This window comes from Embleya sp. NPDC020886 (genome assembly GCF_044333915.1).
In the GTDB taxonomy this organism is placed as follows: Bacteria; Actinomycetota; Actinomycetes; order Streptomycetales; family Streptomycetaceae; genus Embleya.
Genome location: NZ_JBIRRX010000016.1, coordinates 1 through 56,715 on the forward strand (window position 1 = coordinate 1; position 56,715 = coordinate 56,715).

General features: G+C 72.5%; 51 protein-coding genes and 1 pseudogene (1 of these 52 only partly in view). 31 read left to right on the forward strand and 21 right to left on the reverse strand.

Annotated features, from left to right (window positions below; all coding sequences use genetic code 11):
- The first annotated feature begins 1,293 nt into the window (after positions 1-1,293).
- Together ACH4U8_RS37465 and ACH4U8_RS37470 are read left to right on the forward strand one after the other, a co-directional pair.
- The gene (locus tag ACH4U8_RS37465) at positions 1,294-1,896 is read left to right on the forward strand and encodes a polysaccharide deacetylase family protein (RefSeq protein ID WP_360325122.1); all 603 of its coding nucleotides are present in this window, start codon (positions 1,294-1,296) and stop codon (positions 1,894-1,896) included.
- Positions 1,897-2,308: 412 nt separating this feature from the next.
- Positions 2,309-2,749, forward strand: a complete 441-nt coding sequence (locus tag ACH4U8_RS37470; RefSeq protein WP_360325124.1) for a peptidoglycan-binding protein — start codon at positions 2,309-2,311, stop codon at positions 2,747-2,749.
- 2,763 nt (positions 2,750-5,512) lie between these two features.
- On the opposite strand, the gene ACH4U8_RS37475 is transcribed toward ACH4U8_RS37470, so the two are convergent.
- Entirely contained in the window at positions 5,513-6,925 is a 1,413-nt protein-coding gene (locus tag ACH4U8_RS37475; protein ID WP_395782671.1) for an oxygenase MpaB family protein, read from the reverse strand.
- Positions 6,926-7,139: 214 nt separating this feature from the next.
- On the opposite strand from ACH4U8_RS37475, the gene ACH4U8_RS37480 reads away from it, so the two are divergent.
- The 5 genes from ACH4U8_RS37480 (at position 7,140) to ACH4U8_RS37500 (ending at position 11,335) form a co-directional block, all read left to right on the forward strand.
- Positions 7,140-7,742, forward strand: a complete 603-nt coding sequence (locus ACH4U8_RS37480) for a dihydrofolate reductase family protein (RefSeq protein ID WP_360323267.1) — start codon at positions 7,140-7,142, stop codon at positions 7,740-7,742.
- Positions 7,743-7,960: 218 nt separating this feature from the next.
- A complete protein-coding gene (locus tag ACH4U8_RS37485; protein ID WP_395782787.1) occupies positions 7,961-8,716 on the forward strand; it encodes a metallophosphoesterase in 756 nt (251 codons plus the stop codon).
- 50 nt (positions 8,717-8,766) lie between these two features.
- Positions 8,767-9,693 (forward strand): PP2C family protein-serine/threonine phosphatase, encoded by a 927-nt coding sequence (locus ACH4U8_RS37490; protein WP_395782672.1) that lies wholly within the window; start codon positions 8,767-8,769, stop codon positions 9,691-9,693.
- A gap of 179 nt (positions 9,694-9,872) precedes the next feature.
- Positions 9,873-10,493 (forward strand): cyclodeaminase/cyclohydrolase family protein, encoded by a 621-nt coding sequence (locus ACH4U8_RS37495; protein WP_360323263.1) that lies wholly within the window; start codon positions 9,873-9,875, stop codon positions 10,491-10,493.
- Positions 10,490-11,335 (forward strand): bifunctional 5,10-methylenetetrahydrofolate dehydrogenase/5,10-methenyltetrahydrofolate cyclohydrolase, encoded by an 846-nt coding sequence (locus ACH4U8_RS37500; protein WP_360323261.1) that lies wholly within the window; start codon positions 10,490-10,492, stop codon positions 11,333-11,335. Before ACH4U8_RS37495 ends, ACH4U8_RS37500 begins: the two co-directional genes overlap by 4 nt.
- Before the next feature lie 17 nt (positions 11,336-11,352).
- On the opposite strand, the gene ACH4U8_RS37505 is transcribed toward ACH4U8_RS37500, so the two are convergent.
- Entirely contained in the window at positions 11,353-11,727 is a 375-nt protein-coding gene (locus ACH4U8_RS37505) for a hypothetical protein (protein WP_360323259.1), read from the reverse strand.
- Positions 11,728-11,906: 179 nt separating this feature from the next.
- On the opposite strand from ACH4U8_RS37505, the pseudogene ACH4U8_RS37510 reads away from it, so the two are divergent.
- The 4 genes and pseudogenes from ACH4U8_RS37510 to ACH4U8_RS37525 form a co-directional block, all read left to right on the forward strand.
- Positions 11,907-12,164, forward strand: a pseudogene (locus tag ACH4U8_RS37510) (DUF3099 domain-containing protein); the annotation flags it as partial.
- A gap of 156 nt (positions 12,165-12,320) precedes the next feature.
- The gene (locus ACH4U8_RS37515) at positions 12,321-12,587 is read left to right on the forward strand and encodes a hypothetical protein (protein WP_360323257.1); all 267 of its coding nucleotides are present in this window, start codon (positions 12,321-12,323) and stop codon (positions 12,585-12,587) included.
- A 168-nt stretch (positions 12,588-12,755) separates the two neighbouring features.
- Positions 12,756-13,625, forward strand: coding sequence for an NAD(P)H-binding protein (locus ACH4U8_RS37520; protein ID WP_379989483.1), 870 nt, complete (start codon positions 12,756-12,758; stop codon positions 13,623-13,625).
- 96 nt (positions 13,626-13,721) lie between these two features.
- Entirely contained in the window at positions 13,722-13,919 is a 198-nt protein-coding gene (locus ACH4U8_RS37525; RefSeq protein WP_360323253.1) for a hypothetical protein, read from the forward strand.
- Between the two features lie 95 nt (positions 13,920-14,014).
- Here ACH4U8_RS37525 and ACH4U8_RS37530 read toward each other — a convergent pair whose 3' ends face one another.
- Positions 14,015-14,206: a hypothetical protein gene (locus ACH4U8_RS37530; protein WP_360323251.1), complete on the reverse strand. Its 192-nt coding sequence runs from the start codon at positions 14,204-14,206 to the stop codon at positions 14,015-14,017.
- Positions 14,207-14,400: 194 nt separating this feature from the next.
- On the opposite strand from ACH4U8_RS37530, the gene ACH4U8_RS37535 reads away from it, so the two are divergent.
- Positions 14,401-15,177, forward strand: a complete 777-nt coding sequence (locus tag ACH4U8_RS37535) for a hypothetical protein (protein ID WP_395782673.1) — start codon at positions 14,401-14,403, stop codon at positions 15,175-15,177.
- 85 nt (positions 15,178-15,262) lie between these two features.
- A complete protein-coding gene (locus ACH4U8_RS37540; RefSeq protein WP_395782674.1) occupies positions 15,263-15,970 on the forward strand; it encodes an alpha/beta fold hydrolase in 708 nt (235 codons plus the stop codon).
- On the opposite strand, the gene ACH4U8_RS37545 is transcribed toward ACH4U8_RS37540, so the two are convergent.
- From ACH4U8_RS37545 to ACH4U8_RS37555, 3 genes are all read right to left on the reverse strand, one after another.
- Positions 15,964-17,766: a SpoIIE family protein phosphatase gene (locus ACH4U8_RS37545; protein ID WP_360323245.1), complete on the reverse strand. Its 1,803-nt coding sequence runs from the start codon at positions 17,764-17,766 to the stop codon at positions 15,964-15,966. The genes ACH4U8_RS37540 and ACH4U8_RS37545 overlap by 7 nt on opposite strands.
- Before the next feature lie 114 nt (positions 17,767-17,880).
- Positions 17,881-19,236 carry a pyridoxal-dependent decarboxylase gene (locus tag ACH4U8_RS37550; protein ID WP_360323243.1) on the reverse strand — a complete coding sequence of 452 codons (1,356 nt, stop codon included), beginning with the start codon at positions 19,234-19,236 and terminating at the stop codon, positions 17,881-17,883.
- Between the two features lie 200 nt (positions 19,237-19,436).
- Complete coding sequence (locus ACH4U8_RS37555; RefSeq protein ID WP_360323241.1) at positions 19,437-19,904, reverse strand: Lrp/AsnC family transcriptional regulator; 468 nt, start codon at positions 19,902-19,904, stop codon at positions 19,437-19,439.
- 465 nt (positions 19,905-20,369) lie between these two features.
- On the opposite strand from ACH4U8_RS37555, the gene ACH4U8_RS37560 reads away from it, so the two are divergent.
- Entirely contained in the window at positions 20,370-21,017 is a 648-nt protein-coding gene (locus tag ACH4U8_RS37560; protein WP_395782675.1) for a hypothetical protein, read from the forward strand.
- 323 nt (positions 21,018-21,340) lie between these two features.
- Here the strand turns inward: ACH4U8_RS37560 and ACH4U8_RS37565 are convergent, their stop codons facing one another.
- Positions 21,341-21,481: a hypothetical protein gene (locus ACH4U8_RS37565; protein ID WP_395782676.1), complete on the reverse strand. Its 141-nt coding sequence runs from the start codon at positions 21,479-21,481 to the stop codon at positions 21,341-21,343.
- Between the two features lie 252 nt (positions 21,482-21,733).
- Complete coding sequence (gene soxR / locus ACH4U8_RS37570; RefSeq protein WP_395782677.1) at positions 21,734-22,198, reverse strand: redox-sensitive transcriptional activator SoxR; 465 nt, start codon at positions 22,196-22,198, stop codon at positions 21,734-21,736.
- Positions 22,199-22,290: 92 nt separating this feature from the next.
- Between soxR and fdxA the strand changes: the two genes are divergently transcribed.
- On the forward strand, positions 22,291-22,650 hold the full coding sequence (gene fdxA, locus ACH4U8_RS37575; protein WP_395782678.1) for a ferredoxin: 360 nt from the start codon (positions 22,291-22,293) through the stop codon (positions 22,648-22,650).
- A 27-nt stretch (positions 22,651-22,677) separates the two neighbouring features.
- Here fdxA and ACH4U8_RS37580 read toward each other — a convergent pair whose 3' ends face one another.
- Positions 22,678-23,184, reverse strand: coding sequence for a MerR family transcriptional regulator (locus tag ACH4U8_RS37580; protein WP_395782788.1), 507 nt, complete (start codon positions 23,182-23,184; stop codon positions 22,678-22,680).
- A 28-nt stretch (positions 23,185-23,212) separates the two neighbouring features.
- On the opposite strand from ACH4U8_RS37580, the gene ACH4U8_RS37585 reads away from it, so the two are divergent.
- The 3 genes from ACH4U8_RS37585 (at position 23,213) to ACH4U8_RS37595 (ending at position 26,019) form a co-directional block, all read left to right on the forward strand.
- The gene (locus tag ACH4U8_RS37585; protein WP_395782679.1) at positions 23,213-23,983 is read left to right on the forward strand and encodes a methyltransferase domain-containing protein; all 771 of its coding nucleotides are present in this window, start codon (positions 23,213-23,215) and stop codon (positions 23,981-23,983) included.
- A gap of 491 nt (positions 23,984-24,474) precedes the next feature.
- A complete protein-coding gene (locus ACH4U8_RS37590) occupies positions 24,475-25,497 on the forward strand; it encodes a polyprenyl synthetase family protein (protein WP_395782680.1) in 1,023 nt (340 codons plus the stop codon).
- Between the two features lie 261 nt (positions 25,498-25,758).
- Complete coding sequence (locus tag ACH4U8_RS37595) at positions 25,759-26,019, forward strand: response regulator transcription factor (protein ID WP_379989471.1); 261 nt, start codon at positions 25,759-25,761, stop codon at positions 26,017-26,019.
- A gap of 57 nt (positions 26,020-26,076) precedes the next feature.
- Here ACH4U8_RS37595 and ACH4U8_RS37600 read toward each other — a convergent pair whose 3' ends face one another.
- Positions 26,077-26,550, reverse strand: a complete 474-nt coding sequence (locus tag ACH4U8_RS37600; protein ID WP_380017793.1) for a methylglyoxal synthase — start codon at positions 26,548-26,550, stop codon at positions 26,077-26,079.
- A gap of 215 nt (positions 26,551-26,765) precedes the next feature.
- Between ACH4U8_RS37600 and ACH4U8_RS37605 the strand changes: the two genes are divergently transcribed.
- From ACH4U8_RS37605 to ACH4U8_RS37615, 3 genes are read left to right on the forward strand one after another with little or no spacing between them, the layout of a single operon-like run.
- Entirely contained in the window at positions 26,766-29,183 is a 2,418-nt protein-coding gene (locus ACH4U8_RS37605) for a WD40 repeat domain-containing protein (protein WP_395782681.1), read from the forward strand.
- A gap of 38 nt (positions 29,184-29,221) precedes the next feature.
- Positions 29,222-30,619: a hypothetical protein gene (locus tag ACH4U8_RS37610; RefSeq protein WP_395782682.1), complete on the forward strand. Its 1,398-nt coding sequence runs from the start codon at positions 29,222-29,224 to the stop codon at positions 30,617-30,619.
- Positions 30,616-32,559, forward strand: coding sequence for a hypothetical protein (locus tag ACH4U8_RS37615; protein WP_395782683.1), 1,944 nt, complete (start codon positions 30,616-30,618; stop codon positions 32,557-32,559). The genes ACH4U8_RS37610 and ACH4U8_RS37615 overlap by 4 nt, the downstream gene beginning before the upstream one ends.
- A gap of 13 nt (positions 32,560-32,572) precedes the next feature.
- Here ACH4U8_RS37615 and ACH4U8_RS37620 read toward each other — a convergent pair whose 3' ends face one another.
- The gene (locus ACH4U8_RS37620; protein ID WP_395782684.1) at positions 32,573-33,862 is read right to left on the reverse strand and encodes an MFS transporter; all 1,290 of its coding nucleotides are present in this window, start codon (positions 33,860-33,862) and stop codon (positions 32,573-32,575) included.
- 54 nt (positions 33,863-33,916) lie between these two features.
- On the opposite strand from ACH4U8_RS37620, the gene ACH4U8_RS37625 reads away from it, so the two are divergent.
- On the forward strand, positions 33,917-34,888 hold the full coding sequence (locus tag ACH4U8_RS37625; RefSeq protein ID WP_395782685.1) for a DUF5937 family protein: 972 nt from the start codon (positions 33,917-33,919) through the stop codon (positions 34,886-34,888).
- Between the two features lie 183 nt (positions 34,889-35,071).
- Here ACH4U8_RS37625 and ACH4U8_RS37630 read toward each other — a convergent pair whose 3' ends face one another.
- Complete coding sequence (locus tag ACH4U8_RS37630; protein WP_379989464.1) at positions 35,072-35,623, reverse strand: carboxymuconolactone decarboxylase family protein; 552 nt, start codon at positions 35,621-35,623, stop codon at positions 35,072-35,074.
- An 80-nt stretch (positions 35,624-35,703) separates the two neighbouring features.
- Here ACH4U8_RS37630 and ACH4U8_RS37635 point away from each other — a divergent pair, with 80 nt between their 5' ends.
- Complete coding sequence (locus ACH4U8_RS37635) at positions 35,704-36,111, forward strand: winged helix-turn-helix transcriptional regulator (protein ID WP_395782686.1); 408 nt, start codon at positions 35,704-35,706, stop codon at positions 36,109-36,111.
- Between the two features lie 3,317 nt (positions 36,112-39,428).
- On the opposite strand, the gene ACH4U8_RS37640 is transcribed toward ACH4U8_RS37635, so the two are convergent.
- From ACH4U8_RS37640 to ACH4U8_RS37675, 8 genes are all read right to left on the reverse strand, one after another.
- The gene (locus tag ACH4U8_RS37640) at positions 39,429-39,923 is read right to left on the reverse strand and encodes a metallophosphoesterase family protein (protein ID WP_395782687.1); all 495 of its coding nucleotides are present in this window, start codon (positions 39,921-39,923) and stop codon (positions 39,429-39,431) included.
- A gap of 192 nt (positions 39,924-40,115) precedes the next feature.
- On the reverse strand, positions 40,116-41,162 hold the full coding sequence (locus tag ACH4U8_RS37645) for an SIS domain-containing protein (protein ID WP_360319231.1): 1,047 nt from the start codon (positions 41,160-41,162) through the stop codon (positions 40,116-40,118).
- 88 nt (positions 41,163-41,250) lie between these two features.
- Complete coding sequence (locus ACH4U8_RS37650; protein ID WP_395782688.1) at positions 41,251-42,234, reverse strand: ROK family protein; 984 nt, start codon at positions 42,232-42,234, stop codon at positions 41,251-41,253.
- A gap of 63 nt (positions 42,235-42,297) precedes the next feature.
- Positions 42,298-43,509 carry an alanine racemase gene (locus ACH4U8_RS37655; protein ID WP_395782689.1) on the reverse strand — a complete coding sequence of 404 codons (1,212 nt, stop codon included), beginning with the start codon at positions 43,507-43,509 and terminating at the stop codon, positions 42,298-42,300.
- Positions 43,510-43,626: 117 nt separating this feature from the next.
- Entirely contained in the window at positions 43,627-45,123 is a 1,497-nt protein-coding gene (locus ACH4U8_RS37660) for an APC family permease (protein ID WP_395782690.1), read from the reverse strand.
- A gap of 111 nt (positions 45,124-45,234) precedes the next feature.
- Positions 45,235-46,422 carry an ROK family transcriptional regulator gene (locus tag ACH4U8_RS37665; RefSeq protein WP_395782691.1) on the reverse strand — a complete coding sequence of 396 codons (1,188 nt, stop codon included), beginning with the start codon at positions 46,420-46,422 and terminating at the stop codon, positions 45,235-45,237.
- A gap of 223 nt (positions 46,423-46,645) precedes the next feature.
- Positions 46,646-47,173 carry an SRPBCC family protein gene (locus ACH4U8_RS37670; RefSeq protein WP_379991002.1) on the reverse strand — a complete coding sequence of 176 codons (528 nt, stop codon included), beginning with the start codon at positions 47,171-47,173 and terminating at the stop codon, positions 46,646-46,648.
- A gap of 85 nt (positions 47,174-47,258) precedes the next feature.
- Positions 47,259-47,756: a MarR family transcriptional regulator gene (locus ACH4U8_RS37675; RefSeq protein ID WP_360319219.1), complete on the reverse strand. Its 498-nt coding sequence runs from the start codon at positions 47,754-47,756 to the stop codon at positions 47,259-47,261.
- 168 nt (positions 47,757-47,924) lie between these two features.
- Between ACH4U8_RS37675 and ACH4U8_RS37680 the strand changes: the two genes are divergently transcribed.
- The 5 genes from ACH4U8_RS37680 to ACH4U8_RS37700 all read left to right on the forward strand — a co-directional run bounded on the left by ACH4U8_RS37680 (position 47,925) and on the right by ACH4U8_RS37700 (position 52,981).
- A complete protein-coding gene (locus tag ACH4U8_RS37680) occupies positions 47,925-48,566 on the forward strand; it encodes an NAD(P)-dependent oxidoreductase (protein ID WP_395782692.1) in 642 nt (213 codons plus the stop codon).
- A gap of 143 nt (positions 48,567-48,709) precedes the next feature.
- Positions 48,710-49,990 (forward strand): GNAT family N-acetyltransferase, encoded by a 1,281-nt coding sequence (locus ACH4U8_RS37685; RefSeq protein ID WP_395782693.1) that lies wholly within the window; start codon positions 48,710-48,712, stop codon positions 49,988-49,990.
- Between the two features lie 255 nt (positions 49,991-50,245).
- Positions 50,246-51,097 carry an alpha/beta fold hydrolase gene (locus ACH4U8_RS37690; protein WP_395782694.1) on the forward strand — a complete coding sequence of 284 codons (852 nt, stop codon included), beginning with the start codon at positions 50,246-50,248 and terminating at the stop codon, positions 51,095-51,097.
- Positions 51,098-51,234: 137 nt separating this feature from the next.
- Positions 51,235-51,930 (forward strand): haloacid dehalogenase-like hydrolase, encoded by a 696-nt coding sequence (locus ACH4U8_RS37695; protein WP_395782695.1) that lies wholly within the window; start codon positions 51,235-51,237, stop codon positions 51,928-51,930.
- 58 nt (positions 51,931-51,988) lie between these two features.
- Positions 51,989-52,981, forward strand: coding sequence for an ADP-ribosylglycohydrolase family protein (locus tag ACH4U8_RS37700; protein WP_395782696.1), 993 nt, complete (start codon positions 51,989-51,991; stop codon positions 52,979-52,981).
- A 60-nt stretch (positions 52,982-53,041) separates the two neighbouring features.
- Here ACH4U8_RS37700 and ACH4U8_RS37705 read toward each other — a convergent pair whose 3' ends face one another.
- Positions 53,042-53,668 (reverse strand): ABATE domain-containing protein, encoded by a 627-nt coding sequence (locus ACH4U8_RS37705; RefSeq protein ID WP_360319207.1) that lies wholly within the window; start codon positions 53,666-53,668, stop codon positions 53,042-53,044.
- Positions 53,669-53,754: 86 nt separating this feature from the next.
- On the opposite strand from ACH4U8_RS37705, the gene ACH4U8_RS37710 reads away from it, so the two are divergent.
- The 3 genes from ACH4U8_RS37710 to ACH4U8_RS37720 all read left to right on the forward strand — a co-directional run.
- Positions 53,755-54,525, forward strand: coding sequence for an MBL fold metallo-hydrolase (locus tag ACH4U8_RS37710; protein WP_379991008.1), 771 nt, complete (start codon positions 53,755-53,757; stop codon positions 54,523-54,525).
- Between the two features lie 64 nt (positions 54,526-54,589).
- Positions 54,590-55,291 (forward strand): formylglycine-generating enzyme family protein, encoded by a 702-nt coding sequence (locus ACH4U8_RS37715; RefSeq protein ID WP_395782697.1) that lies wholly within the window; start codon positions 54,590-54,592, stop codon positions 55,289-55,291.
- A 759-nt stretch (positions 55,292-56,050) separates the two neighbouring features.
- A protein-coding gene (locus ACH4U8_RS37720; RefSeq protein WP_395782698.1) for a DUF4328 domain-containing protein crosses the window boundary here: on the forward strand, positions 56,051-56,715 show its 5' portion. Its footprint extends 433 nt past the window's final position; only the first 665 of its 1,098 coding nucleotides appear in the window; it begins with the start codon at positions 56,051-56,053; its stop codon lies off the right edge, out of view.

Here is a 56,715-nt window from a genome sequence, read left to right on the forward strand (position 1 = left end):
TCCCGACCTTTCGGGCTCACGGGTGGCTCTCCGGCCGCCGGTGCCGACCCGAAACGCCCACCGAGAGCCATGACCCACGCGGAATCCGCCACCGGAGTGCGCAACCCGGCCCTCGGCACCCACTCTCGCCGGTCGGTCCCACAAAACCGCAGGTCAGTAGGCCCCCGGGTGCGGGAAGCCGTCTCGGGGTCCGGGTTGTGACCCTTTGGGCTCGCGGACGGCTCGCCGGCCGGCGGTGCCGACCCCAAACGCCCACCGAGAGCCATGACCCATGCGGAATCCGCCACCGGAGTGCGCAACCCGGCCCTCGGCACCCACTCTCGCCGGTCGGTTGCACTAAACCGCAGGTCGGCGCGAAACAGCGGACTCGAAGGCGTCCCGCCATCCGGATCGAGACCCGCTCAACCCACCGGCAGCCCTGCCACCCACGCACCCACCCCGAAACGCCCGCCGAAACGGCCCGACCAACTCGGCAAGGCTCCCCGGCGAACCTCACGGGGCTGCCCTCCCGCTCCGCCGTTGCCGGCGCCTTTCCCTCGGCAGTGGTGGAGCGGTGGCGGTCGACGATGGCGGTGGGGAGGGGTGGGGTGGTGGCGTCGGTCACGTGGCGGGGTGTGGTGCTCGGTGCCGGCGGTGCTGGTGGTTCTGGTGGGGTTGGCGATTTGGGGATTACGCAGATGAGAGCCTCGGTGACGGGTTGTCGTACGAGTACTTACACACGGTTGCCTCTTGCGCGAAATCGGAGAATTTGAGCAAAGTCGACATTCTGCCCAGATCATGTCGCGTTGACACGCGTGACCTGTTGCCGATTCTTCCGGAGTTCGTGTGCCCAAGCCCGTCCCGATGTCTCAGCCGTCCGTCGCCCGTCGCGGGCGGATCCCCGCGCTCCCCGGCCGGGATGCTGCCCGCCGGCTCCCGGCCCTGGCGGTGATCGGCGTGCTCGCGCTGACCACCGTCGCCGCGTGTGGTCCCGGGCACGACGGGGCGGGGCCCGCCCGGAGCGACAAGGCGGGGGCAGTACGCGGGGATCCGCCCACGACGACCGCGCCGGCTCCGGCACCGCCCGACCCCGGGGCCCGGGGCGCGTCCCCCGCCGGCCCGGCCGAGACGGGCGCCCCTGGCCCGTCGGGCCCGCAGCCGCCAGCGGCGCCCTCCGCTCCGCCGACGGGTCCCGCCTCGAAGACCCCCGGCGCACCCTCGTCGGCCGCGACGCCCCACGGCCCCAACCACGCCGCACCGGCCCACCCACCCGCGCCGGCGGCGAACCGGGCCGCGGACATACCCCCGCCACTCGTGCCCATCGGCATCGTACGGAGCACCACCGACCCCGGTGACCGCACGGTCGCGCTCACCTTCGACGACGGCCCCGACCCGCGGTGGACTCCGCAGGTGCTCGCGCTGCTCGACGAGTACGACGTCAAGGCCACCTTCTGCATGGTCGGCCCCAACGCCGCGCGCCACCCCGACCTGGTGCGCCGGGTGGCCGACGCCGGCCATCGACTGTGCGACCACTCGGTCACGCACGACGAGGAGATCGACAAGCGGTCCGCCCCGCGAGTCCGGTACGAGATCGTCTCCGCGCGCGACGAGATCGCCCGGGCCGCCCCCGGCCACGACGTCGACTGGTTCCGCGCGCCCGGCGGCGCGTGGTCACCGACCGTGCGCCAGATGTCGGCCGCGTACGGCATGAAGCCCCTCGGCTGGTCGGTCGACACCCGCGACTGGGAGAAGCCCGGCGTCGACACGATCCTCGACAACGTACGCCGCGAGCTGCGCCCGGGCGGCGTGGTCCTCATGCACGACGCGGGCGGCGACCGTACCCAGAGCATCGACGCGCTCGCGCGGCTTTTGCCGTGGCTGAAGGACCACGGCTACCGATTCGCGTTCCCGGGCTGAGACGACCACGCCCGGCCCGACCCCACGCGCCGGTGCCACTCGACGGGCAACGCATGCTCACATCGGCTCGGCGGGGGCGGTTCCGGCGCAGCGCCCGACGGCGTCCCGAAGGTCGGGCATGGCACGGCGAGGACGTGGGGGAGACCACGTTCACCGCGACAATGACCCCCCGGGAACGTGCCGGGCAACCGGATCATCACCTCGGCCCGTGTCCGAGTCCTGCGCGTGGGCCAACGCGCGGCGTCCTCAGATCCACTGGCGGTCGGCACGGTACAGCGCGACATCCACACGCCCTCGGGCTGCGGCGCGATCCGACTTCTGCCGCCGACCCGCCCTCGCGCGCCGGCCGAACCTCCCAAATCGGACAACTCGCCACCGCGCACGATGAATCGACCTGATCTAGCGTGGAAATATGAAGACACAAAGCACGCATTACACAGTTGTCAAGGGTGACACACTCTCCGCGATAGCCGCGAGGTTCGGAACCACCGTCGATAAACTCGTCGAGTGGAACCACATCGCCGATCGGGACCGGATCCCGATCGGGCTGGACTTGGTGGTCACCGATCCGCATATGAGCGAGAGCTACGTACCGTTCCCCGGTGCCGGCTTTTTCACGAGCTCGCAAGACAGCCCCATCATCTACTCGATGGGGGTCCGCCTGATCCAAGTGGACTGCTCGGCCTGGCTTCCTCCGGAGGGACCAACGTCGCTGTGGACGAAGACCGCCCGGGAGTCCTACGCAATGTGGCAGCGCAAGCTCGGCTACCAGGGTCCGGACGCGGACGGCATTCCGGGCCTGACGTCCTGGACGAAGCTCCGGGTTCCCTACTTCAACAACGAAGGCGACTGAAGACGCCTGGGTCGCAGCCATGTCGTCCTGCCCGACGCAGGGCCTTCCATGGCTGTCGATCCTAGGCTGTCGCCGCCTACTACGCAGCGCGCGTAGCCGCCCTGTAGGAATCGGCGCGCCGGTGTTTCAGGCTACCGAGCCGCTGAACGAGCAGGCCCCGGCCGCAGGTTGGGCGCCGCGGACGACGCGGATCGGCTGCGACCGCATGGTGGAGCCGCCCGGCATGGCGCGGGAACCCTGAACGTCTACCGCGACCGCGAACACGACGACCGTGTCCGCCATGCCGTGCTTACCGTCATGCCGCGCTTACCGTCGCCGTTTCCCCGGCGGAGGACCCGGCCCCTGGCGGGGCACGGTGTCGAACCGGTTCCGTGCACCCGCCAACTCCTTTCCGCCGGTGGCGACTCGCGCCCACCGGCGTCAGGGAGTCCGGGTCCTGCGGGCGTGGAGGAACGACCCACCGGGCCTGATGACTTCCGACGACGTCCCGCCGGTCGATTCCTGGACCGGCGGACCCACGGACGACCTCCGGGGTGACACGCCGAGTCCCTGGCTCGCATGTCTGCGACTCGGCCCGCGCACGTCCTGGTAGCCGCGGCGCAGGAACACGGCCACCGCACGCGGAAGAACACCGGACGCAGGCCCCGCACGGCCTCCAACTCGGGGTTGAGTTTCGGAGCCGAATCGGGTGATGGCCTGCCTGGCCTGCACGCACGCGTCGTCGACGTCGAATGCGAGGGAACACACCGAGTGCAACGACGCCGCACGGAACGGAAGTTCGCGCAACTCGGGTGGCCGACCTCGTTCGAGGTCCTACGCGCCGACCGCAAGGGCGCGCGGGTCGAGCAGGATCGTGGCGACGTACCAGGCGGCGGGTCGCGTGGCGGGTTAGACACCGTTCCGGTGGCGTACCGGCCCCAGACCGCGCCCCGAGGCCTCGGCAGGGATCGCAGGATCGGGGGTCCAAGAGCGCGGCCAACGCAGCAGGGATGCCCTCGGTTGGACCCCTGGCGTCGTCCAGCGGAACATCGCCCGTCCGTGGAAGCACCGGATGCGCCGCCGGTGTCTCGGCTGCGACCCGGATCCGCCGGCTTTCGGAGATCTCCAACTCGGCAAGGAGTTTGCCCGCACGTAGCTTCCCGATGTCAGGAGGGAATTCGGCGAGGCCCTGGCGTTGCTCGGCGGAAAGGCGCTGGCAACGGCGGAGCGGGTGGGCGCTTTCGTCAGGTTCGCCGGGGAGCCTTTTCGAGTGGATCGGGCCGCTTCGGCGGGCGTTTCGGGGTGGGTGCGTGGGTGGCAGGGCTGCCGGTGGGTTGGGCGGGTCTCGATCCGGATGGCGGGACGCCTTCGAGTCCGCTGTTTCGCGCCGACCTGCGGTTTTGTGGGACCGGCCAGCAAGAGCGCGTGCCGAGGGCCGGGTTGTGTACCCCGGTGACGGATTCCGCGTGGGTCATGGCTCTCGGTGGGCGTTTCGGGTCGGCACCGGCGGCCGGAGAACCACCCGTGAGCCCGAAAGGTCGGGACCCGGATCCCGAGACCGCTTCCCGCACCCGGAGTTCCACTGACCTGCGGTTTTGTGGGACCGGCCGGCGAGAGCGCGTGCCGAGGGCCGGTTTGCGCACTCCGGCAACCGAAACCGCCCACTCCCGGCCCGCTATTCGCTTCCTCTCCCACCACCGCCCACCCACCACCCGCCGAAACGCCCCGACCCACTCGGTAAGGCACCCCGGCGGACCTCACCGGGCCGCCCACCCTCCGCGCCGTTGCCAGCGCCTTTCCCGCCGAGCAACACCCACCTCTCGCCGGGAAACCCAAGGCTCCCGGCCACCGGCGACCCCGGGACCGGCTCGATCTCCACCGATCCACGCCGACCATTTAGCCCTGAGCCACCCGCCGCCGACCAAAACGCGACCGCCGGCCGCGAACACCCGACCCACTCGACAAGGCTCCCCGGCGGACCCGACCGGGCCGCCCACCCTCCGCGCCGTTGCCAGCGCCTTTCCGGCGAGCAACGCGCGTGTCTCGCCGGGAAACCCCAAGGCTCCCGGCCACCGGCGACCCCGGGACCGGCTCGATCTCCACCGATCCACGCCGACCATTTAGCACAGAGCCACCCGCCGCCGACCAAAACGCGACCGCCGGCCGCGAGCACCCGACCCACTCGACAAGGCTCCCCGGCGGACCTCACCGGGCCGCCCCTCCGACTCCGCCGTTGCCGGCGCCTTTCCGGTGAGCAACACCCCACGTCTCGCCGGGGATCTCAGGGCTCCCGGCCACCCGTGACTGTGGGACCGGCTCGATCTCCGCCAGCCCCCGCCGACCGTTTAGCACAGAGCCATCCGCCGCCCACCAAGACGCGACCGCCGGCCGCGAACGCCCGACCCACTCGGAAAGGCTCCCCGGCGGACCCGACCGGACTGCCCTCCCGCTCCGCCGTTGCCAGCGCCTTCCCAGGCAAGCAACGCCCGCGTCTCGCCGGGAAACCCAAGGCTCCCGGCCGCCGGCGACCCCGGGACCGGCTCGATCTCCACCGATCCACGCCGACCGTTTAGCACAGAGCCACCCGCTGCCGACCAAGACCCAACCGCCGGCCACAAACACCCGACCCACCCGCAAAGGCCCCGAACGAATCAAACGAAAGCACCCACCCAATCGGCCCCACCCCCGCCCGCGCCCCGCACCACCCCGGCCCCACGCATCACCCCCGTCAGGCCTCCACCACCACCCCCAACCCCGCCCCCAACCCCACCCCCCGCCAGCCCCTCAGGCCCGGCCGAGGACGAATTCGAGGGTGTCCGAGCGGGCTCTGCCCAGGACGCTTTCGCGTAGTGCGTCGGCGAACTCCTCGACGGTGACCACCCCGTCGCCGTCGGCGTCCATCGCGTGGAGCCAGGCGATTCGTTGTGTCGCTGCGGCGTCCGCGCCGAGCAGGCGGGCGTAGTCGGCCTGATCGATGCGGCCGTCCCCGTCCCGGTCCACCGCTGCGGCCACCGAGACCATCAGTGCGGCCATGGCGGCACCCGGCGCGGCGTCGGCGAGCACTCGGTACTCGTCGGCGTCGACCACGCCGTCCCCGTCGGTGTCGGCCGTGGTGCGCAACTCGTCCCACCAGGCGTGGAAGGCCGCGTACATGACCTCCTCGTCCACGGCGGCGAGGTCGAGTCGATCGCTGAACACCCGGGCGAGCGCGGCCAAGTCGGGCCAGGACAACACGCCGTCGCCGGTCTGGTCCAGGATTCGTACGAAGAGATCGGCGAGTTGCGCCGCCGGCTCGGCCGCACGATCGTGGGGGCCGAACCGGCGCAGCCCGCGCCCCGCTTCCCGCTTGGCCGCGATGTAGGTCGCCGCGAGCGGCATGTAGACCCACTTCGTCGGCAACAGGTCACTGGCCACCGCCGCGGTCCGACACGCGAGCGACACCATCGTCTCGGCGCCGAACGGCACTCGGCCGCGCTCGCCCAGTTGCTCCCGGTAGCTCGGCGGCAGGGTGCTCGCGACGACGGTGCGGATCGCGGCGCCGAACGCCGCGCAGCCGGCCGACCACACCGCCTCGGGGACGAAGGACAGTGCTGCGGGCGCGGGCAATCGGCCCAGTGCGTCGAGGAGTTGCTCGACCCCCTGTCCGGCCGTGAGCTTGTCCCGTACCGTCTCGTCGAACCAGACGCGGAATTCCTCGACCGTGCCCGGCATCGCGTCCGCCGGCACCCCGAACTGCAGCCCCACAAGCAGCCATTCCGCGTACAACTCGGCCTGCCGCTCCTCGTCGAGCGGATCGCCGCCGAGCTCGCACATCAGCACCATCGCGTCGAACACCGTCAGGTGCACCCACGCCTGTGCCTCGGGGTCGAGCGCGGAGTACGCCCGACCCTGCGCGTCCACCCCTTTGACGTGCCCGTGCAGCCGGCGCAGCCGGGCCACCTCGCGCTCGCGGTCCGCCTCGTCCTGGTAGAGCAACCGCTGCAGGCTGAGCATGGTCTGCTCGATCCGGCGCCACGGGTGTTTCCGATAGGTGGAGAACTCCACCACCCCGGCGTCGACCACCGGATGCGCAGTCTCCAGCACGATCGCCCGACCGATGGTGGTCAACAGGCGCCATTGGCCCAGATAGCGCCAGGAGAGCGAGCCCGCGCCCGGGAAACCTTCGGGGCGGTCCGACATCCGGGGTGCGTCCGACATGGGTGACCTCTCTCGCCGCTCGGCTGGTAGTCGTGACGATACAATCCGTCACCTTCGACCGTGGTCGATCCGGAGAACCGCCGAAGCCACGGCCGCGGGACGGCCGCGCCGATGAGTTTCGGGGGCGGTCCCGGTCCACCTCACTCAGACTGGAAGAGCCGACCCGGCCCGCGCCGTCGACGCCGACCGGGCCGTCGCCGAGGAGGGCAGTCGGATGGCAACAGTGATGGCCGAGAAGACGATGTCGCTGGACGGGTTCATCGCCGATCCGTCGCATGACGTGGCGGAGTTGTTCGGGTGGTACTCGAACGGGCACGTGGAGACACCCGCGCCCGGTGGGGGAATGACCTTCCGCACCTCGGTGGCGAGCGCCCGACACCTGCGCGAGTTGTTCGTCAACACGGGGGCGATCGTGACCGGCCGCCGACTGTTCGACGCCACCGACGGGTGGGGCGGCAGCCATCCGATCGGCGTGCCGGTGTTCGTGGTGACCCATCACGTACCGCGGGACTGGGTCGCCGCGCATCCGCAGGCGCCGTTCACCTTCGTCACCACCGGCGTGGAGAACGCCGTCGCCGAGGCCGGAGCGGTGGCGGGCGATCTGGCCGTGGGCGTCGGCGGCGCCGACATCGTGCGCCAGTGCCTGAACGCGGGCCTGCTCGACGAGATCGTGGTCAACCTGGTGCCGGTGTTGCTGGGCGGGGGCATCCGCTTCTTCGACCATCTCGCCGACGTCCCGATCGAGTTGGAGGCGACCCGGGTGATCGAGGGCCGGCACGTCACGCACCTGTACTTCCGGGTGGTGCGCCCGACCTGAGAACTCGGGGAGGTGCCGCGCGAGCGGCGCGGAGCGGCACCTCCCCGAGTTGCCGCGTGAGCGGTGCGGCGCCGGTCGATCGCCCAGGGCGGGAAAGTGGTCCGGTCCTCGAACAGTTCACTGGACCTTCACGCCGGTCCGGTGGCGTGCGTAGCGTCGCCTTCATCGCGGCCGAGTACACCGGAACCACCGCATTCGCCTCCCCCAAGGACGCCCGCATGATCGTGTTCGCGCACCTCAGTGACACCCACCTCGACGGCGGCCCGCACGCGGCCGAGCGCACCCGGGCGGTGCTGGCCCACCTGAACGCGCTCCCCTACGACCTGGACGCGGTGCTGGTCACCGGCGACATCGTGGACAACGGCCTGCCCGCCGAATACGACGAGGCGCGGGCCCTGCTCGCGTCGCGGCACCCGGTGCTGATCCTGCCCGGCAATCACGACGTACGCGGGCCGTTTCGCGCGGGGCTGTTCGACGAGCCCGCGGGCGACAAGCCGATCAACCGGGTGCACCGCACGGCCGGCGGCGCGGTGTTCGCGCTGTGCGACTCGTCCATTCCGGGTCGTGCGGACGGCCTGCTGGCCGACGAGACGCTGTCCTGGTTGACCGACGTGCTGGACGAAACCCCGTCCACCACACCGGTGTTCGTGGCCTTTCACCACCCGCCGGTGGAGCTGGGCAGCCCGGAGATCGACCGGATCCGCCAGTTCGGCGCCGAGCGGTTGGCCGAGGTGATCGCCCATCGGCCCAACGTGGCGGGTCTGCTGTGCGGGCACGCGCACACCCCGGCGGCCACCACCTTCGCCGGCAAGCCGCTGATCGTGGCGCCCGGTGTGGTGTCCACGATCAACCTGCCCTGGGAACGCGGCGGCGACGACGCCCCGTTCGTCGACCCGAAGCTGCCGCCCGCGTTGGCGTTCCACCGGCTCGACGACGAGGGTCGGCTGACCACACATTTCCGCGCATTGGCCTGATCGCCCGATAGCGTGCCCCGAATACGCCAACGGAGCGAAGGGGGCCGCCGATGTTCGGACGACGCCGGCAGGACACGGGGAGCACGGCCGAGGCGGGCTTCGCGGCGGGGCCGGTGTGGGTGCGCGCGGCGGCGGGCAGCGTGGTGGGCAACAGGTATCGGGCCAACTTCGACGTGCTCGGCCTGGAGCCGGGGCTGCGGCTGGCGGCGGTCGCCGACGGCATGGGCGACGGTCCCGGGAGCACGGCCGCCGGGCGGATCACGATGAACGAGTTCACCGCCTCGATCCGCCGGGCCTCGGCCGCGGGCATCGGGCCCGACCCGACGGCGCTGCGCGCGAGTGTGGCCGGCATCCAGGACCTGGTGCTGGCCGCGGCGGCGGGGTTGAGCGGCTTCACCGGGTGCACGCTCACCGCGCTGATCGCCGAACCGGACCCCCGGCCCGAGGCCGACGCGGCCGCCGCATGGCTGGTGCAGATCGGCGACTCGCGCGCATATCGGCTGCGCGCCGGGCAGTTGGACCTGCTGACGGTCGATCACACCGAGGCGTGGCTGGGCGCGCTCTACGGCTGGTATCCGGCCGACTCGCCGCAGGCCGCCGCCGCGCGCTACCGGCTCAGCCGCTACGTCGGACACCCCGGCCGGCCCGAGCCCGACGTGCTGAACGTGACCCTGCGGCCCGGCGACGTGTACCTGCTGTGCACCGACGGGGTCGCCGAACAGATCGACTACCGCCCGCTCGGCGCCCTGTTGGCCGCGCCCGAGGCGCCCACCGAAATCGTCGCCCGGCTGCTCGCCGCGACCCTGGAGGCGGGTGGCCACGACAACGCGACGGCGATCGTGCTGTGCGTGGACCACCGCACGGACCAACGCACGGACCACCGCCCGGACCACCGCGCGGACCAACATGTGGACCATCGCGCCGATCACCCCGCCGATCACCGCACGGCTCGGCCCGCCGACGACTCCCGGACCTGAGCACCCGACACCGTCCGCTCGATGCCTCCCACCCGACACTTCCCGCCCGACGTCCCCACTCGACATCACCCCACGGCCGCCGCGTCGATGCCTTCCACCTCGGGGTTCCAGGCTTCGTCGTGCTCCGTGCGAGGATTTGCGAACGTGCGGTAGCCCCCACCGAGCGAAGGACGAGCGCGATGCGCGACGAGAAGATCAGCGAATACCTGGACCGCCTCGCCGACCGGGTTCCGGCGCCGGGGGGCGGTGCGGCCGCCGCGCTGCACGCCGCACAGGCAGCCGCGCTGCTGGGCATGGTCGCCCGGTACACCACCGGCGACAAGTACGCCGAGCATGCCTCCTCGATCGCCGAGGTGGTCGCGCTGACCGACGAACTGCGGGGCGTGGCACTGCGGTTGGCCGAGGAAGACGCGGTCGCGTTCACCGCGGTGACCGAGGCGTACACGCTGCCCCGGGACACCGACGAGGCCAAGGCCGTGCGCTCGGCCACGATCGCCGCCGCCCTGGTCGGCGCGGCCAAGCCGCCGGCCGAGGTGGTCGTGCTGGCCGCCGCGTGCGTCGAACTGGCCGAGAAGCTGCTGCCGATCGGCAATCCGAACGTGATCACCGACGTGGCCGCGGCGGCCGAGGCGGCGCGGGCGGCGGCGACCACGGCGCGGGTGAACATCGAGATCAACCTCGGCGGCATCCGGGACGAACAGGCCCGCACCGAACTCACCACGCAGGCCGGGCGGGTGGACGACATCGCCACGCGCGCCGATCAGGTCACCGCGGCCGTCCGCAAGGAGATCGCCCGATGACCGCGACCGTACTCGCCGGCAAGGACCTCGCGGCCGCGATCCGCGCCGAGACCGCGACCCGGGCCGCGCTGCTCGCCGAGGCGGGCTCCCCCGTCACCCTGGCCGTCGTGGTGGCCACGGCCGACGAGTCCAGCGCCTGGTACGTGCGTTCGATCGCGCGGGCCGCCGCGAAAGTCGGCATCACCTGCGACGTGGTCGACCTGGGCGCGGACGCGACCGCGGCGGCGATCCGGGGCACGCTGGCGGCACTCGGCGCGGACGACGACGTGCACGGGATCATCCTGCAGACCCCGCTGCCGGAGGGCGCGGCCCTGGAGGACCTGGCCGGCGCGATCCCCATCGGCAAGGACGTGGACGGCGCCAACCCGCTCTCGCTCGGCCGGCTGGCCGCCGGGCTGCCCGCCTTCGCCCCGGCCACGGCCGAGGCGGTGGTGGCGATCCTGGATCACCACGGCGTCGAACTCGCCGGTCGGCACGTCGCGGTGGTCGGCCGCTCGACGGTGGTCGGCAAACCCGCCGCGCACCTGCTCCTGGACCGCAACGCCACGGTCACCATCTGCCATTCGCGGACCAAGGACCTGGCCGCGCTGACCTCGACGGCCGATGTCGTGGTCGCCGCGGTCGGCCGCCCCGGCCTGATCACCGCCGAGCACGTCGCGCCCGGCGCGGTCGTGGTCGACGTGGGCACCAACCCCACCGCCGACGGCGGCCTGGTCGGCGACGTGGACGCGGCCTCGGTGACACCGGTGGCCGGCGCACTCACCCCCGTGCCGGGCGGCGTGGGACCGGTGACGACGGCGCTGCTGCTCGGCCACACGGTGCGCGCGGCGACCTCGGCCTGAGCCACCGGGCCGCCGCGTCACCAGCGGGCGACGCGGCGGCCGTCCCGTTCGTGCCAGCGGCCCGGGAGGTCGAGGATCTCGGCGCCGGCGGCGCGAAAGCGCTCGGCGGTGGCCCGGGCTCGTTCCGGATCGAGGGCGAACACCCACAGGCCCGGTATCAGTACCGTCCGCACGACGCCGGCGATCACGTTGGCCAGCAGGTTCTCCAACTCGGGCTGCTCCTCGTTCGAGGAGACGCCGTTGTCCAGACACACCACCGGCCGGCTCAGGCCGAGCCCCTGCGCGTACGCGGTCAGCGCGTTGCGATGGGCGGCCATCTCCCAGGGGTCGCGGGGATAGCACCGTAGATAGGCGACGGGCGCGCCGACGAACGGAGGGGAGACGGTCGTCATGGCGACTGATTCCTTTCCGGCGATCGGCACGGACCTGCGGTCGCGCCTCGCCGCCAGTCAACACCGTCCCGACCGAAAGGTCTATACCAATATTGTCACCTCCGGGTAACTCCCGAAAACCGACCGGTCCGCCGCCGACACCCGCCCCGTCCGGCGGCCCCCGGACGTACCGTGAAGAGATGAGCACCAACGATCCGGGCACCCCCGGTGGTGGGGGTGCCACCCCGTCCGGGCCGGTTCCGTCCCAGCGCCGTCGACGCAAGCGCTACTTCGTGATGATGGGCATCTGCCTGCTGCTGTTCCTGCTGGCCGGCACCGTGGTCTACCGCTGGTCGTTCGCCGCCGCCGCGGGCATGACCATCGTCGCGATGGCCATTCCGCCGTTCGCGGCGATCGTGGCCAATCGCCGCGAGCGCGGCGACCGCTGGTGGGACGAGTAGCAGCCGCGGTCACCGAGTCGTCCGGTCGTCGGTGGTGCGGTCACGGCTTCGTCCCGACGCGGTGACAACCGCGAGCACCACGAACCACGGCGAGCGTCGCGCCCGTCCTCCTCGACGACCCGCGATCGCGCGGGCAGGGAGAAGGGGGCCGAGATGCCCATCGATCCGGGTATGCAGGCGGCACGGCAGGCTCAGGCATTCCGGCAGGACGTCGACCGACGGGCCTTTCGCGAGCAGATGTTCGCCGCCGACCGGCGACGCCGGCGCGGCGGGCGCTCGGGTAACGGCGTACTCCTGCTGTTGCTCGTGCTCGGCGCGGTGTTCCTCGCCGCGAAGTATCCCGACCAGGCACACGACTTGGTCGACCGGAGCCGCCCCCTGCTCGACCGGGTGCTCGGCTCGCTCGACGACCTGGGCTGACCCGAGCGCACCCGAGCGCACCCGAGGGCGCGCCGGACGGGCTCGGTTCGAGGGAAGTGCGACAACCGGGCAGTAGGGTCGGGTGGCCGAGCGGCCGGATGCGGTGCGGCCGTCGAATGCGGAGCCGGCCGCGGGCCGTCGGGCCCCGGGCCAGGAGAGGACGTCGTCATGGGACCAGTCATCGCGGTCACCGGAGCGAGCGGTCAGATCGGTGGCCGGGTCGCCCGCCGGCTCGCCGAGGCCGGCACGGCGCAGCGCCTGGTGGGCCGGGACGCGTCCCGGCTGCCGGAGTTCGACGGTGCGGTCAAGGCCCCGCCCGCGTCCTACGGCGACGGGGCGGCGATGCGGCGGGCCCTGGAGGGGGCCGACACGCTGTTCCTGGTCTCGGCCCACGAGAGCGCCGATCGGGTCGGTGAGCACATCACCGCCGTGGACGCGGCGGTGGCGGTCGGCATCCGACGGATCGTCTACGTGTCCTTCCAGAGCGCGGCGCCGGACGCGACGTTCACGTTCGCGCGCGACCACTGGCACACCGAGCAACACATCCGGGACACCGGACTGCGGCACACGTTCCTGCGCGACAGCCTGTACCTGGCGGTGCTGCCCGCGATGGTCGGTGCCGACGGGGTCATTCGCGGTCCGGGCGGGCAGGGGCGGGTCGCGGCGGTGGCGCACGACGACATCGCGGACGCGGCGGCGGCGGTACTGCTCGGCGACACCGCGCACGACCACCTCACCTACGACCTGACCGGCCCCGAGGCGATCACCCTCGCGGAGGCGGCGGCGGAGCTGACCCGCTTCGCCGGGCGGCCGATCGAATACGTCGCGGAAAGCCGGGACGAGGCGTACGCCTCCCGCGCGCAGTACAACGCGCCGGCCTGGGAGATGGCGGGCTGGGTGACCTCGTACGAGGCGATCGCCACCGGCGAGATGGCCAAGGTCTCCACCGCGATCCCGATGCTGACCGGCCGGCCCGCCCAGAACCTGGCCGGCTATCTGACCACCCACCCCCAGGCGTGGGAGCACCTCAAGGCGTAGGTCCGGCCGACGGCAACCGATCCAATCGACCCCGACGACTCCCCCGACCGGCCGTGCCCGGGTGCGGCCGGCTCCGGAGCCGGGTCTGCTGAAACCATGCACCCCAAACACCCGATCATCGAGCTGACCGAGCTGCTGATGCGCGAGACCGACCTGCCGCAGGATCGCGCGAGCGCCCTCGTGCAACGCATCTGGGACGCGGGCGTGGCCGAGGGCACCCGCCGGATGACGGAGGATCTGGCCGCCGCCAACCGGGAAAGCGCGGAACTGCGCCGCGCCCTCGACGACGAGTGACCCGAGCCGGGACGACCACCCCCATGGCGCCCGTCGAAGGCGTGGTTTCCCCCCTCGGGGCCGGACCGGGACACCACGCCGGCCGGTGACGGGTCCTACAGCGGGAGCGGGCCGGCGAGCGGGTTGACGCGGTTCAGGGTGTTCACGCCGTCGGGGTAGACGGCGGTCGGGACACCGACGACCCGGCCGCTGTTCGGGGTCGGTTCCTGCGCGTGGGCGGCGGACGCGCCGAGGGTCACGGCGAGGGCGGTGCCGGCCAACGCGGCGGCGGCGATGCGCTTGTTCATGTCCCGCCCAACGAGGTCGCGGGCACTTGGTCACCGCGGCGCCCGCCGAGGCGGCCCGGTTCACCTGTTCGGCGTTCGTAGCCCGCCGCGCACCGGGAACAGGAGCACCGACCCGGAGGAGGAGTGCGCATGGCGGAGCACCGCAGGCGGCGGATCGGCGGCACGGCGCGATGATGCACGACGGTCGGCTGCCGATGAGTCTGGCGTTCGCGTCGCTGCTGCTCACCTTTCTGGCGACGCGGACGATCACCCGGCTGATCCGGGCCGGTCGAGGCCCGTTTCGCAACGTCAGTCCCGGCGGTGTGCACATCCATCACGTGGTGCCGGGCATCGTGCTCGCCCTGATCGGCGGCTTCGTCGCGGTCGGCACCGGCCAATACCTGGTCGGCCGGTCGATCGCGGGGGTGCTGCTGGGGATCGGCGCGGGGCTGGTGCTGGACGAGTTCGGGATGATCGTGCACCTGGCCGATGTGTACTGGACCGAGCAGGGCCGGATCTCGATCGAGGCCACGGTGTTGGCCACCGCCGCGGTCGGCTTGGCGGCGAGCGGTTTCGTACCCTTCGACGCGACGCCGGAGGGCGGCGGCGTCGCCGATCAGGTGGTGTGGCTGCTGGTGTTGTTGCTGGACGTGGCGATGGCGGCGATCACCTTCGCCAAAGGCAAGGTCGGTACCGGCGTGATCGGCATCTTCATCCCGATCGTCAACATCGTCGCGGCGATCCGGCTGGCCCGACCCGGCTCTCCGTGGGCTCGGCGCTACTACCACGACAAGCCCCGCAAACTGCGCCGTGCCACCGCGCGGGCGGCCCGCCGCGACGCGCGCTGGAAGCCGATCCGCCGCCGCTTCGAGGACACCATCGCCGGCAGCCTGGTCGCCGCGCCCCCACCGCCGAAGTCCGAGCCGCAGGGGCACCGACGGGTGGTCGGCACCCGACACACCTGGTACCGCCTCCCCAGCACCCCGACCTGACCGGAAATCCGCCGAGCCCCGATCCCGGGCCCGTCGGGCCGTGTCCTCCCGCTGGGTGGCGGTGCCTCCGCGTAGGGTCCGGTGCATGGTGGATACCGCGTATGTGTTGGTTCCCGGGGCGGGTGGGGTTGCCTGGTATTGGCATCTGGTGGAGGCCGAACTGCGGGCGCGGGGGCGGGATGTGGTGTCGGTGGACCTGCCCGGTGCGGACGAGGCTGCGGGACTGGCGGAATACGTGGACCTGATCGTGGCCGCCGCCGCGGATCGGGAGCGGGTCGTATTGGTCGGGCAATCGCTGGGCGGGTTCAGTGCCTCGCTCGCGTGTGCCCGACTGCCGGTCGCCCTGCTCGTGTTGCTGAACGCGATGATCCCCGAGCCCGGCGAGAGCGCCGGCCGGTGGTGGGCCGCCACCGGCCAGGACGCGGCACGGCGGGACAACGACGAGCGCGCCGGCCGACCTGCCGACGCCGACTTCGACGCGCTCGTGTACTTCCTGCACGACGTCCCGCAGGCCCTGATCGACGAGGGCGAGGGCCGGCAACGCGGCGAGTCCGACGCGGTGTTCGGCACCGCGTGGTGGTTGCCCGCCTGGCCCGACGTACCCACCAGGGTCCTGATCGGCCGCGACGACCGGTTCTTCCCCCTCGCCTTCCAACGCCGGGTCGCCCGAGAACGCCTCGGCGTGCTCGCGGACGAGATGCCCGGCGGCCATCTGCTCGCGCTCAGCCGCCCGGTAGAGCTGGCCGACCGCCTGGAGCGCTACCTGGCCGACGTCGAACGCCCGGGTCACTGACCCGGGTTCGCCGCCGCCGGCCCCGGGCCGCCCACCGGCCGTTGTCGCGCGGCCAGGACCGCGATGTCGTCCTCCGGCTTGTCGGTGACCATCCGGGCGATCAGCGTGTCCACCAGACGCACCAACGGGGTCTCGGCGGTCAGTCCCACCCGGGTCAGCCGCTGCAGCGATTCGCCGATGTCCTCGCCCCGGCGCTCGATCAGGCCGTCCGTGTACATCACCAGGACCCGCTCGGGTTCGCTGCGCCGACGCACCGAGGTGTAGCCGCCGAAGCCGGTGCCCAGCGGCGGTCCCACGGGGACGTCGACGAGTTCGGCCGTGTCGCCCGGGCCGACCAGCAGCGGCGGCAGATGCCCGGCGCTGGCGAAGGTGACCGCGCCCGCCGCCGGGTCGACCAGGACCAGCAGGCAACTCGCCACCCGTTCGATGCCGGCCTTGGTGCTGGTGCGGTCCACCGCGGCCAGAATCTCGTGCGGCTCCTGATCGGAGCGCGCCTGCACCCGCAACAGCGCCCGGAACTGGCTCATCTCCACCGCGGCCTGCACACCGTGGCCCATCACGTCGCCGACCGCGAGCAGCGTGCGACCGCCGCTGAGCGCGACCGCGTCGTACCAGTCGCCGCCCACCTCGACGCTGCTGCCCGCGGGTCGGTAGCGCGAGGCCAGTTCGATGTCGGGGTGCGGTGCGTCCGGGGCGGCCAACAGCGCGTGCTGGAGGGCGAGCGCGATGTCGTGTTCGTGTGCGTAGCGGCGGGCGTTGTCCACGCTGATCGCCCCGCGCCGGGCCAGGTCGCGGGCCAGCACCACGTCCTCGGTGGAGAACGCGTCCGCCGCGCCGTGCCGGGCCAGGCTGACCATGCCGATGGCGCTGCCGCGGGCGACGAGCGGCAGCGCGACGATCGAGTGCAGGCCGACCGAGCGGAAGATGTCGACGCGGTCGGGGCTGGACACCTCGCGGGCCAGTTCGTCGTCGCTCACCCGGTTGACCACCACCGGGCTGCGCTCGCTCAGGGCGCGCGGCACCATCGAGCCCTGTTGGTAGTCGACGTTCTCGCCGGGTCGGCGCAGGATCGCGGCCTGCTCGGCCATCCCCGGCCGGTGCGACAGCGCGGCGCGCCACATCCGGACCATGTCCTGTGGGGCGTGCGGGGTGCCGTTGGCGCCCTCGACCGCGAACACGTCCACCGCGGCCACGTCGCCGAGTTCGGCGACGAAGAGTTCGGCCAGTTCCTCGCAGGTCTCGACCAGGTCGAGGGTGGTGCCGACCCGGGTGGCGGCGGCGTCCAGGAAGGACAATCGACGGCGGGCCGCGTCCAGTTCCAACTGGGTGCGGCGGGACTCGGAGACCTCCAGGATGACGCCGGCCAGGCCGACCACCGCGCCCTCGTGCTCCAGGCGGTGGTAGGCGCCGTGCCACCAGCGACGGTCGGGCGGGCCCGCGTGGGTGATGCCGGTGGAGGTGGCCTCGCGGGCCACGCCGTCGCGCAACACCGCCCGGAGAATCTCCTCCTGGGCGTCCACGTCCGGGAGCACCTGGCCGATGGTGCGGCCCAGGTGCTCCTCGGCGGCGAGGCCGTTCATCCGGGCCAGGGCCGGGTTGACGTAGAGGTAGCGCAGGCCGGGGCTCATCACCGCGACCGCGGCGCGGGTGCCGTCCAGCAGGCCCTGGAGCACCGCGTACGCGCCCGCCTCGCGCGGGTCGGAGCCGTTCGCCCCGACCAGGCGCGCCACCGCGCCGGTCACGGCATCGACCTCCGGCACCGTCATCGGCGGGTCCGCGTACTCGTCCAGCGCCACGCCTGTCCTCTCCAGCCCCGGGTTCCCGTGAGGCGCCCGGCTCCCGGAAGCCGTCCATCGGGTTCCAGTCTGGGCCAAGGCAACCCGAACGCGCGAGCGGCAGGCCGCAGGGCGTTACATCATCGTGGCCAGGATCTCCTCGACCATCGCCATCGTGGTACCCGGATGCAGGAAGGCGAAGCGGGCCACCGTCTCGCCCTCCCAACCGGTCGGGGTGACGAAACCGACCTGGCCGGCGAGCAGTCGATGCGACCAGTCCAGGTAGTCCGGGGCGCTCCACCCGACGCGGCGGAAGAGCACGGCGGACAGCTCCGGATCGCGGATCAGTTCGAGGTGCGGGGTGGCGCGGATCAGCGCCGCGCTGTCCCGGGCCAGGGTGAGCGCGGTCTCGATCGCCTCGGTGTACGCGTCGGTGCCGTGCACCGCGAGCGAGAACCACAGCGGCAGACCGCGGGCCCGCCGGGTGAGGTGGTAGGCGTAGTCGGTCGGGTTCCACTCCTCGGGCGCGTCGGTGTGCAGCACGTCGAGATAGGACGCGTCCTGGGTGTGCACGCCCCGGGCCAGGCTCGGGTTGCGGTAGACCAGCGCGGCGCAGTCGAACGGCGCGAACAGCCACTTGTGCGGGTCGACCACGAAGGAGTCGGCCAGCTCGATCCCGTCGTAGCGGGCCCGCACGCTGGGCGCGAGCAGGCCGGCGCCGCCGTACGCCCCGTCCACGTGGAACCACAGGTCACGCTCGCGGGCGACCGCGCCGATCCCGGCCAGGTCGTCGATGATGCCCGCGTTGGTGGTGCCCGCGGTGGCGACCACGCCCACCACGTCGTCCGCGTCCGGGTCGGCGGCCAGCGCGGCGCGCAGCGCCTCGCCGGTGAGGCGGTGGTCGGTGGTCTTCACCACGAGCGCGTCCACGCCGATGATCCGCAGCGTGTTGCCGATCGAGGAGTGCGCCTGGTCGCTGACCGCGATCCGCAGGCGGTCCCGGGCGGTGGCGCCGGTGCGTCGCCGACCCATGTCCCGGGCGACCACGAGCGCGGACAGGTTGCCCGCCGAACCGCCGCTGACGAAGCAGCCACCGGCGCTCGCGGGCAGCCCGGCCAGGTCCGAGATCAGCCGCAACACCTGGTTCTCGGCGGCCACCGCGCCGGCCGCCTCCAGCCAGGAGATGCCCTGGAGGGACGCGCACGAGACGACCATGTCGAACAGCAGCGCGGCCTTGGTCGGCGCGGCCGGGATGAAGGAGAGGAAGCGCGGGCTGTCGCAGGAGATCACCGCCGGCGCGAGTTGGTCGGCGTAGATCGCCAGCACGTCGCCCGGGTCGTTGCCGCCGGCGCCGATCAGGCCGTCGAGCACGCGGTCGAGCTTGTCCTTGCGCCCGGGGTGGTCCAGCGGTACCGGATCCAACGCGAGCCGCTCGCGCATGTAGTCGAAGACCAGGTCGGCGAGGGCGGGGTCGTACCGGTGCATGCGCATGTGGGGCTCGGCAATCTCTCGGCGCGTTCGGGCGAGGCACCCGCGCAGGGTTGGGTACCCGGACGGGGGACTTTTCCCGCGCGGGTGGCGTTCTCACGAAAGCCGGATGAGGGTGCCGGGTCGGTCTGCACCGGCAGTTCAAACCCTACGTACGCGTGTGCGACCGGGCCAAGAGGTCGATCTTGCGCGCCGACGCCGATCTATTGCGTCTCCACTCCCTGCCAGGCGGTTCCATTGCGCCTGACCAGCCGGGAAAGCACGACACAGCTCTTCGAGCGCACCACGAACGGCTCCGCCGCGATCCGCTCCAGGACCTGCTCGAAGTGCTGCACATCGGCGGCGAGCAGGTGGATCACCGCGTCCGCGTCGCCGGTGACGGTGCTCGCCGAGACCACCTCGGGGAACTTCGCCAACGCCTTGCCGATCTCGCTCGGCGAGGTGCGCCCGACGCAGTACAACTCGACGAACGCCTCGGTGGTCCAGCCGAGCGCGGCGGGCTCGACCGACGCGGAGAAGCCGGTGATCACACCGGTGGCCAGCAGCCGATCCACCCGCCGCTTGACGGCGGACGCGGACAATCCGACCCGGGCGCCGATCTCGGCATACGTCGAGCGCGCGTCGTCGATGAGCGCGGTGATGATCCGGTTGTCCAACGGGTCCAGCGCCATCGATCGGGTCTCCTGGGTACGGGTCGGGCGGGGTTCGGGCCGACGGGGCACAGTGACGGTAGCCCACTGCGGCTGCACCGCCCGATTCCCGCTTTCGCGGGGCGCCGCGTGCGGTCCTGTCGAGGAGTCGACGGGCGGTCGAAAATGGGAGGCGGGCGGGGAGGTTCGCGCCGTACGATGCTCCGTCCGTCCGTACGATGCGCCCTCCGTCCGCCCGCCCGCCGCGGTTGCCGTCGGCGGCAGGTCGGGCGCCTGCCCACACCACGCCGGCTGCCGGGCGTCCCCGGCCGAAACCGTCCCCGCCGCGATGTCGGAAGCGGCGGCTCTGGCGTGCGGAGTCCGCTTCGTGGCGCGTACGGACGTCGCAGGAGGGAGCACCGCCGCATAGCGTGCAGTTGTCGGGGGTCCGAAGTCGGCGAAGTGAACGCGCGCCGGGCTTCGGGGAGCAACAAAGGAGACTGAACGATGCCCATCAAGGTCACAGTGATCTACCGGGACACCGCCGAGGGTGTGCGCGCACAGGCCGACGCGGTGGCCGCGGTCGCCTGGAACACCGGCGCCGACGTCCGGCTGCGCCGCCTGCCCGGCGCCCGGACCGAGAATCCACAGCCCGAACATCCGCAGGGCGAGGACCCAAAGGCCGAGCAACCACACACCGAGCAGGCACACGCCGATCCGAAACCCGATCCGCCCGCGACCGCGCGAGACCTGAGCTGGGCCGACGTGATCGTGCTCGGCGCCCCGGCACGAGACCGCGAGGTTTTCACCCTGCTCCGCAGCCTCGCCGACTCCGCCACCGCCTCGGCCACCGAATCGGCCGCCCGCGAGATGCGCAACGAATGGGAACGCCGCAGCGCCCAACAGGTGTTCGCGGTCTTCGTGACCACCCCGGCCCCCGGCACCCGGCACGGCGGCCTGATCCACAGCTTCGCGATCACCTACCGGCCCGCCCCCGGCTCCCCCGACCCCGCCCCACAACGCTCGATCACCACCCTCACCCCCACCCCCGCCGACGACCCGACCCTGCTCTCCCTCGACCTGGCCCGCATCCAGACCCGCCGCTGCGTGGAACTGGCCGCCGCCCTCCGCGCGGCCCGAACCCTGCCGGTCTGACGCCGACCCGCGCCCGTGGCCCGATGTGGACCGGCTCACGTCACCCGGTGGATCCGGGGTGGTCGAGCGCTGGGTGGACCAAGGCGATCCGCCTGATCCGGGCCACCGCCTCGGGGGCGGCGGCCAGGGCGGGGAGGGCGTGCTGCCGGCCGGGGCGCCACGCCGAACCGGCGTTGACCGTCCTCTACCGCCCCGACCCGACCTGCCCAGGGTCGAATCACCCCCGAAGCCCGGCCTCCCGGGCAACCCCGACGGATACGTCCACGCCCCATACGCGATGGTCGGGGCACGCGAACGCCCGTGCTTCGGGCGGTACTTACCGGTCAGCGGCGGCGGGTGGCCAGGATCGTGCCGCCAGCGGTGGGGAGGTCTGCGGTCAGCAGGTCGGGGTGGGTGGTGAGAGTGGTGCGGACCGCGTCCAGGGCTTGGCGGTGGTCGAGGTGGGTGGCTCGGGTCGGGTCCATGCGAGCAGGCGGCCGACTCCGGGCTCGCAGGACAACGGGAATTCGCGGATGCGAGCCGATTCCTCGGCCGCGAGCACCAACGCGGGACGGTCCGGATGGCGGTGATCCTGGTCGGGCTCGGTCATGGTCGCTTCCTCGGTGGTGAGTCGGCCGTATTCCTTGACCGCATCAGATTGGCTTCGAGGAGCGGTAGTGGGTCGTGCGAACCGGGGTTCGGCGGCGGGACGTCGGCCGAGCGTCGGGAGGCACGTCTCACAGTCGTCGGGGGCCGACACCATCCTCGGCGAGCGTGTCGCCGGGGTTGAGCAGAGCGTATGCCTTCATGGAGAGACATCCGCAGCCGATACACCCGGTGAGCTCGGTCTCGAGTCGCTCGATGGTCTGTCGACGCTGCTCCAGTCGACGCTTCCAGCCACGCGAGGCACGCTGCCACTCCTGGTGACTGGGCGGACGGTCGAGCGGGACGTCGGCGAACGCCTCCCGGAGGTCCTGCAACGGGATGCCGATCCGTTTTGCCACCGAGATCAAGGCGACTCGGCGAAGCATGTGCCTCGGGTAGCAACGCTGGTTGCGATCGTCGCGTTCGGACGCGATCAGGCCGAGCTCTTCGTAGAACCGCAGAGCGGAGACGGCCGCCCCGGTCCTGGCGCTCACTTCGCCGATGCTCAGCCAGTCGTCCGGGCGGGCCCGGACCTCACCGGAACGGTAGCTCGTCATGTGCACCCTCCCTGTTGACCTCAAGATTACTTGAGGCCCTACGGTCGGCTGCGTCCAAACGATACGAACGGCCCGGAGAGGATGGCAGCTCGATGACTTTTGTGATCGCTTTGCCCTGTGTGGACGTCACCGACAAGGCATGCATCGACGCGTGCCCCGTCGACTGCATCTACGAGGGAGAGCGCATGCTCTACATCCACCCGGACGAGTGCATCGACTGCGGCGCCTGCGAGCCGGTGTGCCCGGTCGAAGCGATCTTCCTCGAAGACGACACCCCGCAGGAATGGCGGCACTTCAACACCGTGAACGCCGAGTTCTTTTCTGATCTCGGCAGTCCCGGCGGCAGTGCGAAGCTCGGTCCGATCGCCCGGGACCATGCGATCGTGGCGGCGCTGCCGTCCGGGGGTGCCGTCGCCTCGGCCCCTTCCGATCCCGCCCCCGCAAAACGCTGAACCGGGCATCAGCGCCTTCAAGGTCGATCAGGAGTCGGTTCGGCCGCAACCCGGGATCGGCTCCGCGTACTTCGGGTGTGGGGAATCGGATGGGGATGCCGATGGCGGTTCCGTGCTCATGCGGTTCACGATCAGGCCGAAATGGGCGCACCGGGTGTAGTCCTCGCGGTCGCAGCCGAGGGCGCATTCGATGAGTGCGAGTGAAGCCTGCGCTGCTGCGATTCGGGAACGGAGTACCTCCGCCTCTTCGGAAAGGATGTTCCGTCGATTCGCGGCACCGGCCGTGGCGACCAACGAGCGGATGGTGTCGAGGGAGAGCCCTGCCTCCTTGGCGCGCAGGACGACCGTGACGCGGGCGACGTCCGCCGCGCCGTAGCGGCGGCGGTTCGCGGCGTCGCGGGCCGGGGCGAGGAGCCCCATCGTCTCCCAGTGACGCAGGACGTGCGTGGCCAGACCGAAGCGTGCGGCGAGGGCGCCGATGCTCATCGGGCCGCGCGCACCGTCGTCAGGTGTCCTGTGCTCGCTTGACTTCATGCCGACATTAAGTCCCAGGCTGTCGCTCATGACCAGGGAGACGGAACAGAAACGCCCGCCGACCGACGGCCTCGTCGCGCGACTCGACGAGGCCGATCGCCTGCCCGGCGCCGAGGAACTACGCCTTTTGTCCTACGACTTGCTCGGGGCCGGAGCCGGGGCGTGTGTGGTGGACGTGGGGTGCGGCGCCGGACGAGCCGTCGCGGAGCTGGTCGAGCGGGAGGTGCAAGCCGTGGGCGTGGACGCGAGCGCGCAGATGATCGCCGTCGCCCGCGGCCGGTGGCCCGAGGCGGAGTTCCGGGTCGCGGACGCGTACGAACTGCCGCTGCGGGACGCTTCGGTGGACGGCTATCGAGCCGACAAGGTGTTCCATGAACTGGCGGAACCCGAGCGGGCGTTGGCGGAGGCCCGCCGAGTTCTCCGGCCCGGCGGGCGGATCGTGCTGGTCGGCCAGGACTGGGACGCCTTCGTCATCGACTCCGACGATGCGCCCCTCACCCGCACCATCACGTGCGCCCGCGCCGACCTGATCGTCGGCCCGCGGGCGGCTCGCCGGTACCGCAACCTGCTGATGGACGCCTGCTTCCGCGACGTGACGGTCCGGGCACCCACCGGCGTGTACACCGGATCGGCCGGGTTGCCCCTGCTCACCGGACTCGCCGAGGCGGCCTGCTCCGCCGGCGCCGTCACGAGCGAGCAGGCGGACCGATGGATCGCCGACCAACGCGCGCGGGCCGAAGCCGACCGACTCTTCCTGGCCGTGCCGATGTTCGTGGCCGCGGCGACCGCACCGCACTGACATGGTGGCCACCCGGTCGGGTACCGGCCGGGGCCCCACCCGACCATGCCGGCCGGACACCGGCCGCCGAGCGGCGATTGTCCGAACCCGACTTGGCACCACAGGTGTGGAACGAAGCCTCGCGCAGCGATCCGCAGGGGGTCCGGCGGCGAACACCGCGCCCCACGGCAAGACTTCGCGCGGCAGGATCCCCGCTCGCGGCCCGTGGGTATCGCGGTGAAACCACGCGATGGTGGGGTGTGGGAGCGCGGATTCCCGTTCGGGTGGATGCGCGCCGGCGTGATGCTTCCGTGCCCGGCTGTCGGCGGCCCGCCGGGGTCTGTTGGGTTGGTCCGGGCGCCGGCGAGCGTCCGGAACATGCGTCGCCCCCATCCGCTTCGGCGCCCGAGGGGCCACGCTCCGGGGGCGATACAGGGGGTTCGCAAGCTGTGACCGAGACACCACAGGTTTCCTCGACGGCTCACAAGCGTCGATCGACCGGGCGGGCGCACATGACCGGCGCGCCTGCCCCGTACGAGTTGTCCGATCGGCCGATCGTGGACGTACCGGCGGTCCTGGCCGCCGAGTTCGCCCGTCGTTGGCCGCGATCAGCCGACGGCATGGCCGCGGTGCATCGGTACGCGTTGTTGCCGACCGGCAAGTTGTTGCGGCCCGCGCTGGTGATGTACGCGGCGCTCGCGGTCGGCGGCGAGGTCGAGCACGCGCTGCCGGCCGCCGTCGGCATGGAGTGCGCGCACACCGGCAGCCTGGTGCACGACGACATCGTCGACGCCGACGAGGAGCGGCGCGGCCGGCCCTCGGTGCACGTCGCCTACGGTCCCGAGCGGGCCATCATCGCGGGCAGCAGCCTGTACTTCGCCTGGTTCCGCGCGCTCGCCGAATGTGCGCGCCACGGCGTGCCCGGTGAGCGCATCGCCCGCGCGATGACGGCGCAGGCCGAGGGCGGATACGCGATGTGTCAGGGCGTGTTCGACGAACTCGGCCTCGCCGGAGACCTGGACTGCCCGGTCGAGGACTACCTCACGATGGCCGGCGGCAAGACCGGCGCGCTGCTGTCCACGTCCTGCCGGGTGGGCGCGATCCTGGGCGGCGGAACCGACTCGGCGGTGGAGGCGCTGGGCGCGTTCGGGCGGCACGTCGGCCTGGCCTTCCAGATCCGCGACGACCTGCTCCCCTACGACGACGCATCCGCCGCCACGATGGGCAAACCCTCCAACAGCGACGTGTGCAATCACCGTCCGACGCTGCCGGTACTGCTCGCCCACGAACGCGGCAGCAGCCGGCAGCGCGCCGAGATCCGGCACGCCCTCCTGCACGAGAACAATCCGGCGACCGCGCTCGCCCGGATGCGCGCGCTGGTGGCGGTCACCGGCGCCGGCGCCGAGGCCCGAGCCTTGGCCGACGGCTACGAACGCAGCGCCCGGGACGCGATTTCCTGGCTTCCCGTCAACCCGTACACCGAGGTGCTCAGCCACTGGTCCCGCCGGGAACCCGGCCCGCCCGCGGCCGGTTGACCCCACCGACCCGCACCCGCCTCCGTCGACCGACGCGACGACGGAGGCGCGGTCGATCGCTATCTGCCGTCGATCGCTCCCTGCGGTATCGGCGCTCCCGGCCCGCACATCCCGGGCGGCGCCGAAGCGGATCACCGCCGTTCCGCTCCCGGTAGGTTGGCCGGCACAAGCGGGCACGAACCGATCCCAAAGCCTGGAACTCACCCGAGAATGGCCCGAATCGCCGCGCTGGGTGCGGCGGGGCTCGAAAGGTTGACCGACGTGACGGACGGGCCCGAAGCGACAGCACTCCCGAAGGCGACCACGACCGGCACCGCACATCCCGATCGGCTCACCGATCGTGAAGTGGAGGTGCTGACGCTGATCGCGAACGGACTGAAGAACGCGGAGATCGCCGGCACGCTGTGCATCGGCGAGGCAACCGTGAAGACACACATCAACAACGCCTTCGCCAAGATCAACGTGCGCAATCGAGCCGACGCGGTGCGCTACGCGTATCGCATGGGGCTGTCCCGGCCCTGAGCGTACGGTTCGGAGCGTACGGTTCGGTCGGGCGCCGGGCCGGCCTTGCCGCGCCGCCTATGCGGCCAGCGGCGCGAACACCGGTGAACCGGGGCGATCCGGGTCGTCCGCGATCGCCAACAGCGGCGAGGTGATCACGAAGTCGGCCGTCGCCCGGTTGCAGGCCACCGGGATGTCCGCCAGGACCGCGAGTCGCAACAGCGCGCGCACGTCGGGCTCGTGCGGCTGAGGGCTCAGCGGATCCCAGAAGAACACCAACAGGTCCACGGCGCCCTCGGCGATCCGCGATCCGATCTGTTGGTCGCCGCCGAGCGGGCCGCTGCGGAACCGGATGATCTCCAGGTCGAGTTCGTCGGCGAGGATGCCGCCGGTGGTCCCGGTCGCGTACAGGCGGTGCCGGGTCAGGGTCTCGCGGTGGGTCCGGGCCCAGGCGAGCATTTCCGGCTTGCACCGGTCGTGTGCCACGAGGGCGATGCCGCGCTCGCGTTCGTGCGGGTGGTTCGGGTCGAGCAGGTCGTTCGGTCGGGTCACAGGCATCTCCGGTGTGCTGGGCTTTGGCATGCCCCCAGTCTCACCGCCGCGTGTTGCGTCGGCGTGGCCGGGACATGACGCCCACAAGAAGACGAACCGATCATGTCGCCGGTCGGCCCGACCACCCACGGCGGGCCCGGCCGGCGGCGACATCCGGCGGGCCCGTCTTGGGCATTCGGCTGCGCGCCCGGTGTCGAGCCGGCCAGGATGGGCGGGTGGGCGGACCTTCGACGAATCTTCGGCACGCCGCGCCCGACCCGCGCGAGCGCCGACCGCGACGAGTCGCCGACGCGTTGCTCCGCGCCGCGGCGGCGGCCCTGCCCGCCGCGCCGAACCCGTATCTCGTCCATCACCTCCCCGAACACCTCGCGGAGGCCGGCACGTGGGACGAGGTCGCCGCGATGCCCGAGTTGCTCGACCGGCTCGACCCCACCTCGCTCGCCGCCGCCGCGCTCGGCTCGGCACTCGACCGGGACGAGGGGCTGCCCGCGGACGTGGTCGCGGTGCTCGCCGCCGCCAACTATCTCGACGAAGTGCCGGTGGCGGACCGTGCGTTCGCGCGGCAGGCAATGCTTCGCCGGTTCGATCCGGACCCCCCGCCGCATGCCCGGCGGCCGGATTCGAGCGGTGCGGGCGACGAGTGGGAGGTGGGCTGGAGCCGGGTGCGGCCCGCGACGGTGCATCGCACCCTGACCGAACTCTCCGGGTCGATCTGCGCTCTCACCGCCCTCACGTTGCGCGACAACGGGCCGGTGCTGGCCGGGATGAATACGAGCGGCACCGTCCTGGCCTGGGACGCCGACAGCGGACGGATCATCGGCCAGGCCCCGCCCGGGAACGGACTCGCGCACGCCTTGGCGGCGTTGCCGATGCCCGGTGGTCCGGTCGTCCTCGCCTTCGTCGACGACGATGCCCGGGTGTGTCTGTGGGATCCGCGCACGGGCGACCGGCTCGCCACACCCGGTCTCGACCGGGAGAACGACATACGTCACCTGGCTCCCATCCCGTTGCCCGACGGCACCACCCTGCTCGCGGTCACCGACCGCCTGGAACGAATCCGCCTGTGGCACCCCGGCACCGGCGACCTCCTGGACCTCCGGGACACCGAGCTGCTGCCGGCCTGCACCCTCGTGAGCGTGCCGTTGACCCAGGTCGCCACGTGTCTCGTGTTCGTCACTCCCGACGGACTGGTGCGCCGTCGGATACCGGACGCCCGCACCGCGGGGTCCGCCGACCCACCCGTCACCACGGCGATCCTGCCGCTCCCGAACGGGCAGTCCACGATCGCCACGGCAAGCCTGCGCGGCCTGGTACGACTGCACAATCCGTTCCGGGGACTCGGCGGCACGCTCTACCGCCGGGCCATGGACGCGGTGAGCGTACTGGTCACCCTGCCCATCGCCGGTCGCCCACCGCTGCTGGCCGTCGGCGATCGCGACGGAACGGTGCGGCTGCTCGACCCGATCGTCGACGACTCGTTCCAGCGCCGGATGACGGGTCACACCGCGGCCGTGACGGCGATGACCGCGATCCCGCAGTCGCACGGACGCTCGGCCCTGCTCGCGACCGCTGCCGACGACGGCACCGTGCGGCTGTGGTTTCCCGAGTTGCGCCGCTTCGCCGCGGCGGGACCGACCCCCCGGGAGGCACCGACGATTCCGGGCGCGATCACGGCGATGACCGCCGCGGTCGACCGGCACGGCGCCACCCGGCTGGTCACCGCCGGCCGGACGGGGGAGATACGTGTGTGCGATCCCGAGACCGGTCGAGACCCGACCTCGCGCATTCCGATCCGGTGGGAGTCGGATCCGATCACCGTGGTGATCCCACCATCCGCCCGACACCGAGTGTTGTCCGGAGTCACCCCGAACCTGGCGGTGTGCCTCTGGGATCCGCGTACCTGCCGACCGGATCGCGGCCCCGAGCACCAACGCACCCATCGGCGCTGGGACACGCTGCCGTGGGCCCGGTACCACAACCCCACCTTCGCGTCCGCGGCAACGCTCCCTTGGAACGCCGAACACAGCGTGCTCGCCATCGCCGAGGTCTCGGGCACGGTGCACCTGTGGGAGCTCGATCCACCCCGGATGCTGGACGTGTCCTTCGACAGCGGCCGACCGGACATCCACGGTCTGCTCCCGATCCCACGACCGGACGGACCCGCCCGGCTGGCGATCGCCTACCGGGGGACCGCGAACCTGACCCTGTGGGATCCCGAGGACGGATCGGCCCGGACCCACCGACTCCCCGAGGAGCTGCCCGCGACGAACCTGACCGCCGTGCCCAGGCCCGGCGGCGGCACGTGGGTCGCCGTCACCGGCATCGACAACGCGGTTCGACTGTGGGACCCGGCCGACGGCCGAACCATCCCGCGGCGGCTCGACGCCCACGTGCGAACCACCGTGACCGCCGTCGAACCGCTGCCCGCCCCCGACGGCGACACCCTGCTCGCGGTGGGCGACAGCGGGGGCCGGGTCCGACTCTGGGACCCGACGTCCGGGCGGGTGGCGCACGTACTGGCGGTCGGCGTGGAGGTGCTCGCGCTCGCCGCGCTGGGTTCGGATCTGGCGATCGGTGGGCGCGCGGGACTGTGGTTCGCGCGACGGACGGGAGTGGTCGCGTCGCGCGCTTGACGGCTTCGGCCGGGGCTCGGGAAAGGACGAACAACGCGGTGCAGCCTGGAATCGGGGGGAAGATGAACGACGCGGTGATCGTGCTGCCGGGAATCATGGGCAGCGAGTTGGTGGAGGTGTCCACCGGGCGCACGTTGTGGGGACTGGCCGACGCCGGTTGGTACGCCCGGGCCTGGACCACCGGCGCCTCGCTGCGGGCGCTGGCGGTGACCGACGCGGAACGCGCCGGGCGGGTGGGCCGCATCCGGGCCACCCGGCTGCTGCACGCCCCGGCCTGGGCTCCCATGCTGCGCGGCTTCGAGCCGTACACCGCGCTGCTCCAGGCGGTCCGGCGCAGCGCCGCCGATCCCAGCGCCGTGCTCGAGTTCCCGTACGACTGGCGGCTGTCCGTCGAGTACAACGCGGGTCTCCTGGCGATCGCCGTCCACGAGCACCTGCGTCGTTGGCGACGCCACCCGCTGGGCGGACCGGATGCGCGACTGGTGCTGGTGGCGCACTCGATGGGCGGCCTGATCGCCCGCTACTTCGCCGAAGTGCTGAACGGTTCGGCCGAGTTGCGTGCGCTGATCACCCTGGGTACGCCGTTCTTCGGCTCGGTCAAGGCGGTCCACCTGCTCGGCACCGGCACCGGGACGCCGCTCCCGCTCCCGCAGACCCGGCTGCGCCGACTGGCCACCACGCTGCCCGGGCTGTACGACCTGTTGCCGTCCTACCGCTGCGTGGACGAGGGCTCCTCGATCCGTCGGCTGACCGCCGCCGACGTCGCGAGGCTGGGTGGTGACGAGTACTTGGCCGGCGAGGCGTTGGCCCGGCGCGAGCGGTTGCTCGGCGCGGGGTCGTGGGAGACGTTGTGGCCCGCGATCGGGGTGGCGCAGCCGACCATGCAGTCCCTGCTGCTTCGCGACGGCGTGGCCGAGCCGCGCCCGGTGACCTGCCGGACCGAGCCCGACGGCCGGATCGAGCGCGTCGATCGCGGCGGCGACGAGACCGTGTACCGCGAGGCGGCGTTCCCGGCCGCGGCCAAGCCGTTCGCCTTCGTCCAGACGCACGGCGCGTTGCCCGGCACGCGCGAGGCGATCGCGCACGTCTGTGCGGTCCTCGACCATCGGGATCTGGGCCCCGAACTCGCGGCCGACGCGCAGCCGTTGGCGTTGCACGTGGCCGACTCGGTGGCGGCCGGCACGGCGCTGGACATCGTGCTCGACGGGGTGGCCGACCCGGCCGCCGTGGATGTGCGTGTGGTCGACGTGGCCACCGGCGTGATGTTGCCGCGTGCGCTGCCGATGCCTCGGGACGGCCGGCTCATGGTGCGTCAGATCCTGCCGGTGGAGGGCCTGTTCCGGGTGCTGGCGAAGGTCGGCGGGCAGTCCGCGGTCACCCAACTGGTCCTGGCGAGCGATCCCAGCGCGCCGTTCGACCCGGCCGAGGACGCGTGAGCGAGCGGCACCCGGGGCCGGCGTTCGACGTCTTGTCGGTGCCGATCGGTCGGTACGCGCACCATCCCGAGGTGCCCGCGGTGGAGGCGGCGGCCGAAGTCGCCGACCTGCTCGCGGGCCTGGGTGGTCGACACCGTCCGTGGTTGCCGGCGGACCCGATCCGCGACACCACGGCCGTGTTGGCGCGGTTGCACGAGTGGTCCGCGCCGCAGGATCCGCGCTGTTCGGTGCTGTACTGGAGCGGACACGGCGAGGCGCTGGACGGTGGTGCGTGGCTCGCGGTGTACAACACGGATCGGCACATCCGCTCGGGTGGCATCGGCCCGGAGACGTTCGCGGATCACGTGCTCCTGGAATGGCGGCGCCGCGCGGCCGATCCGGCGGCGTGGATGCTCGTGGTGATCGAGGCGTGCGGCGCGGAGCGCTTCGCGAACCTGGTCGCGTCCCGCCTCCTGGGGCACGAGTTCACCCCCGAGCGTTGCGCGATCATCGGCGTCAGCGAAGGATCCGGGGCAAGCCACCTGGGCCGTTTCGCCACCGTGTTGGCCGCGACGATCGAGGCGTACACCGTCAACGATCCGGTGCTCAGCCTCAAGGACTTCGTCTCCGCGTTGGAGGATCGGCTCGGCGACCACGGCACCGTGCTGTCCCTCAAACCACATCTGGCACCGCCGATCCCCCGGCCGGCCCGCCCGCTGGCCTCGGTCGCGGCGCCCTTCGACGTGTATGCCGAACTGCTGCGCTACATCGCCGAGTTGCCACCGGACGAACGTGGCCATTTCCTGCCCAAGGCACAGGGCGCCGACGGTCTGGAACAGGGCGAGCCCGCGTGGTACTTCGTCGGCCGGGAGGCCGAGCGCGCGGCCGTCGCCCGCTGGTTGCGCGAGACCGGGCACGGGCTGCTCGCGGTCACCGGCCGGGCCGGATCGGGCAAGTCGGCGTTGCTCGGGCACATCCTGGTGCACACCACCCCCCGGCTGCGCGAACTGCTGCTGCGCGGCGGTGATCTGCGGCCCGCGCCCGAGGGGGAGTTCGGCACGCCGGGAGACGAGATCCGCTTCGACGCGGTGATCCACCTGACCGGGACGACCGTGGCCGAACTGGTGCGCCGGCTGGCCGATGCGCTGGGCCTGGGCCTGCCGGTGACCGGGATCTCGGTCGGCTCGGATGTGGAGTGGCTGCTGACGGCCCTGGCCGGTCGCGAGAACACGTGCACGATCCTGGTGGACGCGCTCGACGAGGCACAGGAGCCGATCACCATCGCCGGTTCGGTCCTGCGTCGGATGGCCGCGCTGCCCGGGATGCGGATCGTGGTGGGAACCCGGGCCTCCACGCGCGAGGCCGTCGACGCGCACACCGAGGACACCGACCTGCTCACCGCGCTGGACGCGACCGGCACGCGCGTGGTGGTGACCCGTGATCGACACTCCGTCGGCGCATACGTGGAGCAACGACTGACCGCCGCCCGCGCCCGGGGCCGGCTCGCCGTGGACGACGCCACGATCACCTCGGTGGCCCGGCTGATCCGGGACCAGGACCGCGAGTTCCTGTACGCGCGCCTGGCCGTGCACGAACTGCTCGCACAGCCGGACCTGTTCGACCCGGACCGGGCCGAGGACCTGCGCGACCTGCTCTCCCGCGATCACCGGGCGTTGTTCGCGGTCGCGGTCGCCCGGTTGCGGGCGCGGGCCCGGACCGCCTATCCCCTGCTGGAGGCGCTCGCCGTGGCGCGCGGCCGGGGGTTGCCGCGCGCGGACCGGATCTGGGCGCTCGTGGCGAGCGCGCTCGACGAGGACCGGCCGGTGCACGAGGCGGACATCGACGATCTCCTGGTCACCGCGTCGCCGTACATCATGCTGGACGCCGAACACGCGCAGAGCGTCTACCGTCTGGCCCACCGCACCTTCGCCGAGCACTTCCCGACCGGCGCCCCCGGTTGAGGAGCCGGCCCGGTCAGCCCTTCGCGGCCGGCGCCTCGGGGCGCGCGCCGGCGGCCACCACCAGGGTCGGGCCTTCGGGAAGTACGCGCAGGGTACGCACCGGCGAGCAGAAGACCGGAAGGAAGCCCAGCGCCAGGCACACCCCGCCGACCCACATCGCGGTATGCACACCGGCGAATTGGCCGATCAGCGCGGCGGCCACCGCGCCGATCGCGGAGGCCCCGGTGAGCAGGCAGCGGAAGGTCGCGTTCATCCGGCCGAGCAGCGCGTCGGGGGTCAGGCGTTGCCGCAGGCTGACCCCGAGCACGTTGTCCACGCCCATCTTGGCGGTGGCCAGGAACCAGCCGAGTCCGGCGACCACCAGCCACGGACCACGATCGATCAGCGGGATCAGCAGCCCGGCGGGGGCCAGGCACAGTCCGGCCAGGCCCAGCGTGCGGCCGAAGCCGAGCCGGCCGGAGATCGGCCGGGCACAGCGGGCGCCGACCAGGACGCCGAGCCCACCGAGTGCCAGATAGAGCCCCAACGCTCCTGCGGGAAGGTCGAGTTCCCGGACGAATACGACCGGCAGCAGCACGTTGACCAGTTGCGACCCGAAGTTGGTCAGCGCCGCGGTGCAGGCGAGGGCCCGCAGTTCGGGGCGGCGAACCACGTGGCGCAGTCCCTCGGCGATCTCGGTCCGCAGCCGGCGTCGGGCGCCGCCGGTGGCGGCCGGCGCGCCGTCCGCACGGATCCGGGCGAGCCCGAGGCCGGAGGCGAGGTAGCCGACCACGGTGCACAACAGCGCGACCGGGGCCGCGACCAGTTGGATCAGGAAGCCGCCCGCGCTGCGGCCGGCGATGTTGGCGCTCGCCATCAGGCTGACCATCGCGGCGTTCGCCGACACCAGCGCCTCGCGACCGACCAGGTGCGGCAGGAAACTCTGCGACCCGACGTCGAAGAACACGGTGGCGCAGCCGTTGAGCAGGACCACGGCGTACAACTGGGGCAGGGTCAGCGCGTCCAGCCACCAGGCCACCGGGATCGAGCCGATCAGCGTGGCGCGGACCAGGTCGGCGACCATCATCACCCGGCGCCGGCGCATCCGGTCCACCCAGGCGCCGGCGGGCAGGCCGATCAGCAGGAACGCGACGGTGCCGAGCGCGGCGAGGGCGCCGACCTGGCCGGGGCTCGCGTCCAGGGCCGCGACGGCGATCAGCGGGACGGCGACGTAGCCGATGTTGGTGCCCAGTTCGCTGAGCGCCGCCGCGGTGAACAGCGTGCGGAAGTCGGCGATGCGCCAGGGGGAGTGCGGTTGGCTCATCCCTGCAGCCTGCCGGGCGGTACCGACGGCACCCAATCATTTAGCCTGGACTGAATGATCGAGATCGAGTTCACCCCGGAGGACGTGGCCCGCACCCGCTTCGTGATCTCCCCGCTGTGGGAGGTGATCGCGAGCGTGCGGATCCTCAAGGGTGCCGACGAAGCGGGCATCCACCGCGCCTGGACGGATCAGGTTCGTCCTCGGTTGGCCGCCGCGAAGGTGGATCTGACGCCGCTCACCGAGCTGATCCCGGTGCCGACCCGGGCCCTCGCGGGCTTCCTGTGCCCGCCGCCGACCACGCCGTTGACCTCGCTGGACGTCGAGCTGGCCACGCTGCGCGCCACGCCGCTCGAATTGCTGCGCACCAGCTCGGAGGTCGCGCCGGAGCGGATCGCCGCGCTGCGGGCGGACCCCGAGCGCGAGTTGGGGCGGTTGGCGGAAACGATCGAGGCGTACTGGGAGTTGGCGCTCGCGCCGTACTGGCCGCGGATCCTGACCTTCCTGGAGGGCGACATCCTCTTTCGCGCCCGCCGGCTGGTCGAGGGCGGCGCACGCGGCCTGTTCAACGACCTGGATCCGCAGGTGGCGTGGGACGCGGGCATGCTCCAGATACAACACCGGTTCGCCCGCGGTCGGCGCACGCTGGACGGGCTGGGGCTGCTGCTGGTGCCGTCCGCGTTCGTGTGGCCGAGGGTGTTCTCGGTGCTGGACGGCCGCTGGCAACCCACCCTGCGCTATCCGCCGCGCGGCATCGGCACGTTGTGGGATCCGCCGCGCACGCCCACACCCGACGCACTCGCCGGTGTCATGGGCCGCTCGCGAGCCACCCTGATCGCCGAACTCACCACCCCGGCCTCGACCACGGACCTGGCCCGCCGAACCGGCCTGACCCCGGGCGGCGTCTCCCAACACCTGTCCGCACTGCGCGCCGCGGGCCTGGTCGCCGGCCACCGAATCGGCCGCGAGGTGCTCTACGCGCGAACCCGGGCGGCGGAAACCCTGCTCGGGGCGGCCGGATCGGGGTAGGTACGGGGCCGAGCGTCGGCTGTCCGCGTCGACCCGCGCCGCGCGCCGGCAACCGCGCGCTGGGCTTGGGCTGCTCCCCCGCGCCCGCCGGCCGGCACCGAACGACCGGCGCGAGGGGAGGCCGCGATCACCGGCTTCCCGACCGAGGTCGAGGCCGGGCATCGACGGTAGCCGCGCGAGTGTTCACGCCTGCGGATACGGCGCGGCCCACTCCTCCGCCGGCAGGCGCAGGGCGTTGGCCACGTAGGCGATCGTGCGGTACCAGCCCGCCAGGACCAGGATCTCCACGATCTCCCGATCCGTGAACGCCGCCCGCAGTTCGGCCCACGTCGCGTCGGTGAGGTCGGCGCCGTCGTGCAGTTCGTCGACCACCTGCACCAGGACTGCCTGCCGTCCGGTCCACGCGCCCGCGTCGTCGAACACGGTGGCCCGAAGCCGGCCCGGAGTCAGGCCGACCCGCTCGCCGAACACCTCGGCGTGCACGCCCCATTCGTAGGAACACCCGGCCCGGGCGCACACCCGCTGCACCACGATCTCCCGCTCGACGGCCGGCAGCGTGCCGTGCGCCAGCAACCCCGAGCCGACCACGCGCATCCGCGAGGCCAGCTCCGGGTGATGCTCCAGCACCCGGAACAACGCAAGCGGCTCACGGTCGCGAGCAGGCCCCATCCAGCGGGCCAACGCCGCCTCGGTTTCAGCGGCGTAGGGCGGCGACAACGGGGTGATCCGCGACATGGACGCGCTCCTGCACTGGCCGGGACGCCTCTGGGCCGGGGCCGAGACGACCCCGCGCATGCTTCGCTTTCAGAAGCACTATGCTGCTTTTGAAAACGAAGCGCAAGGGCGGAACGAAGGGCGGCGCACCCGTGGACGGCGAAACCGACGAGCACGCCATCCCGCTACCGGGCGGCCCGGTCCGCGGCTCGACCACCGGGCGCGCACCGATGGCCGCGCTCGACCTGCTCGGCCGGCGCTGGATCATGCGCCTGATCTGGGAACTGAGCCGCGAGCCGGCAGGCTTCCGCGCCCTGCAACGCCGCTGCGACGACATGTCCTCCAGCGTCCTCAACACCCGCCTACGCGACCTGGTCAACGCCCGAATCGCCACCCAGGACCCCAATGGCCACTACGAACTCACCCCCATCGGCGTGCAGTTGGTCGACGCCTTGGGCCCACTTCTGACCTGGTCGACCACTTGGGCCCGGGAACTGGAGAAGAACTGAACACGTCCGGCCGATGCCGACGCACGAGGAGCGGAGGAATTGCTCGGCCTCGGACGCGGGTGGACTTGTGCTCGGCGGGGGAGTGGGTGGGTGCTTTTGTTGGGTTCGCCGGGGCCTTTGCGGGTGGGTCGAGTGTTTGCGGGTGGGTCGAGTGTTTGCGGGTTGCAGTTGGGTCTTGGTCGGGTTGGGCGCGGGTGGCTTTGTGCTGAACGGTCGGCGTGGATCGGCGGAGGTGGGCCACCGTCCCACGGTCGCCGGCGGTCAGGAGCCCTGAGTCCCCGGCGAGACGTGGGTGTTGCTTGCCGGAAAGGCGCTGGCAACGGCGGAGCGGGAGGGCGGCCCGGTTGGGTTCGCCGGGGAGCCTTCCCGAGTGGGCCGGGTGCTTTGTGGCCGGCGGTCGCGTCTTGGTCGGCAGCGGGTGGCTCAGGGCTAAACGGTCGGCGTGGACCGGTGGAGATGGGCCCGGTCCCGGGGTCGCCGGCGGTCAGGGGCCCTGAGATCCCCGGCGAGACGCGGGCGTTGCTCGGCGGGAAAGGCGCCGGCAACGGCGGAGCGGGAGGGCGGCCCGGTGAGGTTCGCCGGGGAGCCTTCTCGAGTGGGCCGGGTGCTTTGTGGCCGGCGGTCGCGTCTTGGTCGGCAGCGGGTGGCTCAGGGCTAAACGGTCGGCGTGGGCTGGCGGAGATTGTCCCGGTCCCACGGTCACCGGCGGTCAAGAGCCCTGGGCCCCCCGGCGAGACGCGGGCGTTGCTCGGCGGGAAAGGCGCTGGCAACGGCGGAGCGGGAGGGCGGCCCGGTTGGGTTCGCCGGGGAGCCTTCCCGAGTGGGCCGGGCGTTTGCGGCCGGCGGTCGCGACTTGGTCGGCAGCGGGAGGCTTTGTGCTAAACGGTCGGCGTGGGCTGGCGGAGATTGTCCCGGTCCCACGGTCACCGGCGGTCAAGAGCCCTGGGTCCCCCGGCGAGATGTGGGCGTTGCCTGCGGGGAAAGGCGCCGGCAACGGCGGAGCGGAGGGCGGCCCGGTCGGGTCCGCCGGGGAGCCTCTCCGAGTGGTCCGGGCCGTTGCGGCCGGCGGTCGCGTCCTGCTCGGGTCGGGCACGGGTGGCTTTGTGCTAAACGGTCGGCGTGGATTGGTGGAGATCGGCCCGGTCCCACGGTCACCGGCGGTCAGGAGCCCTGGGTCCCCCGGCGAGACGCGGGCGTTGCTCGGCGGGAAAGGCGCTGGCAACGGCGGAGCGGGAGGGCGGCTCGGTCAGGTCCGCCGGGGAGCCTTCCCGAATGGGTCGGGGCGCTTCGGCGGGCGTTTCGGGGTGGGTGCGTGGGTGGAAGGGCTGCCGGTGGGTTGGGCGGGTCTCGATCCGGATGGCGCGGCGACTTCGGGCCCGCTGTTTCGCGCTGACCTGCGGTTTTGTGGGAACAGGGGGTGACAGTGGGTGCCGGGGGCCGGTTCGTGCACCCCGGTGGCGGATTTCGCGTGGGTCATGGCTCTCGGTGGGCGTTTCGGGTCGGCATCGCCGGGCGGAAGAGCCGTCCGTGAGCCCGGGGGTCACGACTCGGATCCCGAGACGGCTTCCCACGCCCGGAGTTTCGCTGACCTGCGGTTTTGTGGGAGCGGTCGGCGAGAGCGCGTGCCGAGGGCCGGGTTGTGTACCCCGGTGGCGGATTCCGCGTGGGTCATGGCTCTCGGTGGGCGTTTCGGGTCGGCACCGGCGGCCGGAGAGCCACCCGTGAGCCCGAAAGGTCGGGACCCGGATCCCGAGACCGCCTCCCGCTCCCGGGGTTCCGCTGACCTGCGGTTTTGTGGGACCGGCCGGCGAGAGCGCGTGCCGAGGGCCGGGTTGCGCACTCCGGCAACCGAAACCGCCCACCCCCGGCCCGCTATTCGCTTCCTCTCCCACCACCCGCCGAAACGCCCCGACCCACTCGAAAAGGCACCCCGGCGGACCCCACCGGGCCGCCCCTCCCGCTCCGCCGTTGCCGGCGCCTTTCCCGCCGAGCAACACCCGCGTCTCGCCGGGAAACCCAGGGCTCCCGGCCGCCGGCGACCACGGGACCGGGCCCATCTCCACCGATCCACGCCGACCGTTTAGCACTGAGCCACCCGCTGCCGACCAAAACGCGACCGCCGGCCACAAAGCACCCGGCCCACTCGAGAAGGCTCCCCGGCGAACCTCACCGGGCCGCCCTCCCGCTCCGCCGTTGCCAGCGCCTTTCCCGCCGAGCAACGCCCGCGTCTCGCCGGGGATCTCAGGGCCCCTGACCGCCGGCGACCCTGGGACCGGGACAATCTCCGCCAGCCCACGCCGACCGTTTAGCACAAAGCCTCCCGCTGCCGACCAAGTCGCGACCGCCGGCCGCAAACGCCCGGCCCACTCGGGAAGGCTCCCCGGCGGACCTGACCGGGCTCCCCTCCGGCTCCGCCGTTGCCGGCGCCTTTCCCGCCGAGCAACGCCCGCGTCTCGCCGGGGATCTCAGGGCTCCTGACCGCCGGCGACCCTGGGACCGGGCCCACCTCCACCGGTCCACGCCGACCGTTTAGCCCTGAGCCTCCCGCTGCCGACCAAGACGCGACCGCCGGCCACAAAGCACCCGGCCCACCCGGAAAGGCTCCCCGGCGAACCTCACCGGGCCGCCCCACCCGCTCCGCCGTTGCCGGCGCCTTTCCCGCCGAGCAACGCCCGCGTCTCGCCGGGGAACCCAGGGCTCCTAACCGCCGGCGACCCCGGGACCGGGCCCACCTCCACCAGCCCACGCCGACCGTTCAGCACAAAGCCACCCGCTGCCCACCAAGACGCGACCGCCGGCCGCGAACACACAAAGCCACCCGCACCCCAGCCCACTCCACCCCACCAACACCCAACCCCATAAGCCGAATTCGATCACCACGCATCCGATCGCCGCGCCCGTCCGTCGGATGCCGTGCGCTCGACGTATAGACCAAGGCCGTCGCCCCTCGTGTGATCCACCGGGAGCCGTGCTCGGCGCAGACCCGGTCCGTCCAGCCCTCGCGCCGGAACCGTGCCCGCTTCGCGCGCGAGCAGAAGGCCGCCTCTCACGCCGACCCGATTCGGTCGACCGGCAACAGACCAAGACCCCGTTCCGAATCGGCCTCCGCGCGCCCCCGGCGACCGTGGACACAACGCGGTCTGCTCACCGGCGGGATAGTGGGTGTAGTCGTACGCGCGCGCCCGGTGTCGGCGAGGTCGGACACCGGGCCGGCGGCGCGCTCGGCCGCTCCGCACAGTACTCAAGGGATGCACCGTCTCGGACTGTGGAAGCGGAAGAAGTTTGTTGACGAACCATCCCGAATCGGCCGCAGGCGATCAGTCCAGGTCGTGCAGCACCACGTCGGTGATCGTGCCCGCGTCGGCCGTCAGGGTCATGTACGTGTGATGTGGTTGGCGGCGTCGGTCGGTGGGTGAGCCGGGGTTGAGCAGGCGCAGTCCGGAGTCGGTGACGGTGTCCCAGGGGATGTGGCTGTGGCCGAACACCAGGACGTCCACGTCCGGATACCGGGCCGCGCACCGGCGTTCCCGGCCCTCCGCCGGGCCCGTTTCGTGCACGACGGCGAATCGCACGCCGCCCAGTTCGACCCGGGCCACCTCGGGCAACCGGCTGCGCAGATCCGGGCCGTCGTTGTTGCCGTAGACGCCGATCACGCGACGCGAGTGCGCCTCGAACAAGTCCAGCGCGGCCCCGTCGACCCAGTCACCCGCGTGGATCACCACGTCGACCGTCGCCAACTCGGCGAGCAGGCGCTCGGGAACGGCCTTGGCGCGTTGGGGTACGTGCGTGTCGGACGTGAGAAGAACTCGCATACCGCCCACACTACGAGCCGCCCCCGGCCTGGGACGGCATCGAGCGCACGTCCCGCACAAGTCCCGCGCAGTTTCCGCGCAAGCCCCGCACGATTCCGGCCGGTGTGCGGCCGCGCCCCAGGACCGCGAAACGGCCCCGCCGCCCGCGTCGGCACAAGCCGACACGGGCGGCGGGGCCGCCGAAAGCCCGGATCAGGTGGTCGGCGTGACCTTGGCCAGGCCGATCGGGGCGTCCGGGTTGGCGCCGCGGTGCAGGGCGAAGGTGCGGGCGAGGCCCTGGAGATGCACCGTGGTGGCGATCGCCCGGGCGGATTCCGAACGCAGGTCGCCCAGTTCGGGTGCCACCATCGCGTGCGGTATCCCGTCGGCGACCAACCGCGCCCGCAGGGCGGCGATGTCCGGCGCGGTCGGGCCGCCGAGGTCGATCAGCAGCACCGGTACCCGAGCGCCCAGTGCGGCGATCGGCCCGTGCAGCAGGTCGGCGACCGAGATGCCCTCGGCGAACACCCCCGACGTCTCCCGGATCTTGAGCGCGCCCTCCAATGCCACCGCGCCACCGAGCCCCCGGCCGGCGACCACCAGGCGATCGTGGTGCGCCCAGTCCGCGGCCAGCGCCTCGCATTCGTCGACGCCGGCCAGTACCCGGGCCACCGCGTCCGGCAGCCCGGCCAGATCGGCCGGATCGGCCACCGTCGACGGCAACGGCCCGAGCGCGAGCGCGATCCCGACCATGGCCAGCAACTGGGCGGTGACCGTCTTCGTGGCCGGCACCGCGATCTCCGTGCCCGCGTCGGTCGCGGCCAGCACATCCGCCTCCGCCGCGAGCACGCTGTCCGCCTCGTTGGTGACCGCCACCACCCGGGCACCTCGCGCCCGCGCGGCCCGCACCGCCGTGACGATCTCGGGCGTGCGCCCGGACTGGCTCAACGCGGTGACCAGGTAGCCGGTGTAGTCGGTGCGCGCGTCGTACCTGGTCACCAGGCTCGGCGCGGCCAACCCGGCGGGCCGCCCGGACGCCAACTCGTACAGGTAGCGGCCGAACACCGCCGCGTTGTCCGAGGACCCCCGCGCGATCGACACGGACCCGTGCAGCGGCGCCGGCAACGCATCCCGAATCGCCGCCGCCAACTCCGGCAGCCGACCCACCAACCGCCGCAACACCTCCGGCTGTTCGGCCATCTCGGCGGCCATCACGGCACCGGGAGCGGGAAGCGCGGGAGAGGCCGTGTTCGTCGTCATGTTCATCCCATCGATCGAGGTCGGACCGGAACCGAAAACCAAACCGCAACACGCGACCGGCCGGCGCAGCGCCGACCGAGGGAACAACTCACGTCACCAGGGCCCACCCCGGCCGCTCACCCCCCGCCACGTCCCACGCGAGCGCCGCCGCGCCCCGCAGCGCCCCGTCGTGGATGTACCGGGCCGCCACGATCACCTCGCCCGGATCGACCGGGCTCGGAGCGTGCTTCGCGAGGAACGTGCGCAGCACGTCGAGCACCCGCTCGGACACGGCCATCAGGCCACCGCCCACGGCGATCCTGGTCGGATCCAGCGCCAGATACAGGTTGAGCACGTGGCCCGCCAGCACCGCCAGGGCCTGCTCGGCGACGGCCCGCAGACGCGGGTCGGTGGAGGTCAGGATCGCTGCCGCGTCCGGCGGCGGGCCGTTGCCGGCGAGGGCGTACAGGGACTGTGTCCGGGCCGCCAGCGGGCCGCCGCCGATCAGCGACTCCAGGTCCGGCTCGTCCGGCCGGCCCGGCACCAGCGAATACCCGATCTCGCCGGCCACGCCCCGGGCGCCGCCCACGACCCGGCCGCCGACCGTGAGCGCGGCGGCCACTCCGGTACCCAGATTGACGAACAGCCCCGGGTCGGCGGCCACCAGCGCGCCCGAGCGCAGCTCGGCCAGCCCGGCCGCCTTGACGTCGTTGGCCACCACCACCGGCACCGCCCCGAACGCCTCGCGTGCCAGGCCGAGGACGTCCACCCGCTCGATCCCGGGCAGGTTCGGCGACAGCTCCACCCCGGCCGAGGTCACCGTGCCGGGACAGACCAGGCCCACCGCCACGATCTCGCGCCGCCCGTCCCGGGTCGCCGCCGCGACCTGTTCCCGGGCCGACCGCAGCAGCCGATCCAGCGCGTGCGCCATGTCCTCGCCCGGCTCGCGGGTGGCCACCCGACGCTCCGCGAGCACGGTGCCGGCCGCATCGACGGCGGCCATCGCCGTCTTGGTCCCGCCGATGTCGAGCGCGACTATCCCGAGGGAGTCGCGCGGCAGCGGCTGGTCGAGCAGGTCGGCGGAGTCGAACACGATCGTCACATTCCTCGAATCGGGCGGCGGCAACGGCAAGAACACGGACGGCGACCGGCGCGGTCAGGACGGGTCGCCCACCACCCGCGCCTCCGCGTCGTACCGCTCGCCCCACACCGGCGCGCCCGCATCGGCCCGGTGCAGGCCGGCCACCGACTGCGTGCGCCCGCGGGTCACGAACGCCTGCGGCCGGAAGCACATCACCACCGTGTCGCCCGGCCGGATCCCCAGCCGACGCGCGTCCCGCAGCACCGTGTAGTAGTGGATCGCGCCGTCCGGAGCGGTATCCACCCGCGCCCGACGCTCGACCGCGGTCGCCGCGTCCCGGCCCACCAGCGCGGTGAGCGGGAACTCGCCCAGCACCTTGTCGAGGTAGTGCCCGGCGGCGAACGCGTACGCGTCGTCCCCGTCCACGTGCGACACCTCGGTCACGTACACGATCGCCGGCTGCTCCGGCGCGTCCGCGGCGAACACGTGCAGCGGCGTCGTCCCGTGGATCGCGTTGCCCGGCTCGACATGCGTGGCCCCCGCGTCGGCGGCGATCGTCAACGAGTGTGCCGACGTGGTCCCGGGCGCGTTCACCTGACGGATCTCGAACCCGGCCGCCCGCAGCCGCTCGGCCGCCACAACGACCGTGCCCAGATTGGGTGTTGCCACGATCCGCCGCTGCTCCGGGTCGGCCAGCAGGCACGGGAACGTGGTCACGCCGTGCACCGCGACGCCCTCCACCGCGTCGACCTCGCGCGCCGCGGCCACCACGTCGGCGGCCGGGAAGCCGCCGCCGTGGCCGAAGTAGAACCGGTCCCCCTCGCCGTGCACCCGCAGCAGCACCGACACGGGCGCGCCGCCGCGCCGTACCGCCGCCGCCCCGATCCGGCGGGCCGCGTCCACGGAGAACACGGTGACCACCTCGGGGTCGGCGCCGACCACGAAGTCCTCGCTGCCCCGATGCGGCTGCACCAAGTGCCCGACGTGCCCGACCGGCAGGCCGTGCCGGACCGCGGCCGACACACAGGCGGTGTCCACCGCGACGACCGGACCGAGGCCCGCGTCGATCGCGGTGCGGGTGACGTCGGGGTTGCGCCCGTACTGCTTGGCCATCACGTACGTGGACAACCCCCGCGAGCGCGCGGCCTCGGCGATCGTGGCGGCGTTGCGTGCCACCGTGTCCAGGTCCGCGACGTACGTGTTGGCGAGCAGGCGGCCCTCCTGATGTGCCGTCACGACGGCCTCGATCAGCGGGCGGTTGTGGGCGAGGAGTCGGTCGAGGAACATCGCGAGGCTCTCCTTGGGAGGAGCGGACGAAAGGACTGCACGGAGTCGGTCGGGGCGGGCGGTTCGCCCGAGCCGGCGCGCGAACGCCGGCCGGGCGTCGGCCGTTGCCCCACCGGATCAGGTCCGGCCGAGCGGCACGGGTATCGCCCCCTCCCCCGACCCGGCGGCCGGCTCACCCGCCTGGCCCGGTTCCGATTCGTCCTCGAACACCCGACCCATCGCGGCCAGCACCTGCGGACGCGAGCGGTGCGCCCAGACCAGATACGCGGTGCCCAGCACCATCCAGCCGACGATCACGTACGGCACGAGGTTGTTCGGATGATCGGGCACCGGCCACAGCTGGCCGTATATCGGCAACAGCATCAGCAGCACGGTCGCGCCCGGCAGGATCCCGTGCCGCAGCACGGAGAACTCGGCGCGGTGCTCGCGCAGGTAGAACCGGATCACCGCGACACTCATCAGGATGTAGATGATCACCATCCCGAGCCCGAGGATGGTACCCGCGAACCCGTAGACGCCCAGCGGCCCCAGGTCACCGCCGAAGCCGCTGCCCAGCACCAGCGCGAAGACGAGCGAGAAGCCCAGGTAGGCGGTGATCGCCGACTGCGGCACGTGGCGTTCGTTGGTGCGGCCCAGAAAGCGCGGGAGCACGCCCTCGCGGCCCATCGAGAACAACACCCGCACGGCCGCGTTCGAACCGGAGACCACGTTGGCGAACTGGCTGACGATCACGGTCAGTGCGAGGACCCAGGTGACACCCCAGTAGCGATCCACCAGGGTGGTCAACGGCGCGGCGTCCCCGGCGAGTTGGGAACCGTGCGCGGAGCCGAAGCCGATCGAGGTGGAGTACGCCATCAGCACGTAGAAGGTGCCGATCACCGCGACCGCGGTGAACAGCGCGAGCGGGATGCTGCGCTTGGCACCGCGCGCCTCCTCACCCAGGGTGGCCACCGACTCGAAGCCGATGAACATCAGGATGCCCCACAACATGCCGGTACCCAGGCCGCTGAACCCGTCGATCGAGTTCGCCGGATCGAACGGCGCCGGCGACAGCCCCGAGTCGCCCCCGTCGCCGAGGATCACCCCGGCCAGCCCGAGCAGTACGCCGACCTCCAGGACCAGGAAGATCAACGCGGTCTTGGCCGAACTGGAGACGCCGAGCGAGTTGACGCCCCACACCACGGCCGCGAACGCGAGCGACATCACCTGCCACGGCACCCGGATGTCGAACTGACTGTCCAGGAAGTCGTGGCTGTATCCGCCGAGCGCGGCGAACAACATCGGCCCGACCATGCCGTAGGTGAGCAGCAGCAGCCACCCGGAGAGGAAGCCGCCGGACTTGCCGAAGCCGTGGCTGTTGTAGGTGTACGCGAAACCCGCCGCCGGCAGCTTGCGGGCGAACGCGGCGATGGTGTTGGCGACCAGAAGGCTGGCCACCATGGCCAACACGATGGCCAGCGGCAGCGCGTAGCCCGCTCCCGCCGCGGCGGGCGGCGTGTTGAACGCGACGCTGGTCGCGGGGCCCATGAAGGCCATGCACATGGCGACGGCACCGAACACGGACAACGTGTTCCGGCGCAGGGACCCGCCTTTCGACGGCAGTGGGGTGGACATGGGTGGTACTCCAGGCGGTTCGGTGGGGTGGGACGGACCCCTGAGGGTGCGCGGGCCGCCGGCCGCGGCGGCGCGGTGTGCCTTGTGTCTGTGGGTGGGCGCGGCCCGGTGTCAGTGCGCGGCCGGGGCGAGCAGCGCGGACAGCTCCAGGTCGGCCCGGACCGCCGCCGCCGCGTCCGGCGCCACGTCGAAGCGGACCCGCAGGGCGGTCAGTCCGCGCGACACCGCGCCCAACGCGCCCGCGAGGTCGGCCAGTTCGGAGTGCACGAGCTCGGGGCACGCGGGCAATCGTCGGCGTACCCGCTCGCGCAGCCGGGTGGTCATCGCCGCATCGATCGAGGCCGAGACCCGGCCGCCGAGCACGACCAGTTCGGGTTCGTAGGCGATCGTCACCGCGATCAACGCCACGCCGAGCGCGCGTTCGAACCGGTCGATCACGGCCCGGGCCGCCGGCGAGGAGTCGACGAACAGGTCGGCTGCGGTGACCACTTCGATCCCCGCGTCCCGAGCGGCCCGCATCAGGCCCTCGGCGCCGACCAGTTCCTCCACGGTGTGGTCGTCGGAGTCCACCGGCAGGAAGCCGAACTCGCCGACCAGACCGGTCGGGCCGCCCCGGATGTGCCGGTCCACGGCGACACCGGCACCGAAGCCGGCGCCGACGGTGAACATCACGGCGGTCTCGGCGGTCCGGGCGGCGCCGTGTCGCAGTTCGCCCTCCAGGGCCAGATCGGCGTCGTTGCCGAACGCGACGGTGCCCTCCAGCGCGCGGCGCACCCGGCGGGTGAACAGGTCGCCTTCGATCTGCGGGAGGTTGGTCGCGCCGCGCACGCCCAATCCGTCGGCCGCGACCGCGCCGGGCAGACCTATCACGCCCGCCCGCAGCACGTCGGGCGCGGCCGAGTCGGCGTAGAGCGCGCGGACCCGCTCGGCGAGCCAGTCCGCGAGGTCGTCGGCCGCCAGGTGTCGGGGTGTGGGCTCCTCGCGGTAGCGCGGCGCGTGGCCCAGCAGGTCGGTGGCCAGGAACCGGCAGGTGGTGCCGCCGAGGTCGACGCCGACCGCGATCCCACGCTCGGCCGCCACCTCGATCACCACCCCCTGCCGCCCACGCCGGCCGGTCTGGAGCACGGCGCCCTCGCGGACCAGGCCCTCGTCGAGCAGGCCCTCGACCACGCGCGAGACGGTGGCCGCGCTGAGCCCGGTCTGCTGGGTGAGACCCGCGCGACTGTGCTGCCCACCGGCCAACAGCACCGCGAGCAGGCTGGAGCGGTTGGCCCATCGGGCATCGGCCGTCTCCGCCATGTTCACCTCTCAGAGTGAAAATATTTCAGAGTGAGAGAAAATTAAGCCCGTGGGCAGGAGGTGTCAAGGGTTCGTCAAGACCCGGTCGCCGAGACAGGGGCGCCGGGACCCCCGCAGCCGGGCCGGAACATGAGCGCACCCCGAGCGACGGCCGGCGGGCGGCGGGTCGATCGGGGTGCGTGGGCGGGGGCGGGTAGCCCGGGGTGGGTGCGTGGGCCGGATTTCAGCCCTGACGTCCACCGCCGGACGCGACATAGGCGCGGAGGTGGTCGAGGCCGCGTTCGAGGATGTCGCCGACGGCCAGGTCGGCATCGGTACCCGCCTCGCGGTGTCGGGTCAGCGCGTCCACGGGCAGTGCCTCGCGGCCCTCGCTGCCGCCGAACTGGCCCGCGTCGTGCACCCGCTCGCGCTCGACCGCGCCGTAGTCGTCCGGATCCCGGCCGTCGTCGACCATGACGGTGACGATGCTGTCCACATCGCTCGGGCCGTCCTGGACGATCACGATGCCGGTGTACGGGGTGCCGCGCACGACCCATTCGATCCGGGTGCCGGGACCGTCCCGATCCAGCTCGACCTCGGCCGCGACGGACTGCGCCGACTCGCCGGCGGTCACCACCACCGCGCGGCCCGAGCCGGCCCGGACGGCGGTCACCGGAGGGAAGTATTCGGGAAGCTTGTCCAGGTCGGACAGGAGCATGTACACCCGGTCGGTGGACGCGGCGACCTGCACGGAACGCGTGTGAAGAACCATGCGCGTACTGCTATCCGTTCGAGGGCCGTTCCATTCTCGATCCGGATGCGGCCCGCGCGGGTCGGCCGCCCCGCGTACCGGCTCGTCAATCCGTCGCGTCGCCCAGGGATTCCAGCAGGGTGCGCAGCCCGTCGGCGAGCGCGGCCCGCTGCCGGGGACCCAGCGCGGCGAGCACCCGGCGCTCGGTGGCCAGGTGCGCGGGCAGCACCACGTCGATCAGTTCGCGGCCCTGGTCGGTGAGCGCAACCAGCACGCTGCGGCCGTCGGACGCACTGGTGCTCCGGGAGACCAGGCCGCGCGCCTCCAGTCGATCCAGGCGCTGGGTGATGGCGCCCGAGGTGACCATCGACGCCCGCATCAGCTCGGTGGGGCTCAGCCGGTGCGGGGGCGGATGCCGGCGCAGCGTGGCGAGTACGTCGAACGACGAGGCGTCGAGCCCGTGTTCGCCGAAGGTGCGGGCCAGTTCGGCACTGACCAGGCGGGCGGCGCGGGACAGCCGGGCGAGGACCGCCATCGGCGACGCGTCCAGGTCGGGGCGCTGCGTACCCCATTGCTCCAGCACAAGGTCGACGTGATCTGCCACGGCGTCAGGTTAGCCGAGTCGATGCGGCGATCCGGGCCGCCTCCCTCTTCCCAACTATCTTAGCGTTGAGGTATCTTTCTCTTAGCACTAAGAGATCAACCACTCGGTCGGCAGCCCGGTCGAGGCATTCACCCACGCAGCGAGACCACCCGAGAGGGGCACACCACCATGCGCATCACCGTGTTCGGAGCAGCCGGAAACGTGGGCAGCCGAGTCGTCTCCGAGGCACTGTCCCGAGGCCACGAGGTCACCGCCGTGGTCCGCGACGCGGCCCGCTTCCCCGAGTTGCACCCCGAGGCCGAGGCCCGCGTCGGCGACGCCGCCCGGATCGAGGACGTGGCCGCCCTGAGCACCGGCCGGGACCTGGTGATCAGCGCCACCCGACCGGCGCACGGCAACGAACGGGCGCTGGCCGACACCGCCGAGGCACTGCTGGCCGGGCTCGCCGGCACGGGCGTACGCCTGCTGACCGTCGGCGGCGCGGGCAGCCTGACCGTGCCCGGCACCGGCGACACGATGGCCGTGGACGACCCGCGGTTCGTGCCCACCGCGTGGCGCGGCATCGCCCTGGCCTGCAACGCCCAGCTCGACGTCTTCCGGACCGACACCGAGGTCGACTGGACCTACCTGAGCCCGCCCGCCAACCTGGAGCCCGGCACCCGCACCGGCAGCTTCCGGCTCGGTACCGACGAACTCCTCGTCGACCCCGACGGCGTCTCGGCGATCTCCATGGAGGACCTCGCGGTCGCCCTGATCGACGAGGCGGAGCAGCCGCGCCACCACCGCGCCCGCTTCACGGTCGCGTACTGAGCGACGGGCCCGATGAGGTCCGCTCCCGCTCCGGTCACGACGGAGATCGGGTCGGGGATCCCGTCGCGGATCCCCGACCCGACGCTCCCCGGGGAGCCGGAAATCGATGGACGCGGCAACCCGACGGATGGCATAGTCCGGCCGTGACCGCCCCCACGCCTTCCACCGCACCGATCCCCCTGGCCGACGGCCTCGTACTGCGCCAGGCCCGGCCCTCGGACCTCGACCGGATCGGCGCGCTGCTCGCCGAACGCGGCGACGCGGGCGACGCCCTCGACCATCGACTCGTCGTCACCGACCCCGACGCCGGCCCGGCCGCGTGCGCCGTGGTCGTCCACGGCGACCGGGTCGTCTCCACCGCGACACTGCTGGACGAGGAACTGCGCGTCGGCGACCTGCGCCTGCCCGCCGGCCAGGTCGAACTGGTCGCCACCGACCCCGAGTTCGAGGGTCGCGGCCTGGTACGGGCACTCATGCGGTGGGCGCATGAACGCTCCGCCGCGCGCGGTCACGTGGTCCAGGTGATGATCGGCATCCCGTACTTCTACCGGCTGTTCGGCTACGAGTACGCCATCGACATCCCACCGGCGCCGACCGTGCACAGCACGCCGCCGGCCGAACCCACCGATGGCGCCGGGCACCTCGGGGAAACCGCGCCCGTCCTCCGCATCGCCCGCCCCGCCGACTTCCCGGCCATGGCCGCCCTCCAGGACGCCGCCCAAAGCCGGTTCGACGTGGCCATGCCGCACTCGGCGGCGTGTTGGCGCTGGTTGTCGGCGCACGACGCGAGCACGCTGCGGGTGCTCGAACGGGCCGGCACCATCGTCGCCACCGCACGCACCACGCCTCCCGACGAGGACGGCGACGTGCTCCTGGCCGAGGCGGCGGCACACGACGAGCGGGCAGCCCGGGACCTGCTCCGCGCCGTCGCCGCCCTGCGTCCCGAAGGCACCGACGGCACGCTGCGCGTCGTGCATCGCGCCGGCACCGTCACCGCCGACGCCTGGCGGGAGTTCGTCGACCACGAACCCCGCACGCAGGCGGAGCAGTACTACGTCCGCCTCCCGGATGTCGCCGTCCTGCTCGACCGCCTGCGGCCACTGTTCCGGCAGCGGCTCGACGCGGCGGGCATCGACCACACCGACCGCGACATCGTGATCTCCACGTTCGGCGCCCACTACCGGATCCCGGTCCGGGCCGGCGGCCTCGGCGGCGTCGTCACCGGCGGCGCGATGCAGTCTCCCGGAGCCGCGAACGGCATCGGCGTGGCCCCCGACCAACTGCCCGCCCTGTTCTTCGGCCCCTTGGGCGTCGAGGGCCTGACCCGGGTCCGCCCCGACGTCTACACCTCCGAAGAGGCCCTGTTCCAGGCCCTCTTTCCGGCACTGACCGCCGACCTCCTGAGCTACTACCTGCCGTACTGACGTCGACGCGCCCGCGGGCACCCCGAGCGATCGTCCCCACGTGAGCGAGGTCTCCCCCGGTCCGGTGGTCGCCACGACGGCGACCGCGGCGGGCATCGGGACGCCGAGCACGCCGTGGGTGCGCCCGCGAAAACGGATGCCGACGAAGCGATGAGTTTGCGGACCGGGCCCGGTCATACAGAGCACAACCGTTCGCGAGGAACGACAACGGCGAGCGGCACCGGCGCACGGACTCGCAAGGGCATGGGAGCACTCATGAGCACAACGCACACCGTCACGTCCACCGATGGCACCGACATCGTCTACGACCGGTACGAGCCGGCGGGCGAGAGCCGCGGGACGGTGATCCTCGTCGGCGGCGCGTTCAGCTACCGGAAGTTCCCGAAGATGGTGGAGCTGGCCGAACTGCTCGCCGACGCCTACGGGTTGACCGCGGTGAACTACGACCGACGCGGGCGGGGCGACAGCGGTGACACCCCCGGCCGCTACGACGTGGCGCGCGAGATCGAGGACGTGGCCGCGGTGATCGCCGCCGAGGGCGGGTCGGCGGCGCTGTTCGGCTGGTCCTCCGGCGCCGGACTGGCGCTGCGGGCCGCCGCCTCCGGGCAGGTTGTCGGGATCAGCCGGGTGGTCGCCTTCGAGCCACCGTTCGTCGTCGACCGCACCCGCCACGTACCGCCGCCGGACCTGACCGCGACGCTGCACGAGCTGATCGCCGCCGACCGGCCCGCCAAGACCGTGCAGTACTTCATGACCAAGGCGATCGGCATCCCGGCCCCGTTCGTGGGCCTGATGCGGCTCACCCCGATGTGGTCCAAGCTCAAGGCGGTGGCCGGCTCGACCGGGCACGACTGGGCGGTGATGGGCGAGTACATGCGCGGCGAGCCGCTGAACCCGGCCGACTGGGCCGGGGTGGACATGCCGGTGCTGGTGCTGTCCGGTGGGCGCAGCGACGCACTGCTGCGCACCGCGGCCCGCGCCGCGACCGCGGTGCTCCCGAACGCCCGACTCGTGGAGATCGCCAAGCTCAGCCACAACCCGAATGTGGGGCTGCTGGCGCCGCCGGCGGGCGAGTTCCTGACCGAGCAGCCGGCCCCGAGCAGCTGACCTGCGGGGTCGGGTGGGTGGGGAACGAGGGGGCGAGGAGGCGGGGTTCGGCGCATGAGGGTGCGCCCCCTGCGCCGGGTAGGACATCCTCGGTCGCCACCGTCGATTCCGTCGCCCGCAGGCAAGGAGCCACACCGTTGAGCCACCCGCCGACCGACCCGCGCCCGCTCGCCGTCTTCGATTTGGACGGCACCCTCGTCCGAGGCGATTCGTTCGGCCACTGCACCCGGGTACTGCTGCGCCGCGCCCGCTGGCGCCTGGTGGCGGTGGCACTGTGCCTGCCGATCATCGGCCCGATGTACGCCGTGCACGCGACCCGTCGGCACGCCCTCGCCCTCGTCCTCCGGCTCGCCACGATCGGCCTGCCCGCGGCTCGATTCGAGGAGCTGGCCCACGACTTCGCGGCCGTGCGCGCGGTCGAGGGCAATCGGATCACGATCACCCTCGCCCGAGCCCGGGCCCATCTCGCCGCCGGGGACCGGGTGGTGATCGCGACCTCGTGCGCGGATCCCCTGGCCGGCGCCATCTGTCGGGAGCTCGGGCTCGCTCCGGTGCAGGTGATCGCCTCGCGCCTCGCCCCGAGCCGCACCGGCATGCGCACGCTCCCCGCCTGCCGGGGCCCGCGCAAGGTCGCCCGCATCCGCGCGGCCGGCCTCACCGACCCCATCACCCATGCCTACAGCGACAGTTCCGTCGACCTACCGCTGCTGACCGAGGCCACCCACCGCTACCTGATCGACCCCACCCCGAGCCACCTCACCCGAATCCACACCCGCCTGGGGCCGACCTACCAGGTGTTGCGCGACGGCCCCGGGCCGGCCGATCGGCCATAGCGTCCCACCCGCTCCGGCGGGTGGGCCGGGTGCGACACCCGGTCTCTACGCTGCCTGGATGGACATCAGGGAGCGTGCCGTCGGTGCCGTCGTCGGCTCGGCCGTCGGGGACGCGTTGGGCGCGCCGTTCGAGTTCGGGCCGGCCGGCGCCTTCGGTACCCGGTTCCCCCCGGCGCCGCCCGGGAGTTCGCGAGCCGAGAAGCCCTATGCGAACGAGATGTGCGGCGGCGGTGGGTGGGACGCCGGCGAGGCGACGGACGATACCCAGATGGCCGTGCACGTGGCGTACTCGCTGCTGGAGGCCGGCGGCTTGGACCTGCCCGACATGTTCGCCCGGTTCCAACGTTGGGCCCGATCCGAGCCCAAGGACATCGGCCTGCAGACCGAGGACGTGCTGACCAACCACCTGCCCTGGGACCTCGCGGCCGGTGTGCACTTCCAGACCACCGGGCGCGCGGCCGGCAACGGATCCCTGATGCGCGCCACCACCCCCGCCGTGTACTTCGCGCCCGACGGCCGCGCCGCCACCATGGCCGCCGCGCATCGGATCGCCGCGCTCACCCATGGCGACCGGGCCGCGTGGGAAGGCACCGCGATCTTCCACGAGTTGCTGCGGGTGACGTTGACCGGCGACGACCCCTTGGCCGCGCTTGCGCAGACGCTCGCCGAGGTGCACCCCGGGCACCGCGAGCGCTACGCCACCGTGCTGGATCCGGCCTGGCACCCCACCGACGCGACCGAGTTCAACGGAGCCGTCTGGCCCTGCCTCGGCTCGGCGGTCTGGGCGCTGCGCACCACGTCCACGTACGAGGACGCCGTGCGGGCCGCGATCGACCTCGGCGGCGACACCGACACCGTCGCCGCGGTGACCGGCGCCCTGGCCGGCGCCCGATACGGCCGGGCCGGCATCCCCACCCGCTGGACCGACCGCCTGCACGTACCGCTGCCCGGTTCGAACGGCGAGATCCTGCGACTCCCGGACCTGGTACGACTGACCGACCGACTCCTCGGCCGCACGGCGCGCCCCGCCGGCGCGACGACCGACGACTGAGTTTCGGCGCGCCCCGAAACGCCTCCGCCCTCGGCGGTCCGCCCGGGACGAGGCGTGGTCTCAGTCCGCGGGTGCCTTCGGTTGCGTTCGCCGTGCGTAGGCGCGGGCCGCGCGCACTCGGTCGCCGCAGCGGGTCGAGCACCACTGCCGGGAGGCGTGGGTGCGGACGAGGAAGCGCCGGCAGGAGGGGGCGCCGCAGGGGGCCAGGCGTTCGGCGTCCGCGCCGGTGATCAGGTCGGCGGCGTCGGCGGCCAGGATCGCGATGGCGTGGTTGACGATCCGGTCGGTGGGGTGTGCCTGGGCCCGGTAGGGGCCTCGGACCTCGTCCCAGTGCAGGAGTGCGGCCGACGGTGCGCTGGTGAGCGCGTCGTTGATGGCCTGTACCGCTGCGTCCGGCGCGGGGGCATCGGCGATCCGCGATGCGAGCAGTACCCGCACCACGTCGCGGACGGCGCGTAGTCGGCCCGCGCACAGGTCGTACAACCGGGTGTCCGGCGGCGCGAGTTCGCGCTCGACCAGCCATGCCTTCGCGGACGCCGGCGAGCCCAGCAGGTCGACCTCCTGACCGCCGGGCAGCGCGAGGTCGGTATTGGCCAGGTCCAGGGCGAGGTAGCGGTCCGCCCCGGGTGCGGGCGGAGGGACGACAGGCGCGGGGTGAGCGAGTGCGCCCGACACGTTCTCCTTCATGGCTCTCATGTTAAGGCTTGCCGTTCTCCGTGAGAATCCGCTAGCTTTTCTCACGGCAAACACAACCTTTACCCGTGAGGTGTGCAGTGACCGGCAGCAGCAGCACGACCCCTGAGCAGATCGACATCCGCGTCTTCGGTGGCCCCTCCGCCCTGATCGAGTTCGGCGGCCTCCGGTTCCTCACCGATCCCACCTTCGACGCGCCGGGCGAATACCCGATCGGCGCCCGCGCCCTGGTCAAGACCGCTCCCGCGGCCATCGACCCGGCCGAACTCGGCCCCATCGACGCGGTCCTGCTCTCGCACGACGAACACCCGGACAACCTCGACCACTCCGGTCGGGCCCTCCTCGCCGGCATCCCGCTGGTCCTCACCACCCTCAGCGGCGCCGGCCGACTCGGCGGCACCGCCCGGGGGTTGGCCCCCTGGGAGTCGGTGGACCTGCCCCGCCCCGACGGCGGCACCGTCACCGTGACGGCCACTCCGGCCCAGCACGGCCCGGAGGGCTGCGAACCGGTCACGGGCGAGGTCGTCGGCTTCGTACTGACCGCGTCCGACCTGCCCACGGTCTACGTCAGCGGCGACAACGCCTCGCTGGCCGTGGTCGAGAAGATCGCCGCGCAGGTCGGCCCGGTCGACACCGCGGTCCTGTTCGCCGGCGCGGCCCGCACCCCACTCTTCGACGGCGCGCTGCTCACCCTCGACAGCGCCCAGGCCGCCGAGGCCGCCGCCATCCTCGGCGCACGCCGCGTGGTCCCGGTGCACTTCGACAGCTGGGGCCACTTCACCGAGGGCCGCACCGCCCTGGTCGCCGCCTTCACCGCGGCCGGCCTGATCGACAGGCTGGACCTGGGCTGATTCGGCAACGGGTGCTCGTCGGGCGGCCGTTCCCGCGGACCCGGTGTCGTAGGATCGCCTGATCATGAGCACGGACGCGGGTTTTGCGATGGTCGCCGTCCCGGCCGGACAGGTGACCCTGGCCGACCGACGGACTCGGCGCAGTTGGTCGGTCGAACTCGCCCCCTACCGACTCGCGTCGGTCCCGGTCACCCAGGCGCTGTACGCGGAGGTCACCGGACTGCGCCCGAGCGGCCCGCACGGCGATCGGCTCCCGGTCGAGGGCGTGTCCTGGTGGGACGCGGCGCGGTTCTGCAACGCCCTGTCCCGACGGGACGGATGCACACCGGCCTACCGCTTCGAAGCCGGCGACGACGCCGGTGCCGACCGCGGCGACGGCCGGCAGGTCGAATGGGATGCGTCGGCCGACGGATATCGGCTGCCGACCGAGGCCGAGTGGGAGCATGCCTGCCGAGCCGGTACGGCGGGAGCGCACTACGGGCCGCTGGACGACATCGCGTGGTATCGCGCGAACTCGGACGAGCGGATCCACCCGGTGGGTGGCAAGCAGCCCAACGCATGGGGCCTGTACGACATGCTCGGCAATGTGTGGGACTGGTGCTGGGACGTCTACGACGCCGAAGTCTACGGGAGCTACCGGGTGCTGCGCGGCGGCGGCTGGTTCGACGAACACTGGAGTTGCCGGGCCTCCGCCCGCCGCCGCAGCCACCCGACCTACCGGGTCGACGACGTCGGATTCCGCCTCGCCCGGTCCGGCACGGCCTGACCCACAGCCGCACCCGGCAACCCCTTCGGCGGCCGTGCCCTGGTCCGCCGACACCCCCGTACCGCGTGCCCCGCCCCGGCCCGAGCGAGCCGCTCCGGTGATCCGGGGTCAGGGTTGCGGTGTCGGGGAGTCGAGGATTCGGGCGCAGTGGCTCGTCAGGTCGGCGCGAAGTTGTTCGCGGGTCGCGTGGCGGCGGGTGACCAGGTATTCGACCGGGTCGGCGCGGGTCGCGGCGAGCAGGGCGTGGGCGGTGAAGTCGGGGTTGACGAGCCCGGGGATCCCGTCCAGCGCGGTGCGCAGGGTGTGGTGCCGGCGGTCGTAGCGGCGTCGTGCATCGCCGATCGACCCGCGAGCAGATGTACCGACGCCTGACCACCGAGGTCCCCGCCGAGTTCGCCGCCACGCTCGTCGACCTGGACCAGGCCATCGCCGAAGACGCCGAGGACCGCACCACGGATACCGTGCAGCGCCTCCTCGGCCGCCCACCCCATGGCTTCGAGGCCGTCGTGGCACGGGAGTCGGCCGGACTCGGGGGCCGAGGACCGGGCACAGCGCGGGCCGGAGCGGGCTCGGGGTGCGGCGGCCCGCCCGGTGACGGCACGTGTTCGTCGGCGTCTCGCGCGTGACGTGTGGCGGTGCGCACGGCATGATGCCGGTTACGCCATGTGGGGTACGCGAGGCCGGCCGCCCACCGTGGCCTCGCCGCCCCATCCACTCGCATGGCCGATGCCGACCATCGACGGGGGATGATCCGAACTCGTGTTGTGCCCAAGCTGCGGCGCCCGATCGACGCTGCCGGATCGCTGTACCAACTGCGGTCACCAGGAATACGCCCCGCCCGCCGACGCGACGTCGACGTCGACGTCCACGGACGCGCGCTTCGCCCGCTTCGGCCCCGCCCCGGCGCCGCCGATGGGCTGGTACGCACCGGTCTTTCGGTCCCTGCGCGGACTGGCCACCGCGTTGTACATCCTGCTCGGTGCCACCGCCGTACTGTCCCTGCTCGCGGCGATCGCCCTGTTCCACCGGGCAAATCTGGTCGACCAGACCCTGCACGGCGGGTGGTTGACCGCCGACCCCGACGCGGCGAACCGATCCATCGCCGTGTGGTGGGGCCTGGCGAGTCTGGCCATCGTCGCGACCATGGTCGTGTTCGTGATCTGGTTCCACCGCGCCCGGTGCAATGTCGAGGTGTTGCCGCCGTCCCCGCAACACTTCTCCAGCGGCTGGGCGATCGGCGGTTGGTTCTGCCCCGTGGTCAACCTGTGCTTCCCACTGCTGATCGCGCACGACATCTGGAAGGCCAGCGACCCCCGGGCACCCCTGCGCGGCGGCCTCACCCCGGGCCGGCATCCGCTGCTGTGGACCTGGTGGTCGACCTACGTCGCCGCGAACATCGTGATCGTCCTCGGCGTGACCGGTCG

Bases quoted from the DNA above. Each gene is read 5' to 3' on its own strand.
- ACH4U8_RS37530 (WP_360323251.1), bottom strand. From the start codon at position 14,206: ATGAACAAGCGCATCGCCGCCGCCGCGTTGGCCGGCACCGCCCTCGCC.
- ACH4U8_RS37690 (WP_395782694.1), top strand. From the start codon at position 50,246: ATGAGCACAACGCACACCGTCACGTCCACCGATGGCACCGACATCGTC.
- ACH4U8_RS37625 (WP_395782685.1), top strand. From the start codon at position 33,917: ATGATCGAGATCGAGTTCACCCCGGAGGACGTGGCCCGCACCCGCTTC.
- ACH4U8_RS37470 (WP_360325124.1), top strand. From the start codon at position 2,309: ATGAAGACACAAAGCACGCATTACACAGTTGTCAAGGGTGACACACTC.
- ACH4U8_RS37565 (WP_395782676.1), bottom strand. From the start codon at position 21,481: ATGGACCCGACCCGAGCCACCCACCTCGACCACCGCCAAGCCCTGGAC.
- ACH4U8_RS37520 (WP_379989483.1), top strand. From the start codon at position 12,756: ATGGGACCAGTCATCGCGGTCACCGGAGCGAGCGGTCAGATCGGTGGC.
- ACH4U8_RS37500 (WP_360323261.1), top strand. From the start codon at position 10,490: ATGACCGCGACCGTACTCGCCGGCAAGGACCTCGCGGCCGCGATCCGC.
- ACH4U8_RS37480 (WP_360323267.1), top strand. From the start codon at position 7,140: ATGGCAACAGTGATGGCCGAGAAGACGATGTCGCTGGACGGGTTCATC.
- ACH4U8_RS37525 (WP_360323253.1), top strand. From the start codon at position 13,722: ATGCACCCCAAACACCCGATCATCGAGCTGACCGAGCTGCTGATGCGC.
- ACH4U8_RS37555 (WP_360323241.1), bottom strand. From the start codon at position 19,904: ATGGCGCTGGACCCGTTGGACAACCGGATCATCACCGCGCTCATCGAC.
- ACH4U8_RS37550 (WP_360323243.1), bottom strand. From the start codon at position 19,236: ATGCGCATGCACCGGTACGACCCCGCCCTCGCCGACCTGGTCTTCGAC.
- ACH4U8_RS37585 (WP_395782679.1), top strand. From the start codon at position 23,213: ATGACCAGGGAGACGGAACAGAAACGCCCGCCGACCGACGGCCTCGTC.
- ACH4U8_RS37515 (WP_360323257.1), top strand. From the start codon at position 12,321: ATGCCCATCGATCCGGGTATGCAGGCGGCACGGCAGGCTCAGGCATTC.
- ACH4U8_RS37620 (WP_395782684.1), bottom strand. From the start codon at position 33,862: ATGAGCCAACCGCACTCCCCCTGGCGCATCGCCGACTTCCGCACGCTG.
- ACH4U8_RS37680 (WP_395782692.1), top strand. From the start codon at position 47,925: ATGCGCATCACCGTGTTCGGAGCAGCCGGAAACGTGGGCAGCCGAGTC.
- ACH4U8_RS37540 (WP_395782674.1), top strand. From the start codon at position 15,263: ATGGTGGATACCGCGTATGTGTTGGTTCCCGGGGCGGGTGGGGTTGCC.
- ACH4U8_RS37560 (WP_395782675.1), top strand. From the start codon at position 20,370: ATGCCCATCAAGGTCACAGTGATCTACCGGGACACCGCCGAGGGTGTG.
- ACH4U8_RS37700 (WP_395782696.1), top strand. From the start codon at position 51,989: ATGGACATCAGGGAGCGTGCCGTCGGTGCCGTCGTCGGCTCGGCCGTC.
- ACH4U8_RS37655 (WP_395782689.1), bottom strand. From the start codon at position 43,509: ATGTTCCTCGACCGACTCCTCGCCCACAACCGCCCGCTGATCGAGGCC.
- ACH4U8_RS37715 (WP_395782697.1), top strand. From the start codon at position 54,590: ATGAGCACGGACGCGGGTTTTGCGATGGTCGCCGTCCCGGCCGGACAG.
- ACH4U8_RS37665 (WP_395782691.1), bottom strand. From the start codon at position 46,422: ATGGCGGAGACGGCCGATGCCCGATGGGCCAACCGCTCCAGCCTGCTC.
- ACH4U8_RS37635 (WP_395782686.1), top strand. From the start codon at position 35,704: ATGCTGCTTTTGAAAACGAAGCGCAAGGGCGGAACGAAGGGCGGCGCA.
- ACH4U8_RS37660 (WP_395782690.1), bottom strand. From the start codon at position 45,123: ATGTCCACCCCACTGCCGTCGAAAGGCGGGTCCCTGCGCCGGAACACG.
- ACH4U8_RS37640 (WP_395782687.1), bottom strand. From the start codon at position 39,923: ATGCGAGTTCTTCTCACGTCCGACACGCACGTACCCCAACGCGCCAAG.
- soxR (WP_395782677.1), bottom strand. From the start codon at position 22,198: ATGACGAGCTACCGTTCCGGTGAGGTCCGGGCCCGCCCGGACGACTGG.
- ACH4U8_RS37495 (WP_360323263.1), top strand. From the start codon at position 9,873: ATGCGCGACGAGAAGATCAGCGAATACCTGGACCGCCTCGCCGACCGG.
- ACH4U8_RS37670 (WP_379991002.1), bottom strand. From the start codon at position 47,173: ATGGTTCTTCACACGCGTTCCGTGCAGGTCGCCGCGTCCACCGACCGG.
- ACH4U8_RS37505 (WP_360323259.1), bottom strand. From the start codon at position 11,727: ATGACGACCGTCTCCCCTCCGTTCGTCGGCGCGCCCGTCGCCTATCTA.
- ACH4U8_RS37535 (WP_395782673.1), top strand. From the start codon at position 14,401: ATGAGTCTGGCGTTCGCGTCGCTGCTGCTCACCTTTCTGGCGACGCGG.
- ACH4U8_RS37580 (WP_395782788.1), bottom strand. From the start codon at position 23,184: ATGAAGTCAAGCGAGCACAGGACACCTGACGACGGTGCGCGCGGCCCG.
- ACH4U8_RS37630 (WP_379989464.1), bottom strand. From the start codon at position 35,623: ATGTCGCGGATCACCCCGTTGTCGCCGCCCTACGCCGCTGAAACCGAG.
- ACH4U8_RS37490 (WP_395782672.1), top strand. From the start codon at position 8,767: ATGTTCGGACGACGCCGGCAGGACACGGGGAGCACGGCCGAGGCGGGC.
- fdxA (WP_395782678.1), top strand. From the start codon at position 22,291: ATGACTTTTGTGATCGCTTTGCCCTGTGTGGACGTCACCGACAAGGCA.
- ACH4U8_RS37485 (WP_395782787.1), top strand. From the start codon at position 7,961: ATGATCGTGTTCGCGCACCTCAGTGACACCCACCTCGACGGCGGCCCG.
- ACH4U8_RS37590 (WP_395782680.1), top strand. From the start codon at position 24,475: ATGACCGGCGCGCCTGCCCCGTACGAGTTGTCCGATCGGCCGATCGTG.
- ACH4U8_RS37475 (WP_395782671.1), bottom strand. From the start codon at position 6,925: ATGTCGGACGCACCCCGGATGTCGGACCGCCCCGAAGGTTTCCCGGGC.
- ACH4U8_RS37705 (WP_360319207.1), bottom strand. From the start codon at position 53,668: ATGAAGGAGAACGTGTCGGGCGCACTCGCTCACCCCGCGCCTGTCGTC.
- ACH4U8_RS37645 (WP_360319231.1), bottom strand. From the start codon at position 41,162: ATGACGACGAACACGGCCTCTCCCGCGCTTCCCGCTCCCGGTGCCGTG.